Genomic DNA, 54,834 nt, shown 5'->3' with positions numbered 1-54,834 from the left:
CCAAGCCAAGGTCCGGGCGGCCGCCCGGACCTTGGCTCAATCGCTCTAATCCCACGAAATCTCTCTCGTGTAGATACAAGGTGGCGCTGCGGAGCAGCGACGGAGTGGGGGAAGCCGCTCACCAATTGCGCCGCCGCCCCCGACAGCCTACCCGAACAGCCGGTCCAGTATCTTGCCCTCAAGCCGGGCCAACTCCACCGAACCGCGCCGGCGCGGCCGTTCCACGGGCACATCCAGATCAAGCGCGATCCGGCCTTCGCTGATCACCACGACCCGGTCGGCCAGCGCGACCGCTTCGGCGACATCATGCGTGACCAGCACAGCCGTGAACTTCTGCGCGATCCAGATGCGTTCCAGAAGCTGCTGCATCTCGATGCGGGTCAGGGCGTCGAGTGCGCCGAGCGGCTCGTCGAGAGCCAGGATCTGCGGGTGGCCGACCAGCGCGCGGGCCAGCGCCACGCGCTGCTTCTGACCTCCGGACAGCACCGAAGGCCATTCGTCGGCCCGATCGGCAAGCCCGACCTCGCCGAGAATGTCGAGCGCGCGTTGCCTTGCCTCCGCGCCGGAAGCAATCCCGGTCAGCCCGACCTCGACGTTTTTCACCACGCTGGCCCAGGGCAGGAGCCGTGGCTCCTGGAACATGAAGCGCGTGCGGCTGTGTCCTTCCTCTGCCACGCCGAATGTCAGCGATCCCGATGTCGGCCGGTCGAGCCCGGCCAGAAGCCGCAAAAGCGTGCTCTTGCCGCAGCCGCTCTTGCCGATGACGGCAAGGAACTGCCCGGCCGGCACGTCCAGGTCGATGCCGTCGAGCACGGTCTTGTCGCCGAAGCGCTTGCCGGCTTGCCTGAAGGCAAAGGCCCGCTGCCCTTCGACGGAGCCGATCGGCCGCACCGGCGTGGCGACGAAGGAACGGGCTGCGGTCAGGCTGGCGGCGGTCATGGGCAATCTCTCATCCGTTCTGGAAGGCCGGATGCCAGCCGAGCGACAGCCGCTCGAGCAGGCGGGCGAGGCTGTCGGCGAGCTTGCCGAGCAGCGCGTAGATCAGGATCGACAGCACGACGACGTCGATCAGCAGGAATTCGCGCGCCTGCATGGCCATGTAGCCGAGGCCGGAGCTGGCCGAGATGGTTTCGGCGACGATCAGCGTCAGCCACATGATGCCCAGGGCATAGCGCAGGCCGACGAAGATCGCCGGCAGCGCGCCGGGCAGGATGACGCGGAAGAACAGGGCGCGCCGGTCCATGCCGTAGACGCGGCCCATCTCGACCAGCTGCGGGTCGACGCTCTGGATGCCGAGCAGCGTGTTGACGTAGATCGGAAAGAACACGCCAAGCGCCACCAGGAACAGTTTGGCTTCCTCGTCGATGCCGAACCACAGGATGACCAGCGGGATCAGCGCCAGGTGCGGGATGTTGCGGATCATCTGCAGCGTCGTGTCGGTCAGGCCGCGGCTGAGCGTCGACAGCCCGTTGGCAAGGCCAAGCGCAAAGCCGATCGAGCCGCCGACGGCAAAGCCGGCAAGGGCGCGCGCGGTCGAGACCCCGATGTTGCGGATCAGTTCGCCTGACAGCGTCAGCCGCCAGAAGGCTTCGGCGACCGCGCTCGGCGCCGGCAGCACGTTGGCGGGCATGACGCCCGCGCGGCTGGCAACCTCCCAGCCGGCAATAACCAGCGCCGGGAGCAGCCAGCCTATGGCATTGTTATGCAGGCGTGTGGAAAAGCTCATGACGAAGCCTGCAGGCGGTTGGCTCCATGGAAGCCGACCGAGAATTCGTTGGCGATGTTCTCATGCGCCCGCTGCCGCCTGGTGCCGAGCCCGAGTTTCGGGAACAGAAGCTCGGCGACGCGATAGGCTTCCTCGAGATGCGGATAACCCGAGCCGATGATGGTATCGATGCCGATCGCCTGGTATTCCCGGATGCGCTCGGTGATCTGTTCGGGCGTGCCGACCAGCGCCGTGCCGGCGCCGCCGCGCACCAGCCCGACACCGGCCCACAGATTGGGCGAGACGACCAGCCTGTCACGGCGTCCGCCATGCCATACGGCGCTGACCGACCGAATCCATCTGGTTGAGGAAGCGCGCCTGCGCATTTTCGATCTGGGCGTCGGTGACATGGCTGATCAGCCGGTCGGCGGCGCGCCAGGCTTCGTCCTCGGTCTCGCGGACGATGAAATGCAGCCTGATGCCGAAACGTAGTTTTCTGCCGCGCAGTGCCGCTTTTGCGCGCGCCGCGGCCAGCTTCTCGGCAACCTGCGCCGGTGGCTCGCCCCAGGTCAGATACATGTCGACGAGGTCGGCGGCGAGGTCCTGGCCTGCGTCCGACGACCCGCCGAAATAGAGCGGCGGCCGCTCCTGGTGCGGCAGAAGGTCGAGGCGGCCACTCTCGACGCGGTAATATTTGCCGTCGAAATTGACCCGCTGGCCCGACACCAGGCCGCGCCAGATGGTCAGGAACTCATGCGCCTGGGCATAGCGCTCGTCATGCGGCAGGAAGACGCCGTCGCCGGCGAGCTCGGTCGGGTTGCCGCCGACCACGACATTGAGCAGCAGGCGGCCATTGCTCAAGCGATCGAGGGCGGCGGTCTGGCGCGCGGCGAAAGTCGGCAGCGTGACGCCCGGCCGCAGCGCAACGAGAAACTTCAGCTTTTCGGTCAGCGTCGCGAGACCTGTCGCGGTGATCCAGGAATCCTCGCAGTTCTGACCCGTGGGCAGCAGCACGCCGGGAAAGCCGAGCCGGTCGACCGCTTGCGCGATCTCCTTGAAGTAACCGAATTCAGGCGGCCGCTGCTGCTCCTCGGAGCCGAGATAGGAGCCATCGCCATGCGTCGGGATGAACCAGAAGAAATCGAGCGGTGCGGTGCTGGCAGGCGCGGTCATGTCTGGCACAGTCACGGGCGGATCTCCTGGAGATATGGGTGCAAACGCAAATGGCGCCGGGCGTTCTCACCCGGCGCGGTCAGGGGACAAGTTAGTTGCCGGGTGCTGTCCACACCGCGTCGGAGATGCGGACCGCTTTCGGGATCAGCCCGAGCTTGTAGAAGCGGTCGGCGGTGGCCTGCTGGCCGGCGATGATCTCGTCGGTGATCGGAAAGATGCCGAACTGGGTGCGGTTGGCGGCGATGATCTGCGCGTCGAGCGGCACACCGGTCACCTCATGCAGCGCCGCGGCCACCTTGTCGCGGTTCTGGTCGGCCCATTTCGCCGCCTCGCCAAGGGCCGATATCGTCGTGGTGATGGTTTCGGGGTGCGCCTTGGCGAAATCCTTGTTGGCGAGGAAGTAGGTGTTGACCTTGAGCACCTCGCTGGAGCGGGCCAGCACACGCGGCTGGTAGCGGGTTTCGGCGATGGCGAAGAACGGATCCCAAACAGTCCAGGCATCGATCTGGTCGCTGGCGAAGGCTGCGGCCGCATCCGCCGGGCTGAGATACACCGGCGTGATCTGGTCGAACGGAACACCGGCCTTTTCCAGCGCGGCGACGAGCAGGTTGTGAGCGCTGGTGCCCTTGCCGACGCCGACGCGCTTGCCCTTGAGGTCGGCGACCGACTGGATCGGCGACGCCGGCTTGACGAAGATCGCCTCGCCGTCGCCATTCGACGGCAGCGCCGCCGCATAGACGATGTTGGCGCCGGCCGACTGGCCGAAGATCGGCGGTGCGTCGCCGGTCCAGCCGACATCGATGGCGCCGACATTGAGCGCCTCGATTAGCGGCGGCCCGGCGGTGAACTCGACCCATTTGACCGTCACGCCCTTGTCTTCAAGTGCCTTTTCGATCACCTGCTGCTGCCTGGCGATCACCGGCAGGCCGGTCTTCTGATAGCCGATGCTGAGCTGCTTCAGCTCCTGCGCTGTGGCGCCGGATGACAGGACAACCGTAGCCGCCAGCAGGCCGATGCCGAAAACACGTCTCGTCAGATTGAAAGGCTTGGTCAGATTGAACATTGATCCCTCTCCTTCGCTGCGGATCGGCGCCGGGAAATGGCCTCGCCGGTTGGAAGATGGATCAGGCTAGGTAGTTCTATAAATTTAGTAGAGGAATAATTTTGCGAGATGGACTTGAAGAGCGGATTTGTTTTCTGCAGGCAGCCCCAGCTTTCGTCATTCTAGGGCGAAGCAAGGAGCGAAGCGACGCGGCGCAGACCCTAGGATCCATGCCGTGACGGTGATGCTATGCTCCGGCGGTGCAAGGAACCGAGCGCCGACCAGCCGGTTCCACGAAAGAGCTCGAACCACTCCGGATTGGCCCTCTCGATCAGCTCGATCTTCCATTGTCGTGGCCAGCGCTTCAGTGATTTCTCACGTTGGATGGCGTCGGTAATGTCGAAATACTCTTCGTACCAGACAAGGCGTTGCACGCCGTAGAGACTGGTAAAGCCTGAGCCTTGGCCGGACTTGTGCTCGGGTACGCGGCGGCCGAGGTCGTTGGTGACGCCGATGTAGATCGTACCGCGCTTCTGACTCGCGGTCATGTAGGCATAGCCGGTCATGGTTGAAGGGTAGCCCGCGTGAGTTGGCGTGCAAAGCGACATTTCTGATCCGCCGCATTCTTACGACCACCGTCACGGCATGGATCCTAGGGTCTGCGCCGCGTCGCTTCGCTCCTTGCTTCGCCCTAGGATGACGAAGCTTAAGTTAAGCCGTCTTCGTGACACAAGTCGTGCCCCGCCCCCTTCACTGCGACCAATACTGCCAAGCCCAGTAAAAACTCTCGTCGCGTGGCGGCAGGCGGTCGCGCTCGGCGTCCCAGCGGACCGGCGTTGGCGATTTCAGTTGCTGTTCAAGCGGCTGGCTTTCCCTGGTCCAGGCGAGAAGCCAGCTACCGGCTTGGGCGAACAGCACGGCGGTGGAATGGGTCATCGTCATTCTCCTGCTCCTCTGGGCTTCGATCATTCGCGGCCCGCCCACGGGACGAGCACGCGCTCGATCCTGCGGATGGTGAATTCGAGCACGAAGGCGATGGCCGCGATCACCAATATGCCCATCACCACCACGTCGGTGACGAGGAACTGGGCGGCCGACTGGATCATGAAGCCAAGCCCGCGTGTCGCCGCCACCAGTTCGGCGGCGACCAGCGTCGACCAGCCGGCGCCGAGCGCGATGCGCAGTCCGGTCAGGATCGACGGCAGCGCGCTGGGCAGAATGACGTGGCGGACCACTTGTGCTGGCGTCGCACCCAGTGAGCGCGCCGCATTGATGCGCTCCTGCGAGACGCCGCGAACGCCGGACGCGGTCGACAGCGCCACCGGCGCCAGCATGGCAATGGCGATCACCAGGATCTTCGACGGCTCGCCGATGCCGAACCAGATGATGACCAGCGGCAGGTAGGCGAGCGGCGGGATCGGCCGCAGGAATTCCAGCAGCGGATCGAAGATGCCGCGCCCGATCGTGCTGATGCCGATGGCGAGCCCAACCGGCACGCCGATGAGGATGGCGGCGACCAGCCCGGCGAAAACCCGGCCCAGGCTGGCGACCGCATGCTGCAGCAGCGTCGCATCGACGAAGCCATCACGGGCGACGGTGATGAACTTGTTCCACACGGCGGCAGGCGATGGCAGAAACACTGGCGACACCAGTTGCAGGCGGGCCGACAGCGCCCACAGCGCCAGCACCACCAGGATGGTGACAGCGCTGACCGCGCGGGCCGAAACGCCTTTGCGCTTGGGGCTGGGACGCGACCATGGCACCGACAGGCCGTCGGCCTCGTCGATCTTGTGTCCCGGTCGCTCCGTGTAGGAAGTAACGGTCATGCCGCTTCTCCTTCGAAGATCGCATCGGTCAAGTCCGCGCGGGCTTCGGAAAAAATCGGATCGGCCTTGATCGTGCGAATGGCTTCGCCAGACGCGTAGCGTCGGGAAAAACCGGGCTCGAAGCTCCGCACCACGCGGCCCGGACCGGGCGCCAGCACGACGATGCGGGTGGCCAGCACCAGCGCCTCCTCGATGCCATGCGTCACCATCAGCACGCCGACCTCGCTTGCCGTCCACAGATCGAGCAGCGTCGTCTGCATGCGTTCGCGCGTCAGCGCATCGAGCGCGCCGAGCGGTTCGTCGAGCAGCAGGAATTCGGGTTCGGCGGCGAGCGCCCGGGCCAGGCCGACGCGCTGGCGCATGCCGCCGGAAAGCTCCCAGATGCGCTTGTCGCCGGCGTCGGTGAGCTTCACCAGCGCCAGCAACTCATCGGCGCGCTGGGCCCGCTCGGCTGGCCTGACACCGCGCAGCCTGAGCGCGAAGGCAACGTTTTCGCGCGCCGTCAGCCATGGGAACAAAGCATCGTTCTGGAACACCACCGCCCGGTCCGAGCCCGGCGCGGTGATCGGCTTGCCGTCGATGGAAGCCGTACCTCGCGCCGGCGCGACAAGGCCGGCGGCGACGTTGAGCAGCGAGGTCTTGCCGCAACCGGAACGGCCGACCAGCACGACGAAATCGCCCTTGGCAACATCGATCGACACCCGTTCGACGGCAGGCTCCGCCTGGCCGTCATAGTGGATCGAGACCTTGTCCAGCACGAGATGGGGGTCGAGCACGAGATGCGCCATGGATGCCTCGCAGATTTGAAGGAAAAACGCCTGTCCCGGAACCACTCCTCGTCAGCGGTTCCGGGGCAGGCAGCACGCGGCGTCAGGGAAGGAGATCCGCGCGCGTTCGTTTGGCGTCAGGCGTTCAGTTCGAGGCAAGCGCCTCGGTGACGTATTTCGACGACACGTATTTGGAATAATCGGGAAGCACGGCGTCGATCTTGCCTTGCTCCTTGAGGAAGGCGGATGTCGCTTCCACCGCCTTGACCGTGCCGCCGCCGAGGAACTTGTCCGAAGCCTGCTCTTCGAGCGTCGGGAAGACATAGCCCTTGAGCAGCTGCGGCACCTCTTCCAGCTTGGCGCCGGTGATCTTGGCGATCGCGGCCGCCTGTGGCGACGACACCGACCAGGCGTCGGGCTTGGCGAGGAACTCGGCATAGGCGGTGCCCGTCACCTTGACGAAGTCGCGCACTGCCTCAGGGTTCTTTTCGGCGAAGTCGGTGCGCACGATCCAGGCGTCGAAGGTCGGCGCGCCCCAGGCGGCGACCTGCGAGGAATCCAGCACCACCTTGCCGGTCGTCTTGATCTGGCCGAGCGCCGGATCCCAGACATAGGCCGCGTCGATATCGCCGCGGGAAAAGGCCGCCGCGATCTCGGGTGGCCTGAGATTGAGGATCTCGACCGACTTCGGATCGACGCCCTCATGCTTCAGTGCGGCGAGCAGGCTGTAATGCGTCGTCGAGACGAAGGGCACGGCGACCTTCTTGCCGGCGAGGTCGGCGACCCCAGCGATGCCGGCGCCGTTGCGGGCAACCAGCGCTTCGGATTCGCCGATCAGGCCGACGATGAAGATGGTCTGGATCGGCAGCTCGCGGCTCGCCGCCGCCGCCAGCGGGCTCGAGCCGACATAGCCGATATCGACCGAACCGGAAGCGACCGCGGCGATGACATCGGCGCCGGAATCGAATTTGCGCCAGTCGATGGTGGCCTTCGTCGCCTTTTCATAGGCGCCGTCGGCCTGCGGCACTTTCGAGGGTTCGACCACTGTCTGGTAGCCGATGGTGATCTTGAGGTCGTCGGCAAGGGCAGGGCCGAGGAAGGCGGCGCCGGCTAGTGCGGCGGACGAGAGAAGAACAATGCGTCGCGAAATCGTGGACATGAAGGGCTCCTGAAAAGAGAGAATTGGAATGCCCCATGATAGTCAGCTAATTCTATCACTCTTGTAGAGTTAAATCCTTCCAACCAAGGCGAGCTTGTTAGAAAAAAGCTGTCGATGGTGGGGTGGCGAGGCGGATAGGGCGGCTGCAAGCGATCTCCTGGCTTGATCCAAGCCGTGACGTTGGGGGCTCGGCTACTGTCCGAAGTCTTCCGATGTCGGCGGGACAGCACCGCCTCTGGCCTGCCGGCCATCTCCCCCGCAAGGAGGGAGATCGCTGTCATCCCGGCTTTCGCCAATCGCCATCGTTGCAGGTGTTGAACCTACGGTGGATCTGCCAATCTCCCCCCTTGCGGGGGAGATGCCCGGCAGGGCAGAGGGGGGTGCTGTCCTGCCAGCGTCCGGCAAGGTTCTGCACGCACCAACGCTCGAAGGAATGGCATGACCTCGATCGCGAACGAGAATTCCTAGTCTTGCCCCTGTCAGGCAAATCCATACCCAAAAAAGCCATGGATTCGAAAACACCTTCCACAGTGCTCCAGCATAAGTATAGTATTCTTATCGACATGAGAGAGTTGGAGTCGGCGATGAGCGGCCACCACATCACCATGATCGCTCGCGGCATGGATCGGCTTTCGCCGTCGCGTCAGTCGATGCCGACCACATCCGGCCCTGGAGGACCATTTTGCCATCCCACTGCTCTCAAAGGGCATTTTTGTGCTTTCGAGGGCACAAGGTCGGGCTAAAATGGCCACAGCGGGCTTGAAAACGAAGCAAAATCAACAGTTCTCGGCTTGTACATCATGTCACTAGAATTTATGTGTCATGCGGGCTTGGACGCGGCGGCAACGCACGCCAGGCGTTTTGCAACCGATGGTTCCACGCCGTCGCATGACAGAGAAATTTTGATCTCATGCTCACGAAAAAGGGCAAGTACGGCCTCAAGGCGCTCGTCCATCTCGCGCAATTGCCGGCCGGGCAGCTTGCCTTCGTCAACGACATCGCCACCGGCAACAACATCCCGAAGAAATTTCTCGACGCCATCCTGGGCGAGTTGCGCAATGCCGGCTTCGTCCAGAGCCGCAAGGGCAAGGATGGCGGCTATCGCCTGGCGCGCCCCGCCGACGAGATCAAGGTCGGCCATGTCGTGCGCGTCCTCGACGGTCCGCTGGCGCCGATCCCCTGCGCCAGCCGCACCCAGTACCAGCGCTGTGAAGATTGCAACGAGGCGACATGCCAAGTCCGACATCTGATGCTCGAGGTCCGGCAGGCGATCGCCGAGGTGCTCGATCAGCGCAGCCTCGCGGAAATGCGCGACATCGTCCTCGACGACCTATCGGTCGCGAAGGGCATCGACGATCTGCCGGTTGCGAGGGACATCGGCGATCTGCCGGTCGCGGTGAAGGTCCAGGCCTGACACTGGCGCTGCGCAGAGCGAAGGCATGCCTATGACCGGGCGTGCCAACTCCATGATCATTGTCGGCGGCGGCGCCAGCGGCGTCGTGCTGGCCGCGCATCTCCTGAAGTCGCCCAATCCCGACCTGCGCGTCACGCTGATCGAAAGGCGCCCGCATTTCGGCCAGGGCATCGCTTATTCGACGCTGCTCTCGGCGCATGTCTTGAATGTCAGCGCCGCCGGCATGAGCGCCTATGCCGACGATCCCGGCAATTTCTGGCGCTGGCTGCAGGAGCGCGGCCTGGCAACGGCCGAGCAGGCGCCCTTCTATGCGCCGCGCAGCATCTATGCCCGTTACCTCGGCGAATTGCTCGACGAGCTGCAGGCGCGCGAAAAGCAGACCGGGCGGCTTCGGCTGATCCGCGAGGAAAGCCTCTCGATCACGCCCACCGCATCCGGTGTCGAAGTGGCGCTGGCCAACGGCACCAGCGTCGTTGCGCATCTCGCCGTGCTGGCCACCGGCCACGACGAGGAGCCGGCGCAAGGCCATGCCGTCAGGATGGGGTCGGAAGCCGACACAGCACTTCCCCCCGACGCCGGCGTCATGGTGCTGGGCACCGGCCTCAGCATGGTCGATGCCTTCCTGGCGCTCGAGCAGCGCGGCCATCGCGGCGACATCATAGCTGTGTCGCGGCGCGGCCTGTTGCCCTCGCCGCATCGCAAGGGCAATCCGATCAAGCTCGACGTCGCCGACATTCCGCTCGGCACGCAGCTCTCCTATTTCGTCGGCTGGTTCCGCGACCTGATCAAGGAAAACCAGAAGGCCGGCATCGACTGGCGCGACGTCGTCGACGGCCTGCGGCCGTTCAACCAGAAGATCTGGCAGAACTGGCCGGCTTCCGCCAAGCGCCGCTTCGTCGAGCACACCAAGGCCTGGTGGGACATCCACCGCCATCGCATGGCGCCCGAGGTCTACGCCCGCGTCACCGAAGCCGTGCGGTCCGGCCGCATCCGCCTGGTCGCCGGCCGCGTCGTCGACATCGCGCGCAACGGCGAATTCACCGTCCAGGTCCAGTCGCGCCACACGCAGCGCCTCGAGACCTTCGAGGTCGCCCGCATCTATGATTGCTCTGGTATCGTCAGGGACATCTCGACCTCGTCGAACAGCGTCGTGCGCTCGCTGGTCGACCGCGGCCTGGCACGGCCGGATCCGCTGCGCATCGGCCTCGATGTATCGGCCAAATGCGAGATCATCGCCGGCGACGGAACCGTCTCGGCCAAGATCCTCGCCGTCGGCCCGCTGACGCGCGGCACCTTCTTCGAGATCGACGCCATTCCGGATATCCGCGTGCAGTGTGCGAGGCTGAGCAAGCAGTTGTTGGGGTGAAGCAGAACCTTTGATGCCGGCGGGACAGCACCCCCCTCTGTCCTGCCGGACATCTCCCCCGCAAGGGGGGAGATTGGCAGCTTCACTTTTGGCACGTTCTCTTCAGCGTTGAAGATTGGCGAAACCGGCGGCGACATCCGATCTCCCCCCTTGCGGGGGAGATGGCCGGCAGGCCAGAGGGGGGTGTGACGGAGTGCTGCGGTAGCGTTTTGTTTGAGACCACAGCCACAACCCGGAATTTCATTCCACATCTGGCCGGTTGATTGGCACGATCTATCTTCTTTCCAACTGCAAAGGGCTGGAAAAGAGGCTACGCTGCCGCTCTGCCTCGAGGCGGTCGCTTGGTCATGGAGCATCGATATGAGCGAGCACGAGATCGCCGCAGCCGACGAATTGTCCCGCCTGCGTCCGCCCTACAAATCCGTCCTCGACCTGATCGGCCAGACGCCGGTGGTCGAGCTGACCAAATTCGACACCGGCAAGTGCCGGCTGTTCATCAAGCTCGAAAGCCAGAACCCCGGCGGCTCGATCAAGGACCGCATCGCACTGTCGATGATCGCCGCGGCTGAAAAGCAGGGCAAGCTCAGGCGTGGCGGCACCATTGTCGAGGCGACCGCCGGCAATACCGGCCTCGGCCTCGCCCAGGTCGGCATCCCCAAGGGCTACCGCATCGTGTTGGTCGTGCCCGACAAGATGTCGCGCGAAAAGATCCAGCATCTGCGCGCGCTCGGCGCCGAAGTGCGCATGACGCGGTCCGATGTCGGCAAGGGCCATGCCGAATATTACCAGGACATGGCCGAGAAGATCGCAGCGGAAACGCCCGGCGCCTTCTATGCCAACCAGTTCGCCAACCCGGCCAATCCGCTGGCGCATGAAACCACCACCGGCCCGGAGATCTTTTCGCAGCTCGACGGTGACGTCGATGCCGTGGTCGTCGGCGTCGGCTCCGGCGGCACGCTGACCGGGCTTGGCCGTTACTTCGCCAAGGTGTCGTCGAAGACCGAAATGGTGCTGGCCGATCCGGTCGGCTCGGTGCTGGCGCCGCTGATCAAGACCGGCAAGATGGAAGAGGCCGGCAGCTGGACGGTGGAAGGCATCGGCGAGGATTTCGTGCCGCCCAATGCCGACCTGTCGCTGGTCAAGAAGGCCTATTCCATCCCCGACAAGCAGAGCATGCTGGCGGTCCGCGACCTCTTGTCCAAGGAAGGCATCCTCGCCGGCTCGTCCTCAGGCACGCTTTTGTCCGCCGCGCTGCGCTATTGCCGCGAGCAGACGGTGCCGAAACGCGTCGTCACCTTCGTCTGCGACAGCGGCAACAAGTATCTGTCGAAAGTGTTCGACGATTTCTGGCTGGCCGAGCAAGGCCTTGCCGAGCACGAGCAGCATGGCGATCTGCGCGATCTGGTGATGCGCTCGCACCGCACCGGCGACACCGTCTATGTCGGCCCGGACGAAAGCCTGCTCAACGCCTATGGCCGCATGCGCCGCTCCGATGTCTCGCAGCTGCCGGTGCTCGACAATGGCAGACTGGTCGGCATCGTCGATGAAAGCGATATTCTTGCTCATGTCGACGGCCCCTATGATGGTCGCTGGGAGCGTTTCAATGGCCCGGTGCGCACGGCCATGACCTCCAATCTGCACACGCTGCAGGCCAGCCAGACGCTGGACGCGCTGCTGCCTGTCTTCGACCGCAACGAGGTCGCCATCATCTTCGACGGCGACGAATTCGTCGGCCTGATTACCCGCATCGACCTGATCAACCATTTGAGGCGCGCACGATGACCAGCAGCACACCGCCAGCCGGAAAAAACCGCCTGGCCTTCTCGACGCGCACCATCCATGGCGGCCAGAGCCACGACCCCCTGACCGGCGCGGTGATGGTGCCGATCTACGCCACCTCGACCTTTGCCCAGCAGTCGCCCGGCGTGCACAAGGGCTTTGAATATGCCCGCAGCCAGAACCCGACGCGCTTTGCCTTCGAGCGCGCGGTGGCCGATCTCGAAAGCGGCTCGGCCGCTTTCGCCTTCGCGTCCGGCCTCGCGTCGATCGCCACCGTTCTGGAGCTGCTCGATTCCGGTGCCCATATCGTCGCCACCGACGACATCTATGGCGGCTCGTTCCGGCTGATGGAGCGGGTGCGCAAGCGCTCGGCCAATCTGCAGGTCTCGTTCGTCGACTTCACCGACCTGGCCGCCGTGGAAGCCGCGATCCGGCCCGAGACGAAAATGCTCTGGGTCGAGACGCCGACCAACCCGCTGCTGCGCATCGTAGACCTCGAAGGCGTCGCCGCCCTAGCCAAGCGCAAGGGCATTTTGTCGGTCGCCGACAATACCTTCTGCAGCCCCTATATCCAGCGGCCGCTGGAGCTCGGCATCGATATCGTGGTGCATTCGACGACCAAATATCTCAACGGCCATTCCGACATGGTCGGCGGCGTCGCCGTGGTCGGCGACAACAAGGATCTGGCCACCCAGCTGAAATTCCTGCAGAACGCCATCGGCGCCATTTCGGGTCCGTTCGACAGCTTTCTGGCGCTGCGCGGGCTGAAGACGCTGGCGCTCAGGATGGAGCGCCACTCCGCCAACGGTCTGAAGATCGCGCAATGGCTGGAAGCGCGCCGCGACATCCGCCGCGTCATCTATCCCGGCCTCGCCAGCCATCCGCAGCACGCCGTCGCCGTCCAGCAGATGCACGCCTTCGGCGGCATGATCACAGCCGTGCTCGACCGTGACCTTGCCGGCACCAAAAAGTTCCTCGAACGCACGCAACTGTTCACGCTCGCCGAAAGCCTCGGCGGGGTGGAAAGCCTGATCGAGCATCCGGCGCTGATGACGCATGGGTCCATTCCGGCCGAGAAGCGGGCCGAGATCGGCATATCGGATTCGCTGGTAAGATTGTCGGCGGGGATCGAGGATGGCGACGATCTGATCGCGGATCTGGATCAGGCGCTGGGGGGATAGGCAGCGATCCTTCACACCCCCCTCTGTCCTGCCGGACATCTCCCCCTCTAGTGAGGAGATCAGATGTCACTTCCGCTTTCGCTAATCTCGAACGTTGCAAGACGAGCGGCGCCATCGAAGCTGCCAATCTCCCTCCTTGCGGGGGAGATGGCCGGCAGGCCAGAGGGGGGTGCTGTCCCGCCGACGTCGGACCGATCTCTTCGCCGCGACAACGGTCAACGGCAAACCGCGCTTCGCGCATCGTTCAGCCAAGCCCCGTTGACCCCGAACCCGATCTGCCCGAAATGTAGCGCCCCATGGCTACACACGCCCCACCCAAACCCACCGACACCCCGCTCACCTTCGCAGTGCTGGTGTTTCCCGGCTTTCCGATGATGGCGTTCAGCTCGGTCATCGAGCCGCTGCGTGCGGCCAATGTCCTGGCGAAAAGAGAATGCTATCGCTGGATCATCGTCGGCGGCACGAAAGGCGCGGTCGAGGCGTCGAATGGCGTCGTCATCCAGCCGGGTTTTTACGCCGAGGATGCCCCGAAGGTCGATCGCATCGTCGTCTGCTCGGGCGGCGATGCCGATCATCTCGTCGCCGAGGACGCAGCACACTGGATCCGCAAGAGCCTGCGCAACGGTGCCCATATCGGCGCGGTGGCCGATGCGGCGTTCTTCCTCGCCCGCGCCGGCCTGCTCGACGGCCATGCCTGCACCTTGCACTGGACCAGCCAGGCCGCCTTCACCGAGGCCTTCCCCAACATCGAGCTCAGGCGCGACCTCTATGTCATCGACCGCAAGCGCTTCACCTCGGCCGGCGGCGTCGGCAGCCTCGACATGATGCTGGAGATCATCACCCGCGATTACGGCGCCGAGCTCGCCGCCGGCGTCGCCGAATGGTTCGTGCACAGCCAGCTGCGCTCCAGCATCGACCGCAAGATGATGCCGCTGCGGCTGCGCACCGGCGTTCAGAACGAACTGGTGCTGTCGGCCATCGCCATCATGGAGGACGCGGTCGAGGAGCGGCTCGGCATGGCCGAGCTGACCGCGAAGCTCGGCGTCTCCTCCGACAAGCTCGAACGCTCCTTCCGCTCCGAACTCGCCATCTCGCCCAATGGCTATTACCGGCGGCTCCGGCTGAAGCGTGCCGCCGACCTTTTGGCGCATTCGACGCTCGCCGTGCGCGACGTGGCGCTGGCCTGCGGCTTCGCCTCGATGTCGAGCTTTGCCCGGGCGTTTCGCGAGGAGCACGGGCATCCGCCGAGATTGGCGAGGCGGCATTAGGGGACTTGCTAATCGCGCCGCGACGAGTTCCGTCACACCCCCCTCTGTCCTGCCGGACATCTCCCCCGCAAGGGGGAGATTGACTGCACCTCCGCTTTCGCCAATCTCGAATGTTGCAAGAAAGCGGCGGGATCGAAGCTGCCAATCTCCCCCATTGCGGGGGAGATGTCCGGCAGGACAGAGGGGGGTGCTGTCCCTCTAGCGTTCGGCATTAGGCTCCAGCGGTATCCCGCACAACACCTGCGGTTTTCCGCACAATCCATCCGCCCCTCCTGCGCCATGCTCCGGCCTCGCAACCCAGCCAAGGCCGTACCCCCATGAGCATCGTCGTATTCGACCCCGACAGCACCGAGGACGTGGACTTCAAGGACCGCATGCGCCATCCGGCCGCCGCGGATCCGGCCGGCGGCATGTGGCTGTCGGATACCGAGCCGTCCTTCATCGATGCCGATGCGCTGCGCAAGGGCCGGCTGGCGAAACTGCGCGGCTGGATGCGCGAGGCCGGCTATGGCGGCGTCGTGTTGTTCGACCCCTACAACCAGCGCTATGCCACCGGCTCGCGCAACATGTTCGGCTATTTCCTGCGCAACTCGACCCGCTATTTCTTTATCCCGACCGAAGGGCCGATCGTGCTGTTCGAATACCCGCAGAGCTATCATGTCTCCATGGTGCTCGACACGATCGACGAGGCGCGTCCTTCCAAGCTGGTCTGGTCGTCGGTGTCGGGCCGCGACGACGAGACCGCCGGCCCCTTCGCCGACGAGATCACTGAGCTCTTGAAGCAGCATGGCGGCGGCTCGATGAAGCTCGGCCTCGATCGCTGCAGCCATCTGCAGGCGCTCGCCCTGGAAAAGCGCGGCTGCGAGGTCCGCGACTGCCAGGGCGAGATCCTGGCGGTGCGCGCCGTGAAGACGCCCGAGGAAGTCAAATGCCTGCAGGTGTCGATGGCCGGCGCCGAGGCTGCCGTCTACGCGGTGCGCGAGGCGATCAAGCCCGGCGTTTCCGAAAACGACCTGTTCGCCATCATGTATGGCGAGGTCATCCGCCAGGGCGGCGAGTTCATCGAGACCCGGCTGCTCACCTCCGGCCAGCGCACCAATCCCTGGTTCAACGAGGCCAGCGGCCGGAAGATCCGCCCCGGCGAGTTGCTGGCGCTCGATACCGACACGATCGGCTGCTACGGCTATTATTCGGATTTCTCGCGCACCTTCCGCTGCGGGCCGGGCAAGCCGACGCCCTACCAGAAGTCGCTCTACCGCATGGCGCACGATCAGGTTCTGCACAACATTTCGATCGTCAGGCCCGGCATGGCGTTCCGCGAGATCGCCGAGAAGGCGTGGAAAATCCCCGACCGTTTCGTCGACCAGCGCTACACCTCGGTCATGCACGGCGTCGGCATGCATGGCGAAACGCCGTTCATCGCGCATTCCATGGACTACGAGACCTATGGCCGCGACGGCCATATCGTGCCAGGCATGGTGGTGAGCGTCGAAAGCTACATCGGCGAAAAGGGCGGCCGCGAGGGCGTCAAGCTGGAGGACGAGATCCTGATCACCGACACCGGCACGGAGCTTCTGTCGCGCTTTCCCTATGAGGATGAGTTTCTGGAGACGCAGGTTTGATGCGGGCTACCGACGCTCATAACGAGCGCCTCATTCCCTCCCACCCCCCTCTGTCCTGCCGGACATCTCCCCCGCAAGGGGGGAGATTGGCAGCGTCGCCTGGAGCGCTTTTTCCTGCAACTCTGACGATTGGCGAGGGCATTCGCGACGGCCGATCTCCCCCCTTGCGGGGGAGATGCCCGGCAGGGCAGAGGGGGGTGCTGTCCCACCGGCACAGGCAAGAGTCTTGGACTGCTCCGCCCGTGGATAATGAAGCCTCATGAAAACCCCCATCGCCATCAAACCCGGCACAATGGCCGCGATCTTCATCGACCTGCAGGAAGAGCACCGGCAGGACAAGCGCTACCTCGTCGAGGGCTTCAGCAGCATCCTCGCCAACGTCCAGCGCCTGCAGGCGGCGGCGCGGCAGAACAATGTGCCGCTCTACCATTGGGCCTACATCGTCGATCTCGACAAGCAGGACCGGCCGTTCCACCCGGTCGGTGAGGACGGCAAGTCGGCCTTTTCCGACAAGAGCGATCCGCTGACCGAGATCTGCCACGAGGTGGCGCCATCCAGGGGCGAGGCGCTGCTGATCAAGGCCGAGGCCAGCGCCTTTCGCACCGGGCCGGCGGCCCGCGACATCAAGTCCGCCGGCATCGAATGGCTGGTCGTATCAGGCGTCTGGACCGAGGCCTGCATCGACGCGTCGGTGAAGGATGCGGTGGCGAAAGGCTTTCGCGTGCTACTGGTCAAGGATGCCTGCGGCAGCGGCAGCGCGGCCATGCACCAGACCGGCATTCTCAACCTCGCCAACCGGCTCTATGGCGGCGCCGTCACCGACACCGTCAGCGCCTGCCGGCTACTGGCCGGCGAGACCGTCATCGCCTGGCAGGTCGAAGGCTCGGTGCCGCTACGTTTCAGTTTTGAGAACGCGGCCGCGCTCTACGCCGATCTATGACTGTCGAAAGCATGACCAGGGGCCCCTACGAAACCCGGCTCGCCCCAGAGCTCTGGGCCTATATCGACGCGGTCAACGCCTGGTATCCGCCCGAAATCATCGGCCTGCCGATAGGCAAGCAGCGCGCAGTATATGACCGGATGAGCCGGGCCTTCCACCAGGGCCGCCCGCCCGGCGTCAAGGCCAGCGATGGCCTGATCGCCGCCGCCGGCCGCGACATCCCCATCCGCCGTTACCGGTTTGCCGGCAAGGCCGCCCAGGCGATGGTGATCTACTACCACGGCGGCGGCTTCATCCTCGGCGGGCTGGAAAGCCATGACGACATCTGCGCCGAGCTCTGCGCCGGCACCGGCTTCGACGTGCTGTCGGTCGACTACCGGCTGGCGCCGGAGCATCTTCATCCCGCCGCCTTCGACGATGCGGTGGCCGCCTTCGAATGGGCGGCAGTGTCATCAGATCTGCCGCTGGTGCTGTGCGGCGAAAGCGCTGGCGGCAACCTCGCCGCCGCGGTGGCGCAGGCGACGCGCCGCCATATCAGAGCTGCGGTCGGGCAAGTGCTGATCTACCCCGAACTCGGCGGCGACGAGAGCGCCGGCTCCTACATCGAGCACGCCGAGGCGCCGCTGCTGTCGGTGGCCGACTTAGCCTTCTACCGCGACGTCCGCTCGGCCAAGCGGCAGTCGCCCGACGACCCGACCTTCTCGCCGCTGCGCGACACCGACTTCTCCGGCCTGCCGCCAACGGTGATCGTCACGGCGCAATGCGACCCGCTGTCGTCGGATGGCGAGACCTACCGCGACCGTATTGTGGCTGCCGGTGGCAAGGCCTGGTGGCACGAGGAGCCGAGGCTGGTGCACAGCTTCCTGCGCGCCCGCACCACTGTGCCGGCAGCGGCGGAGGCGTTTGCGCGGATTATTGCGGCGGTTGGTGCGTTGGGTAAGGGCGAGTGGCCGTATTGAGTGGCTGAGGAAGGAAGGCGCCGGCGGTGAGGCGCCAATCTCCCCCCTTGCGGGGGAGATGTCCGGCAGGACAGAGGGGGGTGCTGTCCCGCTGACCTTTCAGCTAATCAGCTAAGTCCAGCCGCGCTCTCAGACCGATTTTAAATGATCTGGGGATCGAAGGTTGGCGATCCTTCACACCCCCCTCTGTCCTGCCGGACATCTCCCCCGCAAGGGGGGAGATTGGCTGTCACGTCACCCTTCACCAATTTTCGAAGGGGAGGCCCGCGCTTGGCACCCTGCGGAACCCCGCACAATCACTGCGGATTCCCGAACACTTCCCGGCGTCACCTCGCTCTATCATTCCCCTCAGGCAATGGCGTCCCGGCGGTCGCGTCCGCCCCCGCGTCTGTCGATCGGCCGGGGCGATTTTTCTGTGCATGCCGTTGTCCCAAAACCGCTGGGCACTTTTGGGCGGCATGCATCAACAACAGGGGAACGACGATGAAATTCATGCTGACCGACCGCAAATTGCACCCGCAAGCCAAGCCCGTCGCCGACGATTTCAGGACCGGCGGCATCAACCGCCGCGAATACCTGGCCCTGATGGCCGGCCTCGGCGTCAGCGCCGCCGGCGCGCTGGCGCTGGGCGGGCTGAGCACCACCCCTGCCCGCGCGGCGGAACCGAAGAAGGGCGGCGTCTTGCGCGTCGCCATGAACGTCAAGGGCTTCAAGGACCCGCGCACCTTCGACGGCGTGGAGATGTCGAATGTCGCCCGCCACTGCAACGAATATCTGGTGCGCTGGAACACCGACTTCTCCTTCGAGCCCTGGCTGCTCGAAAGCTGGGAGGCGAGCGACGACGCAAAAACCCTCACCTTGCATGTGCGCAAGGGCATTTCCTGGTCGAACGGCGACGCCTTCAAGGCCGACGATGTCATCCACAACCTCACCCGCTGGTGCGATGCTTCCGTGCCGGGCAACTCGGTCGCCGCGCGCATGGGCGCGCTGGTCAATGCCGACACCAAGAAGGTCGTCGACGGCGGCATCGAGAAAGTCGACGACTTCACCATCAAGCTCAATCTGCCAAAACCCGACATCTCGCTGATCGCCGGCATGGCCGACTATCCCGCACTGATCATGCATCGCTCCTATGAGGGCGACGGCGACCCGCTGAAGGCGCTTGCCATCACCACCGGCCCCTGCGAGCTGGTCAGCTGTGATGCGGAGACCGGCGCCGAGGTGAAGCGCAAGGAAAAGCCCTGGTGGAAGGGCGAATTCCACCTCGACAGCATCAAATGGGTCGATTACGGCTCCGACCCCAACGCCATGCTGTCGGCCTTCGAATCCGGCGAGATCGACACCGACCACGAAACCGCCTCCGATGCCGTTTCGCAGACCGAGCAGATGGGGCTGATGAATTCCGAGATCGCCACCGGCTCGACCATCGTCGCCCGCTTCAACGTCGCCAACGCGCCCTATGACGACGTCAAGGTGCGCCGCGCCGCCCAGCTCGCCGTCGACAATTCCGCCGTGCTGGCGCTCGGCCTCGGCGGCCGCGGCAAGCCCGCCGACAACCACCATGTCGGCCCCATGCACCCCGAATATGCCGATATCGGCCCGGCCAGGCGCGACGTCGAGCAGTCGAAGAAGCTGCTCGCCGAGGCCGGTAAGGCCGACCACGAATTCGAGCTCATCTCCGTCGATGTCGAATGGCAAAAGAGCACCGGCGACGCCATCGGCGCGCAGATGCGCGAGGCCGGCCTGAAGATCAAACGCACCGTGCTGCCGGCCGCCACCTTCTGGAACGACTGGAGCAAGTACCCCTTCTCCTGCACCGAATGGCTCGGCCGCCCGCTCGGCGTCCAGGTGCTGGCGCTGGCGTATAAATCGGGCGCCGCCTGGAACGAAAGTGCCTATGCCAGCAAGGAGTTCGACGCGCTGCTCGACAAGGCGCTGGCCACACCCGACGCCAAGGCGCGCAAGGAGATCATGGGCAAGATCGAGCAGAATCTGCGCGACTCAGGCATCATCATCCAACCCTACTGGCGCTCGGTCTACCGCACGTACCGCAAGGGCATCGAAGGCTGCGAACAGCACCAGGCGCTGGAGCAGCATTTTGAGAAGGTTTGGATTGAAAGCTGAGCCATCGCCCTTCCTGGGTTCCTCTCCCTCCGGAGTGGGGAGAGGTGGCGCTGCGAAGCAGCGACGGAGTGGGGGACGCCATTCGCAAAGTCAAAACCGGGTCAGGATCGAGAATAGAGGCCCCGGCTAGCGTGCGCGTATCGCAGGTCAGCGCTGCCCCTCATTGCCCTGCCGGGCGTTCGTCGTTCGAAAAGCCAAGCAATTGGCTTTTCGTCCGCTGCGCGGATCACTTCTCAACTCCCCGTATAGTGACGGGGAGAAAGTAGCCGGCCGCATCGCCGGCGCTTTCCTTGCAACGCTGGAGATTGGCGAAAGCGGCGACGACATCGTCCCTCGCCCCGTCTCTATACGGGGAGAGGATGCCGGCAGGCAGGTGAGGGGCAGCGCCAGCGTTGGCCTTCCCTTCCCCCTGCGGAAGAAGGCCAGCAGCGTCAGCGCCCCGTTCACATGCGACGAAAGCAGAAGGCGCGCGCCCGTTCACCTCTCGGTTCTCACCAAAGTCCAGATCCAGCCGACAAAAGTCAGCACCAGGAACGGATAGCCGGCGGCGGGCAGCGGCGCCGAGGTCGGCAGCAAGGGCGTGCCCCGGAGGATCATGCCTGCCGAGACGATGAACAGCCCCGCGGCCACGAGCGCGGTGAGCCGCATCCACACGGCGAAAGTCTTCGGTGCGCTGACCATGACCAGTGCGGCCGCCCACAGCGAGATGCCGCCGACATAGGAGGGCACGCTGGCCTCCAGCCCCGCCGCATTGCCGGCCAGCAGCAGGCCTTCGCCGGCGAGGAAGGTCAGGAATCCGGCAGCGACGCAGTCATTGCCCAGCCGCTGGTATTTCATCGTCAGCAGCGCGGTCGCCACCACCAGTGCCACGCCGTCGATCGTCCACAGCGTTTCGCGCAGTTCGGCGCTGGCCACGAAGGTGCCGGCGAGGCCGAATGCGCCACCGATGGCGAGGCCGATCGCGGCGATGACATCCAGAGGGTTGGAACGCATGTGAAATCTTCCCCAAGCCCTGCGGAGGATACTCCTGGGCGGGGCGATCTCAAAGCCCGGAGGGAAGCGCGAAGCGGAAAACGGCGGAGGTGTCGAGAAGTCCTCGGGCGATCCGGCCTTGTCACGCCCTCGCCAGCGGTCGGAGAGTGGCCGACGCGAATGCCGGTGAGGCAGTTGCCTGAGCCCGCGTCGGCCACTGGCGAACCGAGGTCCGCCGCCCGATTTTTCTAGCGCCGCATTGTGGCACGATCAACTGAGCTAGGCAGTCTGTACGCATTCGTACGATCCCTTCCCTTTTTTGCGAGTGCCGTCCGCTCGTTTGGCGCGGTGATCAGAGACCTATTCACGTCTAAACAAGAGCACTGTCGCAAGCCGTGCAGTTAAAATTGCCGCTATGGCGATACGAGAGGCGAAAGAAAAAGCGAATCCCTATCAATGGGTTACGCGGAATTGTCAGTAACCTTTTGATTCCGTTTGAGTTTTTTACCAAATCAAAATAGTGTCTGTGTTGGCGGGGTACGCCGGAACCCCCTCGGGCGGTATCGTAGATGCCGCAGTCGGACGGACGGTCGCCCACTTTGGATGGTGGCCTACAAGCCCCCGATGGCAACGAGGCCGGGACCCGCCGCTTTCATATCTCGTAGCCGTAAAATCGGAAGATTTTCTTCTGCGCGTCCGTAAGTTTCAGTGTCCAGTTCTTCCACGGCAGAAGCGTGACACCGCACCCCGCGTAGTGGCCGTTGCCACGAGACGCCATGCGATCTCGGAGAGCTTCCGCGTACTCTGTATTCCACTTTTTGGTTCCGGCGTTTGCTGCTTGGTAAAAGGCGCTGGCAACCACGTCTGCAATCTGACAGCCCGCGTTTTTGTTGTGCTCAATAACCTCAATCAAACGATGGTCGATGACCCTGAAATCTGGGACGTTAGCGGTCTGATAAATCCGTCCATTCTCGGATTGTTTCGCCAGTAGGTGTATGTACGTTTCAACGTGTCGATAAGAGTGCCCACCCCGCTTCGAAAACACCAGCTTCACGTGTCTAGGTTCACCTGTCTCGCTGATCGACCGGCGCGCGCACCACTGGCTGACACGTTCAAGCAAGACGCGGATGCAGTAGTTGTAAAAGTAGTTGTGCCTGTGAAGAGTGACCGCTTCGGCTTGGGGATTGCGATACCCCCGCATGTTCTTTTTGTTCGACGCGACGACAAAGAAGCGCAGATTCTCGGCGGCTAGAGCTTGGCAGACGGGTAGCTTTTTGTGTTCGACCAGATTGCGAAAATGCAGGTCGGGGCTTTGCGTCGAAAAGACAGATTTCTTGATTGTCTGTATGAGCGGCACCAAGTCAGGCTCACGGGTGGCGCGCGCCACTGCGCAGCCGACCGTGAACCATTCACTCGCGCCATTCGGATCTATCGGTGCAACAGTTTTGATACCAGGGTCGCCAGCTTCGTCAAAATAGGCAACGAAGTACGGGTCTGGTACACTCCCCTCAGAGGCCATTCGATATGAAGGCGACCAACAAATAGAAGAGTCAAGTTGAGAAGTTTCATGACGCCGCCCGTGAACTGGAAACAGGCCAGTCAGAGGAAACCTTTGACCGCGTATTGAAGAAAGTGGTCAGATCGCCACCGCCCAAGGATGAGAAGGCGAAGGCGACCAAGCGATCTAGTTGGGCCTTGGTCCAGTTATCTTGTCCGGCACCAGAGCTGAAATCGCCAACTGCGCAAATGAGAGCGGGAGATCACCCTTGTTCACCTTGTAATTCAGATAGCTTCGAAATTTTCCACCCTCGATATAAACGCCTTGCAACCATTCCCTAAAGTCGCCCAACGCGGCCAAGGGGTAGCACCAAGATTCCTGCGGATTCGATTTCGCTTGAGGGTGATCCATCGGATATCGATGGGGGTACTTACATCGCCCGCCGTATGCGGCTGACAATTTATTGTCGTCCCAAAAGCGCGACCAGTACGATCCAATCGAACCGTCAACGACGAACTTGTCATCGATCTTTGCCCCGGCCATGATCAATTCGTAGATGATGGTGTGAGCCTCGTTGAGTACATGGAAAAAGCCTCTAGGCGCCGACTGGTAGTTCAGTGCAATCCTGTCGTGCCACTTCTTGAACCTATCACCGCCGCTCGGGTCATACCCGACCCGGCTGTAGATGAGTTCCTGTAGCGCTTTTCCAGCCAAGAGCCGGTAATTGTCGCGAGCGACACCGCGCGGGTTCGCTGCATCGAATGCGTAGTATTCCAACACTGCAAGGCATACTACGTCTGGGTAAGCGTGGATTGGTCTTGCGCCGTCGCTGGTCTCTATGTGAGCGGAAGGCAATTCAATTTGGCGCTTTGCCAGAATGGCTTTTATAGCGGCAACTCGCGGCTTGAGAGGGTCTTCGTTCCATTCAAGACTTATGGTTCGGATGTGAAGATTTTCAATCCCGACAAGTCTAGCAAGGCCTCGCCCTGTCAAAAAGGCGGTGCCATCCTTTAAAACGCCCATTCCAACGCCGTCGACCTCAACCTGCTTGTCAACTTCGAGGTCGAGTTTGCCCTGTTTCGGGTTGAGTTCCTTGCGCCGCGCAAATGCAACCGACGATTCGATTGACCTAAAGTAACACAACCTAAGCGATTCCTAATACGGCTGGCCAAGTGAAACCGCCGTGATACCCGGTTTCCACAGGGCCAATCATTACGGCTGGGCCTTTACAGCCGATCGATCATTGTAGGACGATAATCATAGGCCGGGCGATTCTCGTAAGAGATCGCAATGGCTAGGTCGAAACCCTCAAAGCAATTGTCGCAGGCTGAAATCGAATGCTTTTCTGGTGGCGGCGGCAGCGCTGCACAGGAGCATCGTCAACCGGTGATATCGCCACATTGCGACCACTACCGGGCTACGCGTGTCTTGCTTGAGGTGTTGTTGAACACCGTGCGGGAAGTCACAGGGAAGGAAGTCGCCTTCATTCAATGGAACGGGACAGGGCCATCCAAGGCCCTACCGCTGGGTAACCTATGGCCCGCTTGAACTTGTTGCCGCATTGCGATTGTCGCCGCTGCCCAAGGCAATGAGTAGAGATTGCTTCGGATCTGGGAGAACCTCCTGCACCCGACGACCGTCCAGCGCCTCCGCCTCCCAGAGAGTAACCTCCACCGCGCAGCGTCAGCGTCGCGCTGGCGGGGGGCCCGCTGCCTCCGGCAGCTCCCCCGCTTTCGAAGCCTGCCATCGATCCACCGGATCGATGACTTGGCGCGCTTTGCGCGCCAACCGGCTTCTCAATCCCCCATCTTAAGCGCCTGAATAAACGCCTCCTGCGGGATATCCACCTTCCCGAACTGCCGCATTCGCTTCTTGCCTTCTTTCTGCTTGTCCAGCAGCTTGCGCTTGCGCGAGACGTCGCCGCCGTAGCATTTGGCGGTGACGTCCTTGCGCAGCGCCGAGATGGTTTCGCGGGCGATGACCTTGCCGCCGATGGCGGCCTGGATCGGGATCTTGAACAGATGGTTGGGGATCAGCTCTTTCAGCTTCTCGCACATCTGCCGGCCGCGCTTTTCCGCCGCCGTGCGGTGCACCAGCATGGAAAGCGCATCCACCGGCTCCTCGTTGACCAGGATCGACATCTTGACGAGGTCGCCCTCCTTGTAGTCGGTCAGGTGATAGTCGAAGGAGGCGTAGCCCTTGGAGATCGACTTCAGCCGGTCGTAGAAATCGAACACGACTTCGTTGAGCGGCAGGTCGTAGATCAGCATGGCGCGCTTGCCGACATAGGACAGGTCGGCCTGGATGCCGCGCCGGTCCTGGCAGAGTTTCAAAATGCCGCCGAGATAGTCGTCGGGCGTCAAAATGGTGGCGCGGATCCACGGCTCCTCGATGGCCGAGATTTTCACCACGTCGGGCATGTCGGCCGGGTTGTGCAATTCCTTCATCGAGCCGTCGGTTAGCGCCAGCCGGTAGACGACGCTCGGTGCCGTGGCGATGAGGTCGAGGTTGAACTCGCGCTCCAGCCGTTCCTGGATGATTTCGAGATGAAGCAAGCCAAGGAAGCCGCAGCGATAGCCGAAGCCGAGCGCCGCACTGGTTTCCATTTCAAAGGAGAAGGAGGCATCGTTGAGGCGCAATTTGCCGACCGCGGCGCGTAGATCCTCGAAATCGGCGGCGTCGACCGGAAACAGGCCGCAGAACACCACCGGCTGCGCCGGCTTGAAGCCGGGCAGCGCCTTGGCGGTGGTGCGCTTGTCCTCGGTGATGGTGTCGCCGACGCGGGTGTCGGCCACTTCCTTGATCGAGCCGGTGAAGAAGCCGAACTCGCCGGGGCCGAGCTCGTCGACATTGATGCGGGCCGGCGTGAACACCCCGGTGCGCTCGACCAGGTGTTTTGCGCCGGTGCCCATCATGCGGATGGTCTGGCCCTTTTTCAGCACGCCGTCGATGACGCGCACCAGCACGATGACGCCGAGATAGGCGTCGTACCAGCTGTCGACCAGCATCGCCTTCAAGGGTGCGGTGGCGTCGCCTTCGCGCGGCGGCGGCAATTGGTGGACGATGGCCTCCAAGACATCCGGAATGCCAAGCCCGGTCTTGGCCGAGATCAGCACGGCGGTGGAGGCATCGATGCCGATCACCTCCTCGACCTGCTCGCGGATGCGCTCGGGCTCGGCTGCCGGCAGGTCGACCTTGTTCAGCACCACGACGATCTCGTGGTTGTTGTCGATGGCCTGGTAGACATTGGCCAGCGTCTGCGCTTCGACGCCCTGAGAAGCGTCGACCACCAGCAGCGATCCCTCGCAGGCGGCCAGCGAACGCGACACTTCATAGGCGAAGTCGACATGGCCGGGCGTGTCGATCAAATTGAGGATATAGTCCTCGCCATTGTTGGCGTGGTACTTCAGCCGCACCGTCTGCGCCTTGATGGTGATGCCGCGCTCGCGCTCGATGTCCATCGAGTCCAGCACCTGCTCCTTCATGTCGCGCAGCTCCAGCCCGCCGGTCAGCTGGATCAGCCTGTCGGCAAGCGTGGATTTGCCATGGTCGATATGGGCGACGATGGAGAAATTGCGGATGTGGTCGAGGGGCGTGCTCATGGCGCGCGTTTAGCAGGGGTGGCTTGCCCGAGCAAGCGGCAGGCTGCCGCCGCACATGTGGCGCGGCCCGTTGCCTGGCAAGCCGTACAGGCGCTGCCGGGAAGGCTGAGCAGGCCGCTGCCGGGCAAGCGGTGCGGGCGCTTGTCGCCTTTCCCCCCGGATTCCTCGAAAAATCGATAAATTTTAACCACGCGCGTTAGAGCATAATTTGTGATCGGCATGTTAGCGGGGGGAAATATCTGATGTAAGGACGAAGGCATGCGGGGGCTTGCAGGCAGTTTTATCGAGTCGCGGAGCGGCTCGTTCGCACCGATACTTGTTCTCGCCATGATTCCGCTGATCACCGCGATCGGCTTTTCGGTCGACTACACCTCCGCTGTCCAGACCAGGTCGACCGAGCAGGCGGCGCTCGACGCTGCGATCCTGTCCATCACCACGATGGATACGGCCTCGACGAAGCCGCAGCGCCAGGTGGTGCTCCAGGATACCTACCGAGAAAACGGCGGACAGGGCGCCGCGACCCTGAACAGCTTCGACGTCAGCGCCAACGGCACCGCCACCGCGCAGGCTTCGGCGAGTTTCGCCATGAAGACCGTGTTCATGCAGATCGCCAGGATACCCACTGTGGCGATCGGCGTGACGTCGGCGGTGAACAAGGCGCCGGCTTTGGTGGAGGCGACCTTCAAGGTCAGCGGGGTGTCGGGTTACTGGAACAAGACAATGACGCTCTACGGCACGCAATTCGGTGCGACGCAGGGCAAGCCGATGATGACGATCGATTACAAATACGGCGGCGGCACGGATCCCAAAGGTTACGGCACCACCACCGTCAGCAAGATCGACAGTCTGGGCGTCGCCACAGTGGCCCAGACGCAGGTTTGCAAGGTCGGCAAAAAGGCGCCTGACGGGGTGACGCTCAACACCGACCAGTTTGGCACGAAATATTACTGTGTCGACACGATGGCTGCTGGCAGCACCTCTGGTGCGTCAATCGACGTCAGCCAGATGGCCAGCCTCTATCTGCAGATGAACGTGCCATCGGGCAACCCGAAAGACCTCTATTCGAACGATCCGGCCACGTCCAACCGGCTCTACAGCTCGACAAGCAAGGACATCCCCCTGGCCGAAATGGCGACCGGCAAGATCGTTGACATCTTTGGCCTCGTGCCTTGTGGCTCGACAGGCTACCAGGCCTGGGAAGACGGCGGCAACTCGGTTCCGGCGCCTGTCGGCAACGCCGACTTTTTCTACAACGTGACCGGCAAGTGCGACTTCAACAAGCGGCCGAACAACACGCGGCTGACACAGTAGAAGCTGCCCCAGGCTAAACGCCCTATGGGCTTGTGAGGCTTGGCGATCCTTCACACCCCCCTCTGTCCTGCCGGACATCTCCCCCGCAAGGGGGGAGATTGGCAGCTTCGTCGGCCGCGCTCCTGTTGCGAAGCTAGTGATAGACGAAAGCCGTGATGAGGGTCGATCTCCCTCCTTGCGGGGGAGATGGCCGGCAGGCCAGAGGGGGGTGCTGTCCCTCCGGCTTTCCCTGCGATCTCCCGAACCTTCATCACAAACCAGTGAGCGCTGTAACGAAGCAGCAAGCGGCGGCGAAGTGGGGGTATCAGCGGTGCTTCCAGGCGCCGTCGCCCACGGAGCAAGCCGATGTCCCGCAAGTTCGTCACAGTGTCCAGCCTCTCAGCGCTCGCGCTGGCGGCGTCGCTCGGTGCGGCCGCGGCCCAGCCGCTCACCGTGGTCGAGCTGTTCACCAGCCAGGGCTGCTCGTCCTGCCCGCCGGCCAATGCCAATCTGATCAAGGTCAAGGACCAGCCCGGCGTGCTGGCGCTGTCGTTCAACGTCACCTACTGGGACTATCTCGGCTGGAAGGATATTTTCGGAAAACAGGAATTCACCCGGCGCCAGGTCAGTTACGAGCCGGCGCTCGGCCATGACGGGCCGTTTACGCCGCAAGTGGTGGTCAACGGCCATGCCGATGTCGTCGGCGCCGCACCCGGCGAGATCGAAAAGCTGATCTCGGCGAGCGGCCGGACGGGCGGCCCGGCATTGTCGCTCGATGGCGGCAAGATCAGCATCGGCGCCGGCGCCGCACCTGGCGGCCACGCCGATGTCTGGCTGGTGCGCTATGCCAAGGGCGTCGTCGAGGTGCCGGTGGCGCGCGGCGAAAACACCGGCCGCACCTTGCCGCACGCCAATGTCGTGCATGCGCTCAATAACCTCGGCAGCTGGACCGGCGCGGCCACGACGTATCCGCTGCCCGCCGCATCCGGCGGCCTGAGCACCGCCGTGCTCGTGCAGTCGCCCGGTGGCGGACCGATCCTGGCTGCCGCGACCGACTAGATCGCGCTTCGGCAAGAGATTGCGCAACGCCGCATGGAGCGGCGCCGCATAGCACGGCCGCCAAGAGGGCGCGCCTTCAACGACCCAACCCCAAGGAGACCATCATGACCATTTCCCGCCTGACGCTGCCGGCGCTCGCTCTCGCTTTGTGCTCGACGGCGCTGTTTGCCGGCGGCATCGCCCGTGCCGACGACGCGACCAACGCGATGAAGCCGGCTGCAAATGCCATGAAACCGGCCGCGGATGCGATGAAGCCTGCAACCGATGCGATGAAGCCGGCCGACCCGATGGCCACCAATTCCATGAAGCCGGGAACCGACGCCATGAAGCCGGCAACGGATGCGATGGCTCCGGCCAAGTAAAGGTGGTGCTGTTTCCGGCTTCGGTCCCGCGGGTCCGAAGCCGGATGCACGTGAAAGTGAGGCTTCGGCCGCAACTCGCCCGTCGCATGATCGTATATTATCCAATAGACTCCACATGATGGACGTCACAGGAGCTCAGCCATGACCGACATTCAAAAACCAGTCACCAGACAATCGTCGAACGTCTTCCGCAGCGCGCTCGCCGCCCTGGCACTTGCCGCAGCGGGCGCCGCCTTCTGGCTGACGCCGGCGGTTTCGGCCGAGGACGCGGTGAAGATCCCGCCGCCGGCAATCGACGAGAAGGCGGCCACCGGCACTGAAAAGGCAATCTTCGCCGGCGGCTGCTTCTGGGGCGTGCAGGGCGTCTTCCAGCACGTCAAGGGCGTCACTAAGGCCGTCTCCGGCTACACCGGCGGCGACAAGGACACCGCCGTCTACGAGACGGTCGGCTCAGGCCGCACCGGGCATGCCGAATCCGTCGAGATCACCTACGATCCATCGAAAATCACCTATGGCCAGCTGCTGCAGGTGTATTTTTCGGTCGCCCACAACCCGACCCAGCTGAATTTCCAGGGTCCGGACTCCGGCACGCAATACCGCTCGACGATCTTCGCCGAAAACGATGCACAGAGGAAGATCGCGCAAAGCTACATCGCCCAGCTCGACCAGGCCAAGGTGTTCCCGGAGCCGATCGTCACCACGCTGGAAACCGGCAAGACCTTCTATCCGGCCGAGAATTACCATCAGGATTTCCTGACGCTGAATCCGACCTATCCCTACATCGTCTACAACGACCTGCCCAAGGTGGCGAACTTGAAGGCACTGTTCCCGACGCTCTACAGCGAAAAGCCCGTGCTGGTGCTGTCGGCGAGCAATTGAGATAGCGCTGGTTGGCGTGTGGGAGGTGCGAAGGGCGGCGATGCCCTCCTTCCCTTCGTCATCCTAGGGCGGAGCAAGGAGCGTAGCGACGCAGCGCAGACCCTAGGATCCATGCCGTGACATTGGTCGTAGAATGCGGCGGATCAGGATAGCTGCCCGGTAGATCGCCAGCTATCCTTACGCGATGACCGGCTACGTTTACATGACCGCGAGCCAAAAGCGTGGCACGATCTACATCGGTGTCACCAATGACCTCGGCCGCCGCATGCCGGAACACAAATCCGGCCAAGGCGCAGGGTTCACCAGCCGCTACGGCGTGCAGCGGCTGGTCTGGTATGAGGAATTTTTCGACATCACTGATGCCATCCAGCGCGAGAAATCACTGAAGCGCTGGCCTCGCCAATGGAAGATCGACCTGATCGAAAAAGCGAATCCGGAGTGGTTCAAGCTTTTTCGCGGGACGGGGTGGTAGGCGCACCGTTTCTTGCACCGTCGGATCACTGCACCACCGTTACGGCATGGATCCTAGGGTCTGCGCTGCGTCGCTTCGCTCCTTGCTCCGCCCTAGGATGACAAAGGCACGGTAGCCGCTGCCACCTTCACCCCCACCTGACCCGCTCAATCGTACGTCAGATCCGTCGCCTTGCCGCCGAACACCCGGTAGGCATAGAACGAATAGAAGATGATGACCGGCAGCACGACCACGGTGCCGGCCAGAATGATGGCCAGGCTCTCCGGCGCGGAAGCCGCCTGCCAGATGGTCAGGCGATCCGGCACCACGAACGGGTAGAACGACCAGGCGAGGCCGGCAAAGCCGAGCGTGAAGATGGCGGCCAGCGTCAGGAACGGCATCAACGAATGGCGGTCGTCGGGCTTCGGCAGATGGAAGGTCTGCCGCCACAGCCACAGGAACAAAAGCGCCGACAGGATCGGCAGCGGCGACAGATAAAGCATTTCCGGCCAGACGAACCATTTGTCGAAGATACGCGGGCTGGCGAAGGGCGTCGCCAGCGACACCGCCGCCATGCCGAGCGCGGTCAGCACCAGCGCGGTGCGCAGCCAGCGCACGGCCTTCTTCTGCAACTCGCCTTCAGTCTTGTAGATCACCCAGGCGGCGCCCATCGCCGCATAGGCCGCGGCAAGGCAGAACGCCACCAGCACGCCGAACGCCACGCCGCCGAGGCCGACATCGAGGCCCAGCACATAGACGCCCAGCATATAGCCCTGCGCCAGCGATGCGATGAGCGAACCCAGGAAAAAAATTCGGTTCCAGCGATGCTTGCGGCCAGCTGGCACCTTGGCGCGGAAATCGAAGGCGACGCCGCGCAGGATCAGCCCGAGCAAAAGCACGAAGACCGGAATGTAGAGCGCCGTCAGGATGACGCCATGCGCCATCGGGAAAGCGACCAGCAGCAGGCCGACGGCCAGCACCAGCCAGGTTTCGTTGGCGTCCCAGAACGGGCCGATCGCGGCAATCATCGTATCCTGTTCGGCGTCTTCAGCGGCGGCGAACAGGATGCCGATGCCGAGATCGAAACCGTCGAGGATGACGTAGATCAGGATGGCGAGGCCCATCAGGCCGGCGAAGATCAAGGGGAGCGCGGTTGGCCAGTCGAAGCTCATTTTCTTCTCCTACTCGCCAGCCGCCGGCTGCGACATGGCGGCGTTCATGACGCCCGGCAGCGGCGATGAATCGCCGTCCTTCGCCGCCTTCAGCGCCAGGTGCACCAGCACGCCGAGATAGGCGATCAGCAACAGCACATAGAGAACGAGGTATATGGCGAGCGTCAGCGCGACATGGCTGCCGGCCACCGGGCCGACCGCGTCGGCAGTTTTCAGCACGCCGGTCACCAGCCAGGGCTGGCGGCCGATTTCGGTGGTGTACCAGCCGGCCAGCGTCGCCAGCCAGCCCGACAGCGCCATCGGCACCATCAGCATGGCCACCGGCTTCGGCAGGCTGTGCCGACGCTTGAGGAAGAAGGCCGCCGACCATGAGACGAGCAGCATCAATATGCCCGTGCCGACCATGATACGGAAACCCCAGAACACCGGAAAGACCGGCGGATGATTGCCGGCATAGTCGTTCAACCCCGGCACCACGCCGCTGGTCGAGTGCCGCAGCACCAGGCTGGCGCCATCGGGAATGGCGATCTCGAATTTGTTCTCCCTGGCTGCCTCGTCGGGCAGCGCGAAGAGCACCAGCGGCACGTTGGGGCCGGTGTTCCAGTTGGCCTCCATGGCGGCGATCTTCTGCGGCTGATGCTCCAGCGTGTTCAGCCCATGCTGGTCGCCGGCGAAGATCTGGATCGGGATCAGGGTCGCCGCCGTGAAGACGCCGGTGCGCAGCGCCTTCCACATCGATTCCGAGCGGTCGCCGGTGAGATAGCGCAGCGCCGACAGGCCAGCGATCAGGAACGACACCGTCAGCCCCGACGCCAGCAGCATGTGGGTCAGCCTGTAAGGCATTGACGGGTTGAAGATGATTGCCCACCAGTCGACCGCATGCGCCACGCCGTCGCGCATCTCGAAGCCGGCCGGCGTCTGCATCCAGGAATTGAGCGCGATGATCCAGAATGCCGAGACGGTGGTGCCGCCGGCGACCAGCACCGTCGCCAGCGTGTGGATGCGGTTGGAGACGCGGCGGAAGCCGAACAGCATGATGCCGAGGAAGGCCGCTTCGAGGAAGAAGGCGGTGAGGATTTCGTAGGCCAGCAGCGGCCCGGCGATGTTGCCGACCTTTTCCATGTAGCCCGGCCAGTTGGTGCCGAACTGGAAGCTCATGGTGACGCCCGAAACCACGCCCATGGCAAAGGACAGCGCGAAAACCTTCACCCAGGTGAAATAGGCGCGCATCCAAGCGGAATCGTTGGTCGCGTTGTAGCGCAGCTTGAAGAACAGCAGCACCCAACCCAGCGCAATGGTGATCGTCGGAAATAGAATATGGAATGAAATATTCGTGCCGAACTGGATACGCGAAAGTATGAGCGGGTCCATGATGGGCTCCGGCTGCTGCAAATACTCGCGAAGGATAGGCCCGAAGCGAGTTCACGTCAAAGCGGCGTCCTGCCGCGAGGCTGAACGCCACAGGACAATTTTGCCGGTTGCGTGCCGCGCAACTCCGGGCCTGTGCGCCGCACCTGCAACGGCCGGCCGGCACGATTGTCGAGAACTGTCAGCAGGGCATTGACTTGCGGTTGCAAGCACCGACATTCGTCCTATATCAGGGGACCTCTTTCAAGCAGCCGTTTTCATCCATGCCTTCCATCCTGTCCATTTCCGGGGTCTCCAAGACCTACGCAACCGGTTTCACCGCGCTCAAGGAAGTCAATCTCGACATTCAGCGCGGCGAGATCTTCGCGCTGCTTGGACCCAATGGCGCCGGCAAGACGACGCTGATCTCGATCGTCTGCGGCATCGTCAACCGTTCGTCGGGCACGGTCACCGTCGACGGCCACGACATCAACAAGGATTATCGCGCCGCGCGCGGTCTGATCGGGCTGGTGCCGCAGGAACTGACCATCGACGCCTTCGAGAGCGTCTGGGCGACGGTCAATTACAGCCGTGGCCTGTTCGGCAAGCCGGCCAACCCCGGCTTTGTCGAGAAGGTGCTGCGCGACCTGTCGCTGTGGGACAAGAAGGACGCCAAGGCGATCACCTTGTCGGGCGGCATGAAGCGCCGGCTGATGATCGCCAAGGCGCTGTCGCATGAGCCGCGCATCCTATTCCTCGACGAGCCGACCGCCGGCGTCGACGTCGAGCTGCGCCAGGACATGTGGGCGATGGTGCGCCGGCTGCGCGAGGACGGCGTCACCATCATCCTCACCACGCACTATATCGAGGAAGCCGAGGCGATGGCCGACCGCGTCGGCGTCATCAATCGCGGCGAGATCATCCTGGTCGAGAACAAGGCCGAACTGATGCGCAAGCTCGGCCGCAAGCGGCTGGTGCTGGAACTGCGCAATCCGCTGACGGCCGTTCCCGAGGCGCTCTCGCGCTATGCGCTGGAATTGTCGCCGGATGGCGGGCAGCTGACCTACACCTATGACAATCAGGCCGAGAGGCCCGGCGTCGCCTCGTTGATGCGCGATCTCGAGGCCGGCGGCATCCAGTTCCGCGATATCGACACGCAAAACTCTTCGCTCGAGGAGATCTTCGTCAATCTGGTGAGGAGGGAGCCATGAACCTGCGCGCCGCCATGAACCTTCGCGCAGTATGGGCGATCTACCGGATGGAAATGGCCCGTGCTTTCCGCACCGTGCTGCAGAGCATCGTCTCGCCGGTCATCTCGACGTCGCTGTATTTCGTCGTCTTCGGCTCGGCCATCGGCTCGCGCATCACCGAGATCGACGGCATCAGCTACGGTGCCTTCATCGTGCCGGGTCTGATCATGCTGTCGCTGTTGACGCAGTCGATCTCCAACGCCTCCTTTGCCATCTATTTCCCGAAATTCGTCGGCTCGATCTACGAGCTTCTGTCGGCGCCGGTCTCCTATCTGGAGATCGTCATCGCCTATGTCGGCGGCGCCGCGACCAAGTCGATCATCCTCGGCCTGATCATCCTGGCCACCGCCTCGCTGTTCGTACCGCTGACCATCCTGCATCCGTTCTGGATGCTCGCCTTCCTGGTGCTGACGGCGGTGACCTTTAGCCTGTTCGGCTTCATCATCGGCATCTGGGCGAAGAGTTTCGAGCAGCTGCAGCTGGTGCCGCTGTTGATCATCACGCCGCTGACCTTCCTCGGCGGCAGCTTCTATTCGATCAACATGCTGCCCGAGATCTGGCGCACGGTGACGCTGTTCAATCCGGTCGTCTATTTGATCAGCGGCTTCCGCTGGAGCTTCTACGGCAAGTCCGACGTTTCGGTCGGCGTCAGCCTCGGCATGACGGTCGTCTTCCTGCTGGTCTGCATAAGCATCGTCGCCTGGATCTTCAGGACCGGTTATCGGCTGAGGAATTGAGCGGCGAAAGTACAGGTCTGTTGAGATTCAGGTCAGGCCGAGACGAAAATGGTGGATTCCGAGAACCGGAGCGGAGCGTACTTTTCGTACGTGAGCACCGGAAGCGCAGGAAGCCGCCATTTGCAGGCCGGCATCACCTGAATATCAGCAGACCTAGATCGCCTTGACCAGCCGCAGCAGCCCCAGCATCTCGACATACGTTCCCTTGCGGAAGGCGATATAGACCGGCTCTTCGACGCCGTGGAAGCGGCGCTTGAAGGCCGCCTGGCCCTGCAGGTTGAACCTGCGGCGGTTGACCCAGGGCGAAGAATAGGCGCGCTGGAAGGCATTGCGCCAGAAATCGCTTTCGGCAAATCCGCTCGGACCCACATCGACGAGCGGCGACAGGCCGAGCGTGACCACCGAGATGCCCTCTTCGCGAAAACGGTCGACGGCGAATTTGGTCAGGCCGACCTCGGCATGCGGTGAAGCGTCGAGATGCTTGCGCTTGAAGGCGGTGGTGTAGCCGATGACCTTGCCGTCGGCAAACAACGGGTCGAAGTCGAGCAAAGCGACCAGTTCGCCATCGGGACCGTGCAGGACGAAACGGCGCATGTCGGTGCCGAGATGGTCGGCGAAATGGCGGTTGAGAAAGCCCATCTCCCAGCGCTTGACGATGCGGTCGCCGCGCCAGTTTTCCGAAAGCCGGGCGATCTCGTCGAGGTAGATGGTGCGCTTGTCCTCTTCGAACGAAAAGCCTTTCTTCAGCAGCCAGCGCTCGGAGTAGCGCACGGTCTCGTTGCGCTTCCCGGAAAAATCATGCTCGGGCAGGGCGAGGCGGGTGTCGATGCCGAGGCGATTGACCTTGTAGCCAAGGCCGGCCAGCACGCGTGCGGTGTCCTCGCCCACCTGCACGAACCATGGGCTGCCGGCGGTCTCGACGAAGCGCTTGATGTAATCGGCCCGACGCGCCGGAGCCGCCACCGGGTCGCCGAGCGCGAAATGGTGCTTCATCTTGGTACCGAAGGCGATGTAGCCGTCGGCGTCGCCGAAATAGGAAAGCTTGCCTTGCACGGCGGTGGAATAGGCGAGCGAGAAGTCGCCATAGCGGCGCACCAGTGCCAGGCGTTCGACATGGGTCAGCGCCTGCCGCTCGACCTCGGGCGCGGCAGCCTCAAGGATCTTGTCGAAATGGAACCGCAAGGAGGGCATGGTCGAGATTCCGCGTGCCGCCTACAGCGCCGGCCGTCCAGGACGCGCCAAGGTGCTGTAACACTTTGATTCTGCGCATGACTCGAAAATCGGACTCGATTTCGGACATGCGCGTGGGGGATAACCGAGACCCGCCAGCCACCCAAGGCCTCGAATCAATCACATTGCCGCGACCTGATTACCGTTGATATCGCGCATATGCCATATAGAGCGCAACCGCGGCCCGGCGTGTGGCTCTAAATCGCATCGCTCGAAATTCGGCCGCGGTTTGCTGCAGGGATCCTGCGCGCGATCAAACGGTTACAGCGTCCTGCGAGCCTTGCGGCGGGACGTCCAATGGGATTCGAGTGAATGACGGATACGACAATCAGATCGGTTGCGGATCTGCCGGCCATGGTCGAGCCGGCAATCGTCGTCGGCGCCGGTGCTGCTGGGCTGGCCGCCGCGCATGCCTTGATGAACGCCGGCGTGCCGACGGCGATCCTGGAAAAGGAAAGCCGGCTGGCCGAGCCCTGGCACCGGCGCCACCAGCAATTGCATCTCAACACCCATCGCGATCTTTCTTCGCTGCCTGGTCTCGCCTTTCCCCCTGGCACGCCCGCCTTTCCGCAAAGGATGGTCGTCATCCGCCACATGAACGATTTCCAGAAGGAGAACCGGCTGCCGGTGCAGTTTGGCGTCGCGGTCGAAGAGATCACCTTCAAGGGCGATCACTGGGCATTGCGCACCAGCGCCGGACTGCGCTTCGCCCGCAATGTCGTCATCGCCACCGGCCGCGACAGGCAGCCATTCACCCCCGAATGGAAAGGCATGAAGGATTTCGTCGGGCGCATCATCCATTCGGCGGATTTCGGTGACGCGCAAGCCTATGCGGGCCAAAGAGTGCTGGTCGTCGGCGCCGGCAATTCGGGTTTCGACGCGCTCAATCATCTGGCCGGCATAGACACGGCCGCCATCTGGCTGTCGGCCCGCAGCGGCCCCGCTTTGCTGCCCAAGCGGATTGCCAAGATCGCCGTGCATAGGCTTTCGCCGCTCATGGCGCGCCTGCCTTTGCGGATCGCCGATGCCGTGATGGCGGCAACGCAGCGGCTGGTTTTCGGCGACCTGACCAAATTCGGCCTGCCGCCCGCGCCTGCGGGCGGCGCCAGCCGCCTGACCTCGGACTATACCGCGATCGCCGCCGATGACGGCGCCGTCGGCGCCATCAAGGCCGGCAAGATCACCGTCGTGCCGGGCATACGGGAATTCACCCGCGATGGCGTGATCCTGGCCAATGGCAGCCTGATCTATCCCGACATCGTCATTGCCGCGACAGGCTACCGCACCGGGCTGGAGCCCATGGTCGGCAAGCTCGGCGTGCTCGACGCCAAGGGCGTTCCGCTCTTCAACGGTGGCCAAGCCGATCCAAAATTGCCCGGTCTGTGGTTCACCGGCATGCGGCCAAGCATTCGCGGCTGCTTCGCCAATGCCGGCATCCTGGCCAAGGCGATCGCCAAACGAATTGCAAGGTCGGCCCCGCACCAATCCAGCGCATCACGCTGATTTCGGTTCCAGCCGCCGGAAACCGACGGCTTCCATCAGCATGTCTTCTTCCACCATGCCGGCATTGTGCAGGGCGAGCAGGTTAAGCGCGATTTCCCGCGCGTCGGCGGAATCGGGATGTGCCTCGCGCCGCCGGCAGGCCTCGTCGAACACGCGCTGCAGCTTGGCGATATCGGCTGGCTTGAGCAAGCCACGGTCATAGACAGACTTCGACATGGCGATCTCCTGATAAAGACCTAGAGCGCCACGTTTAAATTGCCAATCTTTCCCGAGGCTTGACCGACTTCCCCCGTCGCCTCGTCATCCTGGGGCGGAGCAAGGAGCGAAGCGACGCGGCGCAGACCTCTGGAGCTGCTCCGCAGCCCAAGGGATACATGCCGCGGCTTCAAGGCGCAGCAGCGGCGCAAATTCTGCTCCGCTGCTGCCCATGCGAGTGGGCAATCAGACCGCGATCTTGCCGCCGCCCTGTCTGGTGATGGCGACCACCGACGGCCGCACCGGCATGTCGGGCTTGAAGTCGGGCCAGCGCGTCGACAGGTCCTCATAGTAAGAGGGGCGCCCGAACGCTTCCCAGTCCTCTCCGCCGTCGCCCGGGTGCTGGACGGCGACGAAGGCGGTCTGGTCGTCGGGCGCAAACAGCGGACCGCACATCTCGGCGCCGATCGGCACGCGGAAGAACAGTTTCGAGGTCGCCCGCGCCGCCCCCTCGGTGTCCACTGCCCACAGGCCATCGGTGCGGCCGGTGGCCTTCGGCCCCTGTCCGTCGGTTGCGACCCAGAGACGCCCGGCCGAATCGACCGCGCAATTGTCGGGCATGCCGAACCAGCCATTGGCCGTCGTTGCTGTCGAGAAGGTGGCGCCGACATCGGCAACCGCCGGATCGCCGCATTTCAGCAGCACTTCCCACTTGCCCTTGGCGGCGGTGAAATCACCGCCGTCCTCGGCGATCTCGATGATGTGACCGAAGGCGTTTTCGGCGCGCGGGTTGGCGGCGTCGACCTGGTCGGCCTTGCGCTTCGAATTGTTGGTCAGCATGACATAGACCTTGCCGTTGACGCCATTGGGCTGGATGTCTTCAGGGCGGTCCATCTTGGTGGCGCCGAGCAGGTCGGCGGCGCGGCGCGTCTCGATCAGCACGTCGGCCTGGCTGGCAAAACCGTTTTCAGCCGTCAGCGGCCCCTGGCCGAAGACGATCGGCAGCCATTCGACCGTGCCGTCTTCGGCGAACTTGGCGACATGCAGCGTGCCATCGTCGAGCAGGTCCTTGTTGGCGGCACGATCGTTCGGATTGAACGCGGCCCTGGTCACGAACTTGTAGACATAGTCGAAGCGCTCGTCGTCACCGAGATAGAAGACGACGCGGCCGTCCTTGGCGACGATCGATTCGGCGCCCTCATGCTTGAAGCGGCCCATGGCGGTGCGCTTCCTCGGCGTCGAGGTCGGGTCGTTGACATCGACCTCGACGATCCAGCCGAAGCGGTTGGCTTCGTTGGGTTCCTTGGCGAGGTCGAAACGCTCGTAATGCGCCGCCCATTCATAGGCGCCTTCGGGAATGCCGAGACGCTTGTAGTTCGCGGCTTCCTTGTGGCCTTCCGGCAGCTCGCCGGAAAAATAGCCATGGATGTTCTCCTCGGCCATCACATAGGTGCCCCAGGGCGTGACGCCGCCGGCGCAATTGTTGAACGTGCCGAACACCTTGGTGCCGGACGGATCGGCATTGGTCTTGACGCGGTCATGGCCGGCAACCGGGCCGGACAGCGCCATTTCGGTGTTGGAGGTGATGCGGCGGTTGAGCTTGCCGTCGCGCACCACCTGCCATTTGCCACCGTCCTTGCGGATCTCGACGATGGTGCCGCCATGGGCGGCCATCTCGACATCGACCTGCTCCTTCGAGAGGGGTGCGATTTCTGCCGACTTCTTGCCGTCCTTTTCGACGATCTTCACGATGCCCGGGAACATCAGATGCGGATTGGTGTATTCGTGGTTGACCACCAGCAGGCCATGTTCGGCCGAGCCGTCGATCGGGATGTAGCCGACATAGTCATTGTTGTAGCCGAACTGTTTCGCCTGGGCCTCGGCCGACTGTTTCATGGGGTCGAAGTCGGGCGAATCGGCAAACAACGGATCGCCCCAGCGCAGCAGGACATCGGCATCGTAACCCGACGCGACATGGTGCTTGTCGTCGATGCCGGCCTCGAGTTCGTCGAACGCGAAGGCAGAGCCTTCCGCTGCCCTGGCCTCGTCGGCGCTGATCAGCGCCAGCGGGCTGACGGTGGCGGCGATGGCCGAGACGGCCAGCGAGCCCTTGAGGAAGCCGCGGCGCGAGAACCGCGCGGCGATGATCTCGCCCATGGTGCGGTTGTCGGAGGCGTTGATGGCCGGACCGTCGTTTTCCTCAAGCAGGCTGGTGCGGAATCGGGTGTCGGGGGAGCGAAGGTCAGTCATCGTGGCTTGCCTCTGGCTGTCGGGTTGGCTGGAGCGTGGGGTACCTGTTTGACCCCCCTTATAATCGCCGGGTCACATTTTCGTGACATCGGGAGGCCTTTCAGAGGCGACAGGCACTACGCGCAGCGCTGGCTCAGCATTCCCGAAGGCCGTGAACTGCTCCGGAATCGTCTTTTCGAGATGAAGGAGACCTTCGGCGGCATGTTTCGCCGCGCATCCATGGCGTCAGTCGTTGCAAACGGATCAACGGACAAAGCCGGCTCGACAAGTCACCTCCGCCGCCCCCGGCGGAGGTGACTTGATGTTCGGCGTCTGCCGTCGTCAGGCGTCGGGAAAGCGAGTCTCCCGTTTAGCGATGGCGGCGCCGTTCATGCAAAGCTAATGTAGCATAGGCTTGGGACTTTAGTCCAATCTTGCGCTTGCAAAGGTCCTAGTTGACAACCGCAACGGTCGGAGGTCGCTTCCGGGCGCCGCGTCTTTCGGCAATGTTGTTGCACTGCAACGTTGGGGTGGGGCGCGCCGGGCTCAGTCGTCGGAGATCAAAATGCACAGATCGGTCACGACCCGTTGTTGCCGGCTGGCGCTCAAATCGGCAGCGGCGCTGGCGTTGACGATTGCTCCCTACCAAATTGTCCTGGACGGCTCCGTTTCCGGCATCCAGACCGCCAGCGCATACGCCGGCAAAGGTGGCGGCGGCAACGGCGGCAATTCCGGCGGAGGCAATAGCGGGAACAGCGGCAATAGCGGCAACGGCAATGGGAATGGCAACAGCGGCAAATCAGGATCCAATCAGGGTAAGAGCGGGAGCCATGTCAATGCAAAGACCGGTGACAAGGTCGACGTGACCGGCAACAAGATCACGGTCCGGCACCCCGACGGCATAACGGAAAAGCTCGAGAACGGTCGTTTCAGCATGAAGGACGCGCTCGGTCGCACGATCATCGACCGCCAGGCTACCCCGGCCGATGCCAATCGTCTCAAGGCCTTGTGAAGCTGGCCAACAGGCAACGGTCAGCTTTGCACGTCACCTCCGCCGCCCCCCGGCGGAGGTGACCTCGTTTTTGGCCAGCGTCCCGGTTTTCGGCACCGCAATGGCTGCAGTCCCGAGGCGCGACGTGCTTTTGCGCAATCCGGGACGGGAAGCCGCTGCGCATTTCTCCGTACCTGGCCTGGAGCAATTCTAGGAAAAAGTGTGAAGCGGTTTTCCGTCTAGAATCGCGTCAAAACAAAGAATTAGAGCAGCTCGCCGTTTCCGTGAAACGGTGAAGTGCTCTAAGAAGGCCTGTCGCGGTCGCGCAACTCACGCATCATCAAGGCCGCTTCGGTGCGGTTTCGCACATTGAGCTTCGACAGCACCCCGGTCATGTGATGCTTGACGGTCTTCTCCTGCAGCTCAAGCCGCAAGGCGACTTCCTTGTTGCTCAGCCCCTCCGCCACCAGCCGCAGGATTTCCGTCTGCCGATCGGTGAGCTGCCGCAGCCGTTCCGCAATGCCGTCGGTCGGCTGCTGGGACTGGAGATCCGAAAGCAGCCGGGCCGACAGCGTCGGCGACAGATAGCTTTCGCCGGCTGCAACATTGCGCAGGATGTCGGCGAGCCCGCGCGACCCGACGCCTTTGAGGACATAGCCATTCACCCCTGCGTTCAGCGCCTTTGTCACATCGGCATTGGCCTCCGAAACGGTCAGCATGACGATCTTCTGGGCGGGATGGCTGGCGAGGATGCTTGCGACCGCGGTCAGCCCGCCGCCAGGCATGGAGATATCGAGCAGCAAGATGTCGGGCCGCACCGTCGTGGCGAGGCGTTCGGCATCCTGCGCCGTGGCGCCCTCGCCAACCATCTCGAAGCCCCCGATCTCCGACAGGCTGCGCGTCACACCTTCGCGAAAGAGGGGATGATCGTCGACAATGGCGATGCGGATGGTACCAGTCATGCTTGCTCCTCGACCGACAGACGGATCACCAAACGCGTACCTTGCGGCCCGGTCAAGGTTTCGAACTGTCCGCCAATGCTTTCGACCCGCTCCCTGAGGCCGGCGAGGCCGAGACCCTCGACCCGTGCCGCCGGATCGAAACCCGGCCCGCCGTCCGACACTTCGACAAAAAGCCTGCCACCTTTCATCCCGGCGCTCACTGCCTGATCCTTGCCTAGCCCGTGGCGATAGGCGTTGTTCAGCCCTTCCTGAACGAAACGATAGATGCTGATCTTCTCGGAAGCGCCGGGTTCCGGCAACTGTCCGGCCAGCGTCAGCGTCACCGACGTTCCCGTCCTCTGCTCGTGTTCCTTGACGGCCAGCCGCAGAATGTCGTTTGCGGCAGCCGTCTCGATCTGCGGAAGGACAAGGCCGGTGCAGATGCCGCGTATTTCACGCATCGCATCCTCCAGTGTCTTGCGGATCATCGCGACCTCGGTCGAACGGCTTACGCCCGAATGGCCATCGCTGGAAAATATCGGACTATCCATGCGCAGCGCCGCCAGGGCCACGAGTTGGGCCGGGCCGTCATGGAGGTCGGCGCCGATGCGGCGCAGATATCTTTCGTTGAGCGCGGTGGCGCGGCGAGAGGCCCGTTGCACGCGCAGTCGCAAGGCACTGTTTTGCGCCACCAGACCCTGCAGCTCCGACACCTGGCGGCGCAGCGCCCCACGCTGGTCGTCGATGGTGCGGCTGCCGCGCAGGACGATGCCCGACAGGAGCAGGAATGCCGCCAGGGTCGCGCCGGCCACGATCAGCCAGCTCGACCACAGGGCGGACGCCAGGGTGGCCTGGAAATCGTCGGCGATCTCATAGAACTCGGTGACCGCCACCACCTCGCCCGACCAGGGCTCGCGCACGGGATTGTAGATCTCCAGCAAGGGCAAGCGGGTAGCCTTCTCCTCGCGTTCATCATCATCGAATGTATTGAATTCAGCGACGACGTTGCCTTCGAAGGCGGAACGCAGATTGTCGCTCGGACCGAAGCGGCGGCCGATCAGGGCCGTCTCCTTGGCGTAGAGAACCGTCCCGTCGCGGCGCCAGAGTACGAACGATTCGAGGCGCTTACCAAGCGCGCCCTGGCCAAGCGTCTCGTCCAGCGCCTGCTTGACGGACTCGCTGAGCTCCTGCTCCTTGCGCAAGTCGGGAAGCAGCGGCGCAATCACGCTGTCGACATAAAGGGCCGTCGTGGCGGCCGAATTGCGGATGACGCCGTCCCGGATCTGCGCCGTCACCCAGGTGCCGACCACCAACATGACAGCCAGCAGGCCAAAGCCGCCGGCAATGACGAATTGCAGGGCAAGGGAAAGCTCGCTCCAGCGCCGCACCAGGTTTTGAAAACTGCGAATCATGAGCCCCTGACCGCCCTTCGAACCGACAGATTGGGCGATGGTAGTACTTTGGGCTTCCGGCTTGCCATTGCCAAGAGCTTCGTTTGGTCGAGGTCGCTTGACGTCCCGGCGCGCTTGGGAAACAACGTCCGCGACACACGCGGCGGGAGCCGCTTCGAGAGGGGACGGAGCGTTGAGTTTTTCAGGATTGCTGCAGCTCGGCTTTTCGACGGTCATTTTCCTGCTGGCGGCGACAGCCGCCAAGCAATGGGGCCTGGCGCCGAGCCTTGGCAAGATCGCGCTGACGCTGGCACTCTATTCGCTGGGCAATCTGATCATGCTGCGGCTGATCCGCGAATTCGGCATGTCGGTGTCGTTCAGCCTTTCCGCCGTCATCCAGCTGGTCTCGGTGAACGTCGTGGCACTGGTCTTCTTCGGCGAGCGCGTCAATGCGCTGCAGGCGACCGGGATCATGCTGGCGATCGCAGCGGTGGCGCTGATCACGCTCGGACCCTATCTGCAAGGCCGGCTGTAACGGGCGAATTGCCGATGAAGAACGCCGCGAACGCTTTGCTCAACCGGGTTGAATTCCCGGTGCTGCTGGCCGGCCTGGTCATCGCCGCCGGCCTGTGGGGATTCGAGGAGCTGATGGAGATGGCGCGCGCCACCACGCCGCACGCCTTCGATACCGAAATCCTGCTCGCCTTCCGCCAGGCGGGCCGCCCCGACAGCCCGGTCGGCCCGCTGTGGCTGCAAGGGGCGATGCGCGACATCACCAGCCTCGGCAGCGGCAGCGTGCTGGTGCTGATCGTGACGGCGGTCATCGTGTATCTCCTGCTTATCCGCAGGCCGGCGACCGCCCTTTTCATCTTCGTGGCGGTGGCCGGGGGGCAGGTATTGTCGAGCCTGCTGAAAGCCGGCATCGACCGGCCGCGCCCCGAACTCGTCTCGCATCTCGTCAACGAAACGACGCTGTCTTTTCCGAGCGGCCACGCCATGCTGTCGGCGGTGACCTATCTGACGCTCGGCGCGCTGGCGGCACGCTTCCTGCCCGGTCGAACGACGAAGATCTATGTGCTGTCGCTGGCGGTGCTGACGACGCTGCTGGTTGGCATCAGCCGCATCTATCTTGGCGTCCACTGGCCATCGGACGTGCTTGCCGGCTGGTGCGCGGGCTTCGTCTGGGCGATGCTGTGCTGGCTCGCTGCCCGGGCGTGGCAGCGATGGCGTGGGCAGCATCCAAACGGCGACGACGAGGCTGGAGACTAGATCAGCCGGTCGATCAGCCCGTGCCCGCAGCCCGCCGACAGCAAGGCCGCCACGTCATGAAGGTCTTGAGGATGCTCAACCGCGTTACCCCCTGCCCAGATGGACACCCTAGCGCGCAATCCCGGGAAGTATCTGAAAATGATCGGTCAGGCGCCGCTCCCTTACGTCCCAGACATTCACACTAATGCTTGAAACATCACTATGATGGTATTATACCTTATTCCTGCAGACTCAGACGGGGATTGTGGCCGATGATCACTGCCGCGCAGATGCGCGCCGCAAGGGCGCTGGCCGGCATCGATCAGAAGACGCTCGCCGAGCGCGCCGGCGTTTCGCTTCCGACCATCCAGCGCATGGAGGCGAGCGATGGCGTGGTCAGGGGCGTGGTCGACACGCTGATGAAGGTCATCCAGGCTCTCGACGAGGCCGGGGTGGAGCTGATCGGCGAGAACCAGGCCAGCGAGCGCGGCGGCCGGGGCGTGCGCCTCAAGCCTGCCGTGCCGCGGGGTCCCAAGGCTGAGCCGGCATAAAGTCGCGACGGCGACCGCCGACAGCCCTGCCGACGATCCCGCCGCCTTTCAGGGTGCGAAAGGCAGTCCATGGATCAGACGCAGCGGGCAGTGCATGAACCGGCCCACAGGTCGGTAAAGCCGACATTTTCCGAATTGTTCACACCGAAGCTGGTGACGGTCTGGCGCGAGGGCTACACGTTCGCCGACTTCAAGGCGGACGCCATTGCCGGGCTGACGGTCGCCATCGTCGCGCTGCCCTTGTCGATGGCGATCGCGATCGCTTCGGGGGTCGCTCCCGAGCGCGGCCTCTACACCTCGATCGTCGGCGGCTTCATCATTTCTGCGCTCGGCGGCAGCCGCTTCCAGATCGGCGGTCCGGCCGGCGCCTTCATTGTGCTGGTGGCAGCGACGGTTGCCCGCGTCGGCATCGATGGGCTGCTTTTGGCAACGATGATGGCAGGGGTCTTCCTGCTCGCCATCGGCTATCTTCGTCTCGGCACCTACATCAAATTCATTCCCTATCCGGTGACGGTCGGCTTCACCGCCGGCATCGCCGTCATCATCTTTTCAGGACAGATCGTCGAACTGTTCGGGCTGAAGCTTGCCGGCAAGGAGCCGGGACCGCTGGTGCCGAAGCTGATCGCGGTCGCCGAGGCGGCCGGCACCATCAACCCGGCGGCGACCTTGGTGGCGGTGTTGACCATCGTCACCATCGCCGGCCTGAAACGCTGGCGGCCGACATCGCCCGCAATGCTCATCGCCATCGGGCTGGCATCGCTGGTCGTGGCGCTTCTCTCGTTGCCCGCCGAGACGATCGGCACCCGCTTTGGCGGCATCCAGCGCAGCCTGCAAATGCCCGCTCTGCCACCGGTCAGCCTGGACAGGATGATTGACGTGCTGCCGGATGCCATCGCCTTCGCCTTGCTGGGCGCCATCGAATCGCTGCTGTCGGCGGTGGTCGCCGATGGAATGACGGGCCGACGGCATCGTTCCAACTGCGAACTGGTGGCGCAAGGCTTCGCCAACATCGCGTCCGCCCTGTTCGGCGGCATCTGCGCCACAGGCACCATCGCCCGCACGGCGACCAATGTGCGGGCCGGCGCCCACGGACCGGTTTCGGGCATCGTCCACTCAGCCATCCTGCTCGCTTTGATGCTGGTGGCGGCGCCGCTCGCCAGCTACATCCCGCTCGCCGCCCTTGCCGGCGTGCTGGCGGTCGTGTGCTGGAACATGTTCGAGAAACAGGCCTTCGCCACCTTGCTGCGTGCCTCACGCGGCGACGCGCTGGTGCTGATGGCGACCTTCCTGCTCGTCATCTTCCGCGATCTCACTGAAGGCATCGTCGTCGGCTTCGTGCTGGGGTCGATCCTGTTCATCGACCGCATGGCCAAATCGATTGCGGTCGAGGCCGATCAGCCGCTGGTGCAGGAGGATGTCGCCGACAGCACCAACGCCTACGATGCCAGCGAGGCGACCGACGCCGACACCGTGGTCTACCGCATCTCCGGCGCTTTCTTCTTCGGCGCCGCGTCGACCGTCGGCACCGTGCTCGACCGCATCGCCGACCAGCGCAAAAACTTCATCCTCGATTGCTCGGCCGTACCGTTCTTCGATTCGACGGCGGCCAACGTCATCGAGGGCGCCGCCCACAAGGCGAAACGCGCCGGCGTCCGCTTCATCATATCAGGTGCCGCGCCGCAGATCCGGCGTATGCTGATCAACCACGGCGTCAAGCGCCCGCTGGTGACCTATGCCGCCTCGATCAAGGATGCGCGGGCGCAGCTGAAAGGGGAGCTGGAGGCAGAGTAGAAATCGGGATTTGCCGGTCGGCGGGCCACACAGGTGTCCGCCGGTTGAACGCAAACGTTTTGGCCCTGGGTTGACTCACGCACGGCGCGACGTGAACGGCCGCTTTGCGCCCTCGTTTCCGCCATTCAGACTATCGTTGCAGCTTCCCGAAAGCTGACGGTCTGCTAAGCCAGCACTAAGGCCTCGAATGGGGTGGTAGCAGGTTACGCCGCCGGTCAGCCCGCTGCCCAACGATAATAGTCGCGTTGATGTCAATGCGAGCCCCAAATATCATGCAAGTACTCCTGGGCTATCCGCCCGGGTGGTCGTGCCACCGTGCGCGGCGATGAACATGGCGACGGCCGACCGGCAATAGGATTCGATTTCGTTGTCGTCCTCTGCTCTCGCCTCATCGAAGCGTGCGATAATCAGGAGATCGGATCCTTTGATAAGCGCGGCAAACAGGCGGGCGGACCGGAGAGGATCGGTCACGTTCAGAACCGCCTTCGCGTGCAACTGACGCAACAGGGCCTCGATTTGGGCGATGACATGGGCGGGGCCGGCTTCGTAATGGAGCTTGCTTAACGACTTCTGATTCGTCTTGTCGGCCATGATCATGGCTTCGACACTGCGGACGTCCGGGTTCAACAGCGTGCGAAGCAGGGATGATCCCACCACCATGAGCTGATCTTCGGCCGAACCGTCGACGCCTTCAAAAAGGGCCTGTGGTGCAAACTGATGGCAGCGGGCCGCGATGGCCGCGCTGAACAGCGCCTCCTTGTTCTCGAAGTGCCGATAGATGCTGAGCTTGGATATCTTCGCTCTCTGGGCGACCTTGTCCAATGTCGTCGCATGAAAACCCAATTCCTCAAAGAGTTCGCACGCGGCGTCGACTATCGTTTGGCCAAGCGCCTCATTGGCGGGCCGGCCGCGCCGGCCCTGGCTGTTTTCGGTCACGACAATTCCAGTCCTTGACAGTATCATAATTCTTGAATTACGATACCACGCAGTGTCAAAAATGTGCAAGCCAGGCCAAGCCATCCCTCATCCACACACGGAGCCCATCACCATGGATGACGTCATCATCATCGGCGGCAGCTTTGCCGGTCTCGCCGCCGCCCTGCAGCTCGGCCGTGCCCGCCGCAAGGTCACCGTTCTCGATACCGGCCTGCCGCGCAACCGCTTCGCCGGCCACTCGCATGGTCTGCTCGGCCACGATCACAAGCCACCGCTGGACATCCTGGCCGAAGCGCGGCAGCAACTGGCGCGCTATCCCACGATCAGGCTGGTCAATGCCCGGGCCGACAGCATCTCCGGCGCCATCGACGATTTCTCCGTCCTCACTGGCGACGGCGAAAGCCTCGGCGCGCGCCGCCTGATCCTGAGTTATGGCGTCGTCGACCAGATGCCTGATGTTCCGGGCTTTGCCGAAAGCTGGGGCACATCCATCGTGCCCTGCCCCTATTGCGACGGCTTTGAAGTCGCTGGCCAGCATTGGGGCCTCGTCTGGTCCGGCCCGCCGTCGCACAATTATGTCAGGCTGTACCACGACTGGACCGAAACATTGACGGTCTTCGCCGATGGTCACGACATTTCACCCGATGTTCGGGCCGATCTGGCGCGCCGCAACATACCTGTCGTTGATGGCCGGATCGCCGAAATCGCCCATCACCGGGGCCATATCACCACCGTTAATCTCGAGAGCGGCCGCAATGCCGCGGTCGACATCCTGTTCGCGCATCCGCGCAACAAGCCGTCCGCAAGCCTGCATGAATTAGTGGGCCTCGCCACGGTCAATACGCCCCTCGGCATCGCCATCAAGGTCGATGAGCGCCGCGAAACCAGCACAGCCGGCATCTATGCTGCCGGCGATCTTGCGAACCCGGCCATGGCCTCGGTCACCACGGCAATATCGCAAGGCGCGACGGCGGGTATCTCCGCCCAGCAGTCGATGCTGGTTTGAGAACACAGATTCCCCTCTCCCGCACCGGCCTCCCTACGTCGTCGCCACCGTCGGCTGCCCGACAATACCAGCCAGTCTGCTGCCGGCCCCAATTGAGCCGTGGGTACGCCCGCAACCCGATGTCCGCTTTCGATGCCTCTCCACTAGAAGCTGACGGACTGCTACCGGCCCAAAGGCGACATCAAAATATCTGCTCGGCAATGTCCGCTATTGGCGCTTGGCGGGCCGATCCGGGCGACGTCGTTTACTAGCCACAATAAGAGTTCGAGTTGGCGATCCTCGCCGATGAACGACAGTCCATCGGCTGTTGGCGAACGTCTCGGAGATCGGCCCCTGAGGCACCGATCATGGCTCTCAGTCGAGCTTCAGCGCAGCCACTTCGCCCTCGTTCATCAACGGCACATAGAGGATCGACTTGCCGTCGGTACCGATGTCGGCGCTGCCCGGTTTGAAGTGCGCCAACGCTTCCGGCGCGCCGCCGGCTTGATAGCGGTAGAGCGTGCCGGTCATGTAGGCGGTGGCGTAGATGGTGTCGCCGATGGCGATGACGCCATCGAGATCGGCGAATTTCTGCGCGCCCGGCAAGGGCGAAACCACCTTGCTGGCGATGTCGACCGACAGCAGCCCACCCGGCTCCGCCGTGCTGAAGTCGGACTTGATGTCCTTGCCCCAGGAGGCGACGATCAGCCTGTCGCCATCGGCGAAGACGCCGTTGGGCGAAGCCAGCATCGCATCCCTAGCGAACAGTTCTGGTTGTTCGCCGTCGATGCGATAGATCGTGTCGGCCAGCATGTCCGTGACATAGACGTTGCCTGATTGGTCCGATGTTATGTCGTTCAGGAAAACAGCGTTCGGCACCGTGATGCTGGCGACGAGCTTGCCGCTGGCGAGGTCGACGACGCGAACCTTGGTGATGTCGGCGACATAGAGCTTGCCGCCCGCTATCGCCATACCCTTGGGCGCGTCCATGCCGTCGGTCCAGTGCCGGGTGACCGTCCTGCCGTCCACGGACAGCACGCTGAGATAGCCGTTGCCGTCGGCGTCGCCGGGATTGCCGACGATATTGGAAACGATAAGGCGATTGTTGGCTGCGTCGAACAGTGCCGATTCCGGTTGTTCGAGGCCGGTGGCGCGCCAGAGTTCTCCAGCCTCGGCGGCAGGCGCGGCTGCGATGCCGATGACGGCGAGAAAGGCTGATGTGACGAGGGTGTTCATGGCTGCTCTCCTGTGATGACGGCGGAGAGCTATGATTTTCGATACTTTCCGGAAAGGCCGATAACCGCTAGTATCGAAAGTCGATACGAAACCCACGGCAAGAGGTGCATTCCATGAACGGCCTTATCTTCGACGCGTTGAAGCGGACGCTGAAGGCGAAGGGCGTCACCTATCGCGAGCTTGCCGAACGCATGGGGGTTTCCGAGCCGACGGTGAAGCGCATCTTCCACGAGCGCAACTGCAAGCTCGACCGGCTGGTGGAGATCTGCGCTGCCGCCGGTGTCGAGCTGGAGAACGTGCTCGGCTCGATGAACCGGGGGCCAGGGCCGGTCAACCACATCGCGCCGGAGATCGAACGCAGGCTCGCCGGCCGGCCGGCACTGCTGTTCATTTTCGTCATGCTGTCGGAAAAATTCACGCCCGAGGGCATCATGCGCTCGCAAGGCCTGAGCGAAGCCTCGATGTTCCTCTATCTGCGCGATCTCGAGGAGCTCGGCCTGATCGCGCTCGGCCGCGGGCTCACGGCGAGATTGCTTGTCGAGACGCCGATCCAGTGGAATTTCGAAGGGCCGCTGCGGCCGCTGTTCGAGATGACCAACAAGAACTTCATCGGCTGGGCGATCACCCATATCGACAAGGAAGCGACCTTCGTCAGCTTTAGCAGGCGGATGCGGCCGGAGACGGCGGAGATGGTGCGACGCGAGGCGCAGGACCTCGCCGATCGCGCCAAACTGCTGGCCCATCACGACCAGCACACGACGCCGGAAGACGGGCTGGTCGGCTACAAATGGACGTTTGCCTTTGGCGCGACGCCATTCCCGGCGATCATGCCGATCGGGCCGCACGCGCGAGATGCCGGTGCGAGAGCAACCGACCCGGCCGCCAAGACACGGCGGCCGCTGCCGGCCTGATCGGCCAATCGTCTCAGCATGATTGCATCTGGCGGCTGAGCTTGCCGCGCACGGCCCTGGCGGTGCCGATGGCCACCATTTTCGCCGCTGTCTTGCCGCCTGGGCCTGCCATGCGGCCGGCGATGCCGACCGCGCCATTGACCGCGCCCATCATCTTCATCTGCCCGGCCGTCTCGTTCATGCTGGCCCTGCAGTCCTGCATTTTCCTGGTCGCCTCGACTGCAGCCAGGGCCTCGCCAAGGCCCTCCGGCGAGTCCGGGCCGGCCGCCAGCTCCGCCAATTGCGCATGCTGCTCTGGCGTGATCGGCGGGCTGGCGGCCGTCTGGCTGCAGCTGGACGCCAGCAGGCAGATAAGCATCGCGATCGGGCTGCCCCGCCTGACACGTGCCGTGGTTGGAAAAATGCCGCGATGTTCGGCCTCGAGGCTCCCGCTCGGAGTTGCTTTTCCCGCCACCCGTTTCCTGTTGCCCAACATCCTATCGCCCCATCGCCGGGCCGAGGATGAGGCTGCGGATTTTTGGCGTCAGCGGCCTGACGACATCGGCGAAGGGGCCGCCCTCGGCCCGCAAAGCCATCAACCCTTCGACCTCTTCGTTGATGGCGTCGATGGTCTCTGTCTTCTGCGCGTCGGTCAGCTCCTTCATGCCGGATATGGCATTCCTGAGCTTGGCGAAAATGGCATCGAGTTCTGCGACCGGCATCGTCGCCAGGAACCCGCGCATGGTCTCGCCAAGCGCGATCTTCCAGCTGTCGGCGGTGAAACCGGCTGTGTCGATCAAGCCCTTGTCCGCGGCATCGCGCTCGTACCAGTCGGCGGCGATCTCCTCGTCATAGGCGAACTGACCGAATTCGGGTTGCAAGGCCTCGATCAGGCCGACGACCGCCGACGCATCCCGCGCTGTCAGCGCCAAGGCCTGCGGGCTGTCGAAGATCATGCCGGCAAGTGCGAGCGCGCCGGCCAGCCGGCGCATGGCTGCGAAACGCCGCTCAGCCATAACAATCCTCCGCAATGCCGGCCCGGGCACTGCTCGTCGCCTGGGACTGCAGAACCGAGCCGCCGATCGAGGCGGCCTGGCCGGCAATGACCCCACCATTGCCAGCCAGACCGCCAAGACCCCCCGCCATCGACAGGACACCGCCGAGCAGAGCCGCATTGGTCTGCGCCTTCGCCGCCTTCTTGGCGGCATCGGCGCAGGCCGTTTCCGTCGTCGGTTCGTTCTGGGCCTTCTTGCTGCCGGCCGCGCTCGCGATCGATGCCGGGTTGTTGTCGGCCTGGCCCGTTTGGCAGCCCGCCAGGGCAAGGGTCAGGGCCAGGAAAATGATCCTTTTCATGGTGCTGCTCATCATCGGGCAGCGCGCGGCGGCAGCTTGGCCTCGCGATGATCGGTCACCGCGTTGCCCAAGGCGATCGACAGCAGATAGACGCGCGGATTGAAGCCCGCCGCGGCCAGTGCCGACAGCGTCTTGAACAATTGCAAATGAAACATCGTGCCCCCTTGGATTGCCGCCAATGCGGTTCCGGTTTTGGAATCGCGCCGCAAACTAGGGGCATCGAAGGGGGTCAGCTTGGACAGAACGGCACTGAAAGCGGCCAAAACGGCCCGGGATTGACGTTTTGCAGGCCGCGGCGCATATGACCGCGCTCTTGGGCATGGGGGTGTCGATGACTGCGACGATGGGGCCGTCAGCTTCGTTCAGGCTGGCGACGGAGATGTTTCCGGAGCGGGATCGCGTCGAGATTACGCGCGAGGTTTACGGCCGCACCGTTCTGAGGGTGGACCTCGATCCGCTGGCGCCGGCGCAGATCGACATGCGGGTGCGCGCGTTGCCGGGCCTCGGCATCGCCACCGGCAGCTCATCGGAATTCCGGGTGCATCATACGTCGTCGCTGATCGACAACGACGACTTCGTTCTTCTGGCGGCCCTCGACGGGGGCAGTGTGATGAAGCATCGCGGCCGCGAGGAGGCGGTCGGCAACGGCCAGGCGCTCATGATGAGCGGTGAAGAGGTTGGCCTCAACCTGATCGGCGCCGGCGGGTTCCGCTTCGTCAATCTCAGTTTTTCGCGCAAGCAGCTTTCGCCTCTGATCGGCGATCCGGCCGCGGTCCTTATGCGGCCCTTGCCGACCCAGAGCGGGGCGATGCGGCTGTTGCTCGACTATATCAGCTCGATCCAGGAGGTCGGAGACGAGTTGACCGCGGAGGCCTGCCACCTTGCGGCGACGCATGTCTTCGACCTTGCCGCACTCGCCATGGGCGCGACCAGGGATGCGGCCCAGATCGCACGCGGCCGTGGCGTCAGCGTTGCCCGCTTGCGCGCCATCAAGGCCGATATCGTCGCGCATGGTGGCCATGTCGACCTGTCGGCGCAGGACGTCGCCGCCCGCCACGGACTGTCGGCCCGCTACGTCCGCAAGCTGTTCGAGAGCGATGGCACATCCTTGATTGATTTCATGATGAACCAGCGGCTGGCGCGCGCCCATCGCATGCTCGGCGATCCACGCCATGCCGGACGCAGCATCACCGCGATCGCCTACGAGGCCGGCTTCAACGACCTTTCCTATTTCAACCGGGCGTTCCGTCGCCGTTATGACGCTACACCCTCGGACGTGCGGGCCGCGGCTTGCAAGCACTGACGCCCGGCCGCCGGCCAGCGCTCCCGTGCACGCGGCTGGACTCATTTGATCGCGTTTATTCGGCGGCCTTCGCCCCGGGATCGGCAACCTTGTCATCCCAGGTCACCGCCCGGTAGTCGAAACCATATTCCAGCGTCGGCTTGACGATGCGGAAATAGGGCGACAGGTCGAAATCGCGCGGCGTGTAGAGCGAGTGGTGGCGGATGTGCAGGATCTCCTTGCGCGAGTAATTCGACTGCGCCGAGGCGCGGCCGGGCGCACGGGTGATCTCGGGCAGGATCGGATAGCGGATCTGGCCATAGGCCTCGGCGATCAGCGTAGAGCAGATCGCCCGTGTCGGGTCGCCGGAGCCGAAGGCCAGCATGCGGCGCCGCCAGCGCACCGGCACCGGCGGTGTCGGGAAGAAAAAACGCAGCATGTCGAAAATGTTCTTGAGGTCGTATTTCAGGCCGAGCCTGCCGATCATGAACGCGACGACCTTGTCGCGATCCTCCGGCGCCAGCCCGCTCGCCCGGCAGATGCGGGTGTTGTAGGTGCGGTAGCGCGACAATGGCACGGCGACGCAGCCTTCGCCGATCGTGACCTCGATCAGGCGCCGCCGTTCCGTTCCGTCTTCCGGTTCGGCCAGCGCATCGCCGACATAGAAGGCCGCATGCGACCAGGTCGACTGGGTCAGGTATTTGATCGCCGCCGAGATCTTCTGGTTGCCCTCGATCAGCAGGATGTCGCCGGGCTCAAGCGTGCGGCGCAGCGTTTCGGCATCGGACGGTGTGTAGGGCTCGTAGCCGGACGATTCTTCCTGCAGCCGGCCGGCAAGCCAGCGGCCAAGTCGATCCAGAAGCGTGTCGCCGGGCTCGGTCATGCTCCATGGCGATTAGCATGGGCGGGTAATGAGGGCTAGCGCACGGGTGGAGCGACAGGGTTGCTGATAGGGCGCAGGCCCTCATCCGGCGCGCTTCGCGGCCACCGTCTCCCCGCTGAAGGCAGAGGAATGAAGCCGGTGAACGCGCGCTTTTCCTCTCCCCGTCGATCGGGGAGAGCGACTATCTGGGGTGTCAAGTTGCAATTACGAACTCGTTGCGCGCATCGCGTGCTTTTGCATTGAGGATGACCAGGA

50 protein-coding genes and 3 pseudogenes are annotated in these 54,834 nt (G+C 63.6%); 26 read left to right on the top strand and 27 right to left on the bottom strand.

All coding sequences use genetic code 11. The features are described from left to right. Nucleotides 1-147: 147 nt before the first annotated feature. From NKH97_RS30195 to tauA, 9 genes and pseudogenes are all read right to left on the bottom strand, one after another. Nucleotides 148-939: an ATP-binding cassette domain-containing protein gene (locus tag NKH97_RS30195; RefSeq protein WP_352442350.1), complete on the bottom strand. Its 792-nt coding sequence runs from the start codon at nucleotides 937-939 to the stop codon at nucleotides 148-150. Nucleotides 940-949: 10 nt separating this feature from the next. After that, the gene (locus NKH97_RS30190) at nucleotides 950-1,726 is read right to left on the bottom strand and encodes an ABC transporter permease subunit (protein ID WP_023813431.1); all 777 of its coding nucleotides are present in this window, start codon (nucleotides 1,724-1,726) and stop codon (nucleotides 950-952) included. After that, nucleotides 1,723-2,878 (bottom strand): annotated as a pseudogene (ssuD, locus tag NKH97_RS30185) (FMNH2-dependent alkanesulfonate monooxygenase). Before ssuD ends, NKH97_RS30190 begins: the two are co-directional and overlap by 4 nt. A gap of 91 nt (nucleotides 2,879-2,969) precedes the next feature. Further along, on the bottom strand, nucleotides 2,970-3,941 hold the full coding sequence (locus NKH97_RS30180; protein WP_352799472.1) for a sulfonate ABC transporter substrate-binding protein: 972 nt from the start codon (nucleotides 3,939-3,941) through the stop codon (nucleotides 2,970-2,972). 260 nt (nucleotides 3,942-4,201) lie between these two features. Next, a pseudogene (locus tag NKH97_RS30175) lies at nucleotides 4,202-4,486 on the bottom strand (GIY-YIG nuclease family protein); the annotation flags it as partial. Between the two features lie 184 nt (nucleotides 4,487-4,670). Continuing rightward, a complete protein-coding gene (locus tag NKH97_RS30170) occupies nucleotides 4,671-4,856 on the bottom strand; it encodes a hypothetical protein (protein ID WP_352799471.1) in 186 nt (61 codons plus the stop codon). A 29-nt stretch (nucleotides 4,857-4,885) separates the two neighbouring features. Continuing rightward, nucleotides 4,886-5,746, bottom strand: coding sequence for an ABC transporter permease subunit (locus NKH97_RS30165; RefSeq protein WP_352772399.1), 861 nt, complete (start codon nucleotides 5,744-5,746; stop codon nucleotides 4,886-4,888). Further along, nucleotides 5,743-6,534 carry a taurine ABC transporter ATP-binding protein gene (locus NKH97_RS30160; protein ID WP_352723028.1) on the bottom strand — a complete coding sequence of 264 codons (792 nt, stop codon included), beginning with the start codon at nucleotides 6,532-6,534 and terminating at the stop codon, nucleotides 5,743-5,745. The genes NKH97_RS30165 and NKH97_RS30160 overlap by 4 nt, the downstream gene beginning before the upstream one ends. A gap of 124 nt (nucleotides 6,535-6,658) precedes the next feature. Beyond that, the gene (tauA, locus tag NKH97_RS30155) at nucleotides 6,659-7,672 is read right to left on the bottom strand and encodes a taurine ABC transporter substrate-binding protein (protein WP_352723027.1); all 1,014 of its coding nucleotides are present in this window, start codon (nucleotides 7,670-7,672) and stop codon (nucleotides 6,659-6,661) included. Between the two features lie 910 nt (nucleotides 7,673-8,582). On the opposite strand from tauA, the gene NKH97_RS30150 reads away from it, so the two are divergent. The 9 genes from NKH97_RS30150 to NKH97_RS30110 all read left to right on the top strand — a co-directional run bounded on the left by NKH97_RS30150 (nucleotide 8,583) and on the right by NKH97_RS30110 (nucleotide 20,325). Next, complete coding sequence (locus tag NKH97_RS30150) at nucleotides 8,583-9,086, top strand: RrF2 family transcriptional regulator (protein WP_023813440.1); 504 nt, start codon at nucleotides 8,583-8,585, stop codon at nucleotides 9,084-9,086. 31 nt (nucleotides 9,087-9,117) lie between these two features. Beyond that, nucleotides 9,118-10,452: an FAD/NAD(P)-binding protein gene (locus NKH97_RS30145; RefSeq protein WP_023813441.1), complete on the top strand. Its 1,335-nt coding sequence runs from the start codon at nucleotides 9,118-9,120 to the stop codon at nucleotides 10,450-10,452. Between the two features lie 360 nt (nucleotides 10,453-10,812). Continuing rightward, nucleotides 10,813-12,234: a pyridoxal-phosphate dependent enzyme gene (locus NKH97_RS30140; RefSeq protein WP_352799467.1), complete on the top strand. Its 1,422-nt coding sequence runs from the start codon at nucleotides 10,813-10,815 to the stop codon at nucleotides 12,232-12,234. Beyond that, nucleotides 12,231-13,412, top strand: a complete 1,182-nt coding sequence (locus NKH97_RS30135) for a trans-sulfuration enzyme family protein (RefSeq protein ID WP_352799465.1) — start codon at nucleotides 12,231-12,233, stop codon at nucleotides 13,410-13,412. The genes NKH97_RS30140 and NKH97_RS30135 overlap by 4 nt, the downstream gene beginning before the upstream one ends. 296 nt (nucleotides 13,413-13,708) lie before the next feature. Continuing rightward, the gene (locus NKH97_RS30130) at nucleotides 13,709-14,680 is read left to right on the top strand and encodes a GlxA family transcriptional regulator (RefSeq protein ID WP_128305626.1); all 972 of its coding nucleotides are present in this window, start codon (nucleotides 13,709-13,711) and stop codon (nucleotides 14,678-14,680) included. A gap of 317 nt (nucleotides 14,681-14,997) precedes the next feature. After that, a complete protein-coding gene (locus NKH97_RS30125) occupies nucleotides 14,998-16,302 on the top strand; it encodes a M24 family metallopeptidase (RefSeq protein ID WP_352799463.1) in 1,305 nt (434 codons plus the stop codon). Nucleotides 16,303-16,561: 259 nt separating this feature from the next. Continuing rightward, a complete protein-coding gene (locus NKH97_RS30120) occupies nucleotides 16,562-17,242 on the top strand; it encodes an isochorismatase family protein (protein ID WP_352799461.1) in 681 nt (226 codons plus the stop codon). An 11-nt stretch (nucleotides 17,243-17,253) separates the two neighbouring features. Then, nucleotides 17,254-18,201, top strand: a complete 948-nt coding sequence (locus NKH97_RS30115; protein WP_352799459.1) for an alpha/beta hydrolase — start codon at nucleotides 17,254-17,256, stop codon at nucleotides 18,199-18,201. 483 nt (nucleotides 18,202-18,684) lie between these two features. Then, nucleotides 18,685-20,325 carry an ABC transporter substrate-binding protein gene (locus NKH97_RS30110; protein ID WP_352799457.1) on the top strand — a complete coding sequence of 547 codons (1,641 nt, stop codon included), beginning with the start codon at nucleotides 18,685-18,687 and terminating at the stop codon, nucleotides 20,323-20,325. Between the two features lie 477 nt (nucleotides 20,326-20,802). On the opposite strand, the gene NKH97_RS30105 is transcribed toward NKH97_RS30110, so the two are convergent. From NKH97_RS30105 to NKH97_RS30095, 3 genes are all read right to left on the bottom strand, one after another. After that, nucleotides 20,803-21,318 carry a hypothetical protein gene (locus NKH97_RS30105; RefSeq protein WP_352799455.1) on the bottom strand — a complete coding sequence of 172 codons (516 nt, stop codon included), beginning with the start codon at nucleotides 21,316-21,318 and terminating at the stop codon, nucleotides 20,803-20,805. Nucleotides 21,319-21,949: 631 nt separating this feature from the next. Continuing rightward, the gene (locus NKH97_RS30100; protein WP_352799454.1) at nucleotides 21,950-22,816 is read right to left on the bottom strand and encodes a DUF3800 domain-containing protein; all 867 of its coding nucleotides are present in this window, start codon (nucleotides 22,814-22,816) and stop codon (nucleotides 21,950-21,952) included. Nucleotides 22,817-22,981: 165 nt separating this feature from the next. Continuing rightward, nucleotides 22,982-23,938: a BstA C-terminal domain-containing protein gene (locus NKH97_RS30095; protein WP_352799452.1), complete on the bottom strand. Its 957-nt coding sequence runs from the start codon at nucleotides 23,936-23,938 to the stop codon at nucleotides 22,982-22,984. 147 nt (nucleotides 23,939-24,085) lie between these two features. On the opposite strand from NKH97_RS30095, the pseudogene NKH97_RS33370 reads away from it, so the two are divergent. Next, a pseudogene (locus tag NKH97_RS33370) lies at nucleotides 24,086-24,343 on the top strand (hypothetical protein). Between the two features lie 248 nt (nucleotides 24,344-24,591). On the opposite strand, the gene lepA reads toward NKH97_RS33370, so the two are convergent. Then, nucleotides 24,592-26,397: a translation elongation factor 4 gene (gene lepA / locus NKH97_RS30090; protein WP_352799450.1), complete on the bottom strand. Its 1,806-nt coding sequence runs from the start codon at nucleotides 26,395-26,397 to the stop codon at nucleotides 24,592-24,594. 258 nt (nucleotides 26,398-26,655) lie between these two features. Between lepA and NKH97_RS30085 the strand changes: the two genes are divergently transcribed. From NKH97_RS30085 to NKH97_RS30065, 5 genes are all read left to right on the top strand, one after another. Further along, a complete protein-coding gene (locus NKH97_RS30085; RefSeq protein WP_352799448.1) occupies nucleotides 26,656-27,708 on the top strand; it encodes a TadE/TadG family type IV pilus assembly protein in 1,053 nt (350 codons plus the stop codon). A 345-nt stretch (nucleotides 27,709-28,053) separates the two neighbouring features. Then, entirely contained in the window at nucleotides 28,054-28,746 is a 693-nt protein-coding gene (locus NKH97_RS30080) for a DUF1223 domain-containing protein (RefSeq protein WP_352799446.1), read from the top strand. A gap of 104 nt (nucleotides 28,747-28,850) precedes the next feature. After that, on the top strand, nucleotides 28,851-29,108 hold the full coding sequence (locus NKH97_RS30075) for a hypothetical protein (protein WP_352442941.1): 258 nt from the start codon (nucleotides 28,851-28,853) through the stop codon (nucleotides 29,106-29,108). A gap of 141 nt (nucleotides 29,109-29,249) precedes the next feature. Further along, nucleotides 29,250-29,987, top strand: a complete 738-nt coding sequence (gene msrA / locus NKH97_RS30070; RefSeq protein ID WP_352799444.1) for a peptide-methionine (S)-S-oxide reductase MsrA — start codon at nucleotides 29,250-29,252, stop codon at nucleotides 29,985-29,987. A 184-nt stretch (nucleotides 29,988-30,171) separates the two neighbouring features. Further along, on the top strand, nucleotides 30,172-30,459 hold the full coding sequence (locus NKH97_RS30065; protein ID WP_031213667.1) for a GIY-YIG nuclease family protein: 288 nt from the start codon (nucleotides 30,172-30,174) through the stop codon (nucleotides 30,457-30,459). 146 nt (nucleotides 30,460-30,605) lie between these two features. Here the strand turns inward: NKH97_RS30065 and NKH97_RS30060 are convergent, their stop codons facing one another. Together NKH97_RS30060 and NKH97_RS30055 are read right to left on the bottom strand one after the other, a co-directional pair. Further along, the gene (locus tag NKH97_RS30060) at nucleotides 30,606-31,610 is read right to left on the bottom strand and encodes a cytochrome d ubiquinol oxidase subunit II (RefSeq protein WP_352799442.1); all 1,005 of its coding nucleotides are present in this window, start codon (nucleotides 31,608-31,610) and stop codon (nucleotides 30,606-30,608) included. 9 nt (nucleotides 31,611-31,619) lie between these two features. Continuing rightward, nucleotides 31,620-32,981 carry a cytochrome ubiquinol oxidase subunit I gene (locus NKH97_RS30055; protein ID WP_352442944.1) on the bottom strand — a complete coding sequence of 454 codons (1,362 nt, stop codon included), beginning with the start codon at nucleotides 32,979-32,981 and terminating at the stop codon, nucleotides 31,620-31,622. 260 nt (nucleotides 32,982-33,241) lie between these two features. On the opposite strand from NKH97_RS30055, the gene NKH97_RS30050 reads away from it, so the two are divergent. Continuing rightward, nucleotides 33,242-34,168, top strand: a complete 927-nt coding sequence (locus NKH97_RS30050) for an ABC transporter ATP-binding protein (protein WP_023813461.1) — start codon at nucleotides 33,242-33,244, stop codon at nucleotides 34,166-34,168. 14 nt (nucleotides 34,169-34,182) lie between these two features. Further along, nucleotides 34,183-34,944, top strand: coding sequence for an ABC transporter permease (locus NKH97_RS30045; RefSeq protein WP_128305642.1), 762 nt, complete (start codon nucleotides 34,183-34,185; stop codon nucleotides 34,942-34,944). Between the two features lie 153 nt (nucleotides 34,945-35,097). Here the strand turns inward: NKH97_RS30045 and NKH97_RS30040 are convergent, their stop codons facing one another. Continuing rightward, complete coding sequence (locus NKH97_RS30040) at nucleotides 35,098-36,135, bottom strand: phosphatidylglycerol lysyltransferase domain-containing protein (protein WP_352677928.1); 1,038 nt, start codon at nucleotides 36,133-36,135, stop codon at nucleotides 35,098-35,100. A 351-nt stretch (nucleotides 36,136-36,486) separates the two neighbouring features. Between NKH97_RS30040 and NKH97_RS30035 the strand changes: the two genes are divergently transcribed. After that, entirely contained in the window at nucleotides 36,487-37,677 is a 1,191-nt protein-coding gene (locus NKH97_RS30035; RefSeq protein ID WP_023813465.1) for a flavin-containing monooxygenase, read from the top strand. On the opposite strand, the gene NKH97_RS30030 is transcribed toward NKH97_RS30035, so the two are convergent. Then, a complete protein-coding gene (locus tag NKH97_RS30030; RefSeq protein WP_013528677.1) occupies nucleotides 37,669-37,893 on the bottom strand; it encodes a hypothetical protein in 225 nt (74 codons plus the stop codon). The two genes, NKH97_RS30035 and NKH97_RS30030, sit on opposite strands and share 9 nt — an antisense overlap. Nucleotides 37,894-38,118: 225 nt before the next feature. Continuing rightward, nucleotides 38,119-40,122 carry a PhoX family protein gene (locus NKH97_RS30025; RefSeq protein ID WP_352799440.1) on the bottom strand — a complete coding sequence of 668 codons (2,004 nt, stop codon included), beginning with the start codon at nucleotides 40,120-40,122 and terminating at the stop codon, nucleotides 38,119-38,121. A 544-nt stretch (nucleotides 40,123-40,666) separates the two neighbouring features. On the opposite strand from NKH97_RS30025, the gene NKH97_RS30020 reads away from it, so the two are divergent. Then, the gene (locus NKH97_RS30020; RefSeq protein ID WP_352628838.1) at nucleotides 40,667-41,113 is read left to right on the top strand and encodes a hypothetical protein; all 447 of its coding nucleotides are present in this window, start codon (nucleotides 40,667-40,669) and stop codon (nucleotides 41,111-41,113) included. Between the two features lie 281 nt (nucleotides 41,114-41,394). Here NKH97_RS30020 and NKH97_RS30015 read toward each other — a convergent pair whose 3' ends face one another. Together NKH97_RS30015 and NKH97_RS30010 are read right to left on the bottom strand one after the other, a co-directional pair. Continuing rightward, nucleotides 41,395-42,054 (bottom strand): response regulator, encoded by a 660-nt coding sequence (locus NKH97_RS30015; protein ID WP_023813468.1) that lies wholly within the window; start codon nucleotides 42,052-42,054, stop codon nucleotides 41,395-41,397. Beyond that, complete coding sequence (locus tag NKH97_RS30010; RefSeq protein WP_023813469.1) at nucleotides 42,051-43,445, bottom strand: sensor histidine kinase; 1,395 nt, start codon at nucleotides 43,443-43,445, stop codon at nucleotides 42,051-42,053. Before NKH97_RS30010 ends, NKH97_RS30015 begins: the two co-directional genes overlap by 4 nt. 172 nt (nucleotides 43,446-43,617) lie before the next feature. On the opposite strand from NKH97_RS30010, the gene NKH97_RS30005 reads away from it, so the two are divergent. From NKH97_RS30005 to NKH97_RS29990, 4 genes are all read left to right on the top strand, one after another. Further along, entirely contained in the window at nucleotides 43,618-43,959 is a 342-nt protein-coding gene (locus NKH97_RS30005; RefSeq protein WP_013528672.1) for a hypothetical protein, read from the top strand. A 14-nt stretch (nucleotides 43,960-43,973) separates the two neighbouring features. After that, the gene (locus tag NKH97_RS30000; RefSeq protein WP_352442947.1) at nucleotides 43,974-44,693 is read left to right on the top strand and encodes a phosphatase PAP2 family protein; all 720 of its coding nucleotides are present in this window, start codon (nucleotides 43,974-43,976) and stop codon (nucleotides 44,691-44,693) included. Between the two features lie 251 nt (nucleotides 44,694-44,944). Then, on the top strand, nucleotides 44,945-45,223 hold the full coding sequence (locus tag NKH97_RS29995; RefSeq protein ID WP_128305313.1) for a helix-turn-helix domain-containing protein: 279 nt from the start codon (nucleotides 44,945-44,947) through the stop codon (nucleotides 45,221-45,223). 69 nt (nucleotides 45,224-45,292) lie between these two features. Next, nucleotides 45,293-47,014 carry a SulP family inorganic anion transporter gene (locus NKH97_RS29990; protein ID WP_352442948.1) on the top strand — a complete coding sequence of 574 codons (1,722 nt, stop codon included), beginning with the start codon at nucleotides 45,293-45,295 and terminating at the stop codon, nucleotides 47,012-47,014. 270 nt (nucleotides 47,015-47,284) lie between these two features. On the opposite strand, the gene NKH97_RS29985 is transcribed toward NKH97_RS29990, so the two are convergent. Beyond that, entirely contained in the window at nucleotides 47,285-47,956 is a 672-nt protein-coding gene (locus tag NKH97_RS29985; protein WP_502895366.1) for a TetR/AcrR family transcriptional regulator, read from the bottom strand. A 106-nt stretch (nucleotides 47,957-48,062) separates the two neighbouring features. Between NKH97_RS29985 and NKH97_RS29980 the strand changes: the two genes are divergently transcribed. After that, the gene (locus NKH97_RS29980; RefSeq protein ID WP_352799435.1) at nucleotides 48,063-48,956 is read left to right on the top strand and encodes an NAD(P)/FAD-dependent oxidoreductase; all 894 of its coding nucleotides are present in this window, start codon (nucleotides 48,063-48,065) and stop codon (nucleotides 48,954-48,956) included. Nucleotides 48,957-49,310: 354 nt separating this feature from the next. Here NKH97_RS29980 and NKH97_RS29975 read toward each other — a convergent pair whose 3' ends face one another. Continuing rightward, complete coding sequence (locus tag NKH97_RS29975; RefSeq protein ID WP_352776231.1) at nucleotides 49,311-50,171, bottom strand: SMP-30/gluconolactonase/LRE family protein; 861 nt, start codon at nucleotides 50,169-50,171, stop codon at nucleotides 49,311-49,313. Nucleotides 50,172-50,284: 113 nt separating this feature from the next. Here NKH97_RS29975 and NKH97_RS29970 point away from each other — a divergent pair, with 113 nt between their 5' ends. Beyond that, nucleotides 50,285-51,082: a helix-turn-helix domain-containing protein gene (locus NKH97_RS29970; protein WP_128305308.1), complete on the top strand. Its 798-nt coding sequence runs from the start codon at nucleotides 50,285-50,287 to the stop codon at nucleotides 51,080-51,082. Between the two features lie 13 nt (nucleotides 51,083-51,095). Here NKH97_RS29970 and NKH97_RS29965 read toward each other — a convergent pair whose 3' ends face one another. The 4 genes from NKH97_RS29965 to NKH97_RS29950 are packed head-to-tail and all read right to left on the bottom strand — an operon-like array spanning nucleotide 51,096 to nucleotide 52,569. Continuing rightward, nucleotides 51,096-51,536: a hypothetical protein gene (locus NKH97_RS29965; protein WP_164893054.1), complete on the bottom strand. Its 441-nt coding sequence runs from the start codon at nucleotides 51,534-51,536 to the stop codon at nucleotides 51,096-51,098. 22 nt (nucleotides 51,537-51,558) lie between these two features. Next, the gene (locus tag NKH97_RS29960; protein ID WP_023813479.1) at nucleotides 51,559-52,077 is read right to left on the bottom strand and encodes a hypothetical protein; all 519 of its coding nucleotides are present in this window, start codon (nucleotides 52,075-52,077) and stop codon (nucleotides 51,559-51,561) included. Then, nucleotides 52,070-52,414 (bottom strand): hypothetical protein, encoded by a 345-nt coding sequence (locus NKH97_RS29955; RefSeq protein WP_128305307.1) that lies wholly within the window; start codon nucleotides 52,412-52,414, stop codon nucleotides 52,070-52,072. Before NKH97_RS29955 ends, NKH97_RS29960 begins: the two co-directional genes overlap by 8 nt. Before the next feature lie 11 nt (nucleotides 52,415-52,425). Then, nucleotides 52,426-52,569 (bottom strand): hypothetical protein, encoded by a 144-nt coding sequence (locus NKH97_RS29950; protein WP_023813481.1) that lies wholly within the window; start codon nucleotides 52,567-52,569, stop codon nucleotides 52,426-52,428. A 146-nt stretch (nucleotides 52,570-52,715) separates the two neighbouring features. On the opposite strand from NKH97_RS29950, the gene NKH97_RS29945 reads away from it, so the two are divergent. Next, nucleotides 52,716-53,717: a helix-turn-helix transcriptional regulator gene (locus tag NKH97_RS29945; protein WP_245486339.1), complete on the top strand. Its 1,002-nt coding sequence runs from the start codon at nucleotides 52,716-52,718 to the stop codon at nucleotides 53,715-53,717. Between the two features lie 55 nt (nucleotides 53,718-53,772). Here NKH97_RS29945 and NKH97_RS29940 read toward each other — a convergent pair whose 3' ends face one another. Then, on the bottom strand, nucleotides 53,773-54,579 hold the full coding sequence (locus NKH97_RS29940) for a YiiX/YebB-like N1pC/P60 family cysteine hydrolase (protein WP_352442953.1): 807 nt from the start codon (nucleotides 54,577-54,579) through the stop codon (nucleotides 53,773-53,775). Nucleotides 54,580-54,834 lie beyond the last annotated feature (255 nt).

It is taken from the genome of Mesorhizobium sp. M0870 (assembly GCF_040319775.1).
In the GTDB taxonomy this organism is placed as follows: Bacteria; Pseudomonadota; Alphaproteobacteria; order Rhizobiales; family Rhizobiaceae; genus Mesorhizobium.
The sequence above is the reverse complement of the archived record's forward strand: the minus strand, read 5'-3'. Positions and strand labels throughout refer to the sequence as shown.

Bases quoted from the DNA above. Each gene is read 5' to 3' on its own strand.
- NKH97_RS30195 (WP_352442350.1), bottom strand. From the start codon at position 939: ATGACCGCCGCCAGCCTGACCGCAGCCCGTTCCTTCGTCGCCACGCCG.
- NKH97_RS30190 (WP_023813431.1), bottom strand. From the start codon at position 1,726: ATGAGCTTTTCCACACGCCTGCATAACAATGCCATAGGCTGGCTGCTC.
- NKH97_RS30180 (WP_352799472.1), bottom strand. From the start codon at position 3,941: ATGTTCAATCTGACCAAGCCTTTCAATCTGACGAGACGTGTTTTCGGC.
- NKH97_RS30170 (WP_352799471.1), bottom strand. From the start codon at position 4,856: ATGACCCATTCCACCGCCGTGCTGTTCGCCCAAGCCGGTAGCTGGCTT.
- NKH97_RS30165 (WP_352772399.1), bottom strand. From the start codon at position 5,746: ATGACCGTTACTTCCTACACGGAGCGACCGGGACACAAGATCGACGAG.
- NKH97_RS30160 (WP_352723028.1), bottom strand. From the start codon at position 6,534: ATGGCGCATCTCGTGCTCGACCCCCATCTCGTGCTGGACAAGGTCTCG.
- tauA (WP_352723027.1), bottom strand. From the start codon at position 7,672: ATGTCCACGATTTCGCGACGCATTGTTCTTCTCTCGTCCGCCGCACTA.
- NKH97_RS30150 (WP_023813440.1), top strand. From the start codon at position 8,583: ATGCTCACGAAAAAGGGCAAGTACGGCCTCAAGGCGCTCGTCCATCTC.
- NKH97_RS30145 (WP_023813441.1), top strand. From the start codon at position 9,118: ATGACCGGGCGTGCCAACTCCATGATCATTGTCGGCGGCGGCGCCAGC.
- NKH97_RS30140 (WP_352799467.1), top strand. From the start codon at position 10,813: ATGAGCGAGCACGAGATCGCCGCAGCCGACGAATTGTCCCGCCTGCGT.
- NKH97_RS30135 (WP_352799465.1), top strand. From the start codon at position 12,231: ATGACCAGCAGCACACCGCCAGCCGGAAAAAACCGCCTGGCCTTCTCG.
- NKH97_RS30130 (WP_128305626.1), top strand. From the start codon at position 13,709: ATGGCTACACACGCCCCACCCAAACCCACCGACACCCCGCTCACCTTC.
- NKH97_RS30125 (WP_352799463.1), top strand. From the start codon at position 14,998: ATGAGCATCGTCGTATTCGACCCCGACAGCACCGAGGACGTGGACTTC.
- NKH97_RS30120 (WP_352799461.1), top strand. From the start codon at position 16,562: ATGAAAACCCCCATCGCCATCAAACCCGGCACAATGGCCGCGATCTTC.
- NKH97_RS30115 (WP_352799459.1), top strand. From the start codon at position 17,254: ATGACCAGGGGCCCCTACGAAACCCGGCTCGCCCCAGAGCTCTGGGCC.
- NKH97_RS30110 (WP_352799457.1), top strand. From the start codon at position 18,685: ATGAAATTCATGCTGACCGACCGCAAATTGCACCCGCAAGCCAAGCCC.
- NKH97_RS30105 (WP_352799455.1), bottom strand. From the start codon at position 21,318: ATGCGTTCCAACCCTCTGGATGTCATCGCCGCGATCGGCCTCGCCATC.
- NKH97_RS30100 (WP_352799454.1), bottom strand. From the start codon at position 22,816: ATGGCCTCTGAGGGGAGTGTACCAGACCCGTACTTCGTTGCCTATTTT.
- lepA (WP_352799450.1), bottom strand. From the start codon at position 26,397: ATGAGCACGCCCCTCGACCACATCCGCAATTTCTCCATCGTCGCCCAT.
- NKH97_RS30085 (WP_352799448.1), top strand. From the start codon at position 26,656: ATGCGGGGGCTTGCAGGCAGTTTTATCGAGTCGCGGAGCGGCTCGTTC.
- NKH97_RS30080 (WP_352799446.1), top strand. From the start codon at position 28,054: ATGTCCCGCAAGTTCGTCACAGTGTCCAGCCTCTCAGCGCTCGCGCTG.
- NKH97_RS30075 (WP_352442941.1), top strand. From the start codon at position 28,851: ATGACCATTTCCCGCCTGACGCTGCCGGCGCTCGCTCTCGCTTTGTGC.
- msrA (WP_352799444.1), top strand. From the start codon at position 29,250: ATGACCGACATTCAAAAACCAGTCACCAGACAATCGTCGAACGTCTTC.
- NKH97_RS30065 (WP_031213667.1), top strand. From the start codon at position 30,172: ATGACCGGCTACGTTTACATGACCGCGAGCCAAAAGCGTGGCACGATC.
- NKH97_RS30060 (WP_352799442.1), bottom strand. From the start codon at position 31,610: ATGAGCTTCGACTGGCCAACCGCGCTCCCCTTGATCTTCGCCGGCCTG.
- NKH97_RS30055 (WP_352442944.1), bottom strand. From the start codon at position 32,981: ATGGACCCGCTCATACTTTCGCGTATCCAGTTCGGCACGAATATTTCA.
- NKH97_RS30050 (WP_023813461.1), top strand. From the start codon at position 33,242: ATGCCTTCCATCCTGTCCATTTCCGGGGTCTCCAAGACCTACGCAACC.
- NKH97_RS30045 (WP_128305642.1), top strand. From the start codon at position 34,183: ATGAACCTTCGCGCAGTATGGGCGATCTACCGGATGGAAATGGCCCGT.
- NKH97_RS30040 (WP_352677928.1), bottom strand. From the start codon at position 36,135: ATGCCCTCCTTGCGGTTCCATTTCGACAAGATCCTTGAGGCTGCCGCG.
- NKH97_RS30035 (WP_023813465.1), top strand. From the start codon at position 36,487: ATGACGGATACGACAATCAGATCGGTTGCGGATCTGCCGGCCATGGTC.
- NKH97_RS30030 (WP_013528677.1), bottom strand. From the start codon at position 37,893: ATGTCGAAGTCTGTCTATGACCGTGGCTTGCTCAAGCCAGCCGATATC.
- NKH97_RS30025 (WP_352799440.1), bottom strand. From the start codon at position 40,122: ATGACTGACCTTCGCTCCCCCGACACCCGATTCCGCACCAGCCTGCTT.
- NKH97_RS30020 (WP_352628838.1), top strand. From the start codon at position 40,667: ATGCACAGATCGGTCACGACCCGTTGTTGCCGGCTGGCGCTCAAATCG.
- NKH97_RS30015 (WP_023813468.1), bottom strand. From the start codon at position 42,054: ATGACTGGTACCATCCGCATCGCCATTGTCGACGATCATCCCCTCTTT.
- NKH97_RS30010 (WP_023813469.1), bottom strand. From the start codon at position 43,445: ATGATTCGCAGTTTTCAAAACCTGGTGCGGCGCTGGAGCGAGCTTTCC.
- NKH97_RS30000 (WP_352442947.1), top strand. From the start codon at position 43,974: ATGAAGAACGCCGCGAACGCTTTGCTCAACCGGGTTGAATTCCCGGTG.
- NKH97_RS29995 (WP_128305313.1), top strand. From the start codon at position 44,945: ATGATCACTGCCGCGCAGATGCGCGCCGCAAGGGCGCTGGCCGGCATC.
- NKH97_RS29990 (WP_352442948.1), top strand. From the start codon at position 45,293: ATGGATCAGACGCAGCGGGCAGTGCATGAACCGGCCCACAGGTCGGTA.
- NKH97_RS29980 (WP_352799435.1), top strand. From the start codon at position 48,063: ATGGATGACGTCATCATCATCGGCGGCAGCTTTGCCGGTCTCGCCGCC.
- NKH97_RS29975 (WP_352776231.1), bottom strand. From the start codon at position 50,171: ATGAACACCCTCGTCACATCAGCCTTTCTCGCCGTCATCGGCATCGCA.
- NKH97_RS29970 (WP_128305308.1), top strand. From the start codon at position 50,285: ATGAACGGCCTTATCTTCGACGCGTTGAAGCGGACGCTGAAGGCGAAG.
- NKH97_RS29960 (WP_023813479.1), bottom strand. From the start codon at position 52,077: ATGGCTGAGCGGCGTTTCGCAGCCATGCGCCGGCTGGCCGGCGCGCTC.
- NKH97_RS29955 (WP_128305307.1), bottom strand. From the start codon at position 52,414: ATGAAAAGGATCATTTTCCTGGCCCTGACCCTTGCCCTGGCGGGCTGC.
- NKH97_RS29950 (WP_023813481.1), bottom strand. From the start codon at position 52,569: ATGTTTCATTTGCAATTGTTCAAGACGCTGTCGGCACTGGCCGCGGCG.
- NKH97_RS29945 (WP_245486339.1), top strand. From the start codon at position 52,716: ATGACCGCGCTCTTGGGCATGGGGGTGTCGATGACTGCGACGATGGGG.
- NKH97_RS29940 (WP_352442953.1), bottom strand. From the start codon at position 54,579: ATGACCGAGCCCGGCGACACGCTTCTGGATCGACTTGGCCGCTGGCTT.